General features: G+C 65.1%; 40 protein-coding genes, 1 tRNA gene and 1 pseudogene (2 of these 42 cut by a window edge). 16 read left to right on the forward strand and 26 right to left on the reverse strand.

The annotated features are described in order from the left end of the window. The 4 genes in view from C7I55_RS10735 to C7I55_RS10750 are tightly spaced (each overlapping or abutting the next) and all read left to right on the forward strand, a layout consistent with a single transcriptional unit that may run on beyond the window. A protein-coding gene (locus C7I55_RS10735; protein WP_106512912.1) for an ABC transporter ATP-binding protein crosses the window boundary here: on the forward strand, window positions 1–168 show its final stretch. 930 nt of this gene lie to the left of the window's left edge; the window shows 168 of its 1,098 coding nt (coding positions 931–1,098); its start codon lies beyond the left edge, outside the window; the stop codon is at window positions 166–168. Further along, a complete protein-coding gene (locus tag C7I55_RS10740; protein WP_106512913.1) occupies window positions 168–1,040 on the forward strand; it encodes a carbohydrate ABC transporter permease in 873 nt (290 codons plus the stop codon). The genes C7I55_RS10735 and C7I55_RS10740 overlap by 1 nt, the downstream gene beginning before the upstream one ends. Beyond that, entirely contained in the window at window positions 1,037–1,870 is an 834-nt protein-coding gene (locus tag C7I55_RS10745) for a carbohydrate ABC transporter permease (RefSeq protein WP_233222155.1), read from the forward strand. The genes C7I55_RS10740 and C7I55_RS10745 overlap by 4 nt, the downstream gene beginning before the upstream one ends. Next, window positions 1,867–3,183, forward strand: a complete 1,317-nt coding sequence (locus tag C7I55_RS10750) for an ABC transporter substrate-binding protein (protein ID WP_106512914.1) — start codon at window positions 1,867–1,869, stop codon at window positions 3,181–3,183. Before C7I55_RS10745 ends, C7I55_RS10750 begins: the two co-directional genes overlap by 4 nt. Window position 3,184: 1 nt before the next feature. Here the strand turns inward: C7I55_RS10750 and cmk are convergent, their stop codons facing one another. Together cmk and aroA are read right to left on the reverse strand one after the other, a co-directional pair. After that, a complete protein-coding gene (gene cmk, locus C7I55_RS10755; protein ID WP_106512915.1) occupies window positions 3,185–3,811 on the reverse strand; it encodes a (d)CMP kinase in 627 nt (208 codons plus the stop codon). Beyond that, window positions 3,808–5,133 carry a 3-phosphoshikimate 1-carboxyvinyltransferase gene (aroA, locus tag C7I55_RS10760; protein WP_106512916.1) on the reverse strand — a complete coding sequence of 442 codons (1,326 nt, stop codon included), beginning with the start codon at window positions 5,131–5,133 and terminating at the stop codon, window positions 3,808–3,810. Before aroA ends, cmk begins: the two co-directional genes overlap by 4 nt. A 112-nt stretch (window positions 5,134–5,245) precedes the next feature. Here aroA and C7I55_RS10765 point away from each other — a divergent pair, with 112 nt between their 5' ends. Together C7I55_RS10765 and C7I55_RS10770 are read left to right on the forward strand one after the other, a co-directional pair. Beyond that, window positions 5,246–5,569, forward strand: coding sequence for a TIGR02300 family protein (locus C7I55_RS10765; protein WP_106512917.1), 324 nt, complete (start codon window positions 5,246–5,248; stop codon window positions 5,567–5,569). A 97-nt stretch (window positions 5,570–5,666) separates the two neighbouring features. Continuing rightward, window positions 5,667–5,742, forward strand: a tRNA-Ala gene (locus C7I55_RS10770). A gap of 322 nt (window positions 5,743–6,064) precedes the next feature. Here C7I55_RS10770 and C7I55_RS10775 read toward each other — a convergent pair. The 9 genes from C7I55_RS10775 to gspF all read right to left on the reverse strand — a co-directional run bounded on the left by C7I55_RS10775 (window position 6,065) and on the right by gspF (window position 12,198). Next, window positions 6,065–6,439 (reverse strand): UrcA family protein, encoded by a 375-nt coding sequence (locus tag C7I55_RS10775; protein ID WP_106512918.1) that lies wholly within the window; start codon window positions 6,437–6,439, stop codon window positions 6,065–6,067. A 236-nt stretch (window positions 6,440–6,675) separates the two neighbouring features. Further along, the gene (gspN, locus tag C7I55_RS10780) at window positions 6,676–7,293 is read right to left on the reverse strand and encodes a type II secretion system protein N (RefSeq protein ID WP_106512919.1); all 618 of its coding nucleotides are present in this window, start codon (window positions 7,291–7,293) and stop codon (window positions 6,676–6,678) included. After that, window positions 7,290–7,865, reverse strand: coding sequence for a type II secretion system protein N (locus C7I55_RS10785; RefSeq protein WP_106512920.1), 576 nt, complete (start codon window positions 7,863–7,865; stop codon window positions 7,290–7,292). The genes gspN and C7I55_RS10785 overlap by 4 nt, the downstream gene beginning before the upstream one ends. Window positions 7,866–7,881: 16 nt before the next feature. Further along, complete coding sequence (locus C7I55_RS10790; protein ID WP_106512921.1) at window positions 7,882–8,628, reverse strand: prepilin peptidase; 747 nt, start codon at window positions 8,626–8,628, stop codon at window positions 7,882–7,884. Further along, on the reverse strand, window positions 8,625–9,599 hold the full coding sequence (gene gspK, locus C7I55_RS10795; protein ID WP_106512922.1) for a type II secretion system minor pseudopilin GspK: 975 nt from the start codon (window positions 9,597–9,599) through the stop codon (window positions 8,625–8,627). Before gspK ends, C7I55_RS10790 begins: the two co-directional genes overlap by 4 nt. Beyond that, window positions 9,596–10,168 carry a type II secretion system minor pseudopilin GspJ gene (gspJ, locus tag C7I55_RS10800; protein ID WP_106512923.1) on the reverse strand — a complete coding sequence of 191 codons (573 nt, stop codon included), beginning with the start codon at window positions 10,166–10,168 and terminating at the stop codon, window positions 9,596–9,598. Before gspJ ends, gspK begins: the two co-directional genes overlap by 4 nt. Next, window positions 10,168–10,536, reverse strand: coding sequence for a type II secretion system minor pseudopilin GspI (gspI, locus tag C7I55_RS10805; RefSeq protein WP_106512924.1), 369 nt, complete (start codon window positions 10,534–10,536; stop codon window positions 10,168–10,170). Before gspI ends, gspJ begins: the two co-directional genes overlap by 1 nt. After that, complete coding sequence (locus C7I55_RS10810; protein ID WP_106512925.1) at window positions 10,523–10,972, reverse strand: GspH/FimT family pseudopilin; 450 nt, start codon at window positions 10,970–10,972, stop codon at window positions 10,523–10,525. Before C7I55_RS10810 ends, gspI begins: the two co-directional genes overlap by 14 nt. Next, entirely contained in the window at window positions 10,972–12,198 is a 1,227-nt protein-coding gene (gene gspF / locus C7I55_RS10815) for a type II secretion system inner membrane protein GspF (protein ID WP_106512926.1), read from the reverse strand. Before gspF ends, C7I55_RS10810 begins: the two co-directional genes overlap by 1 nt. Before the next feature lie 214 nt (window positions 12,199–12,412). Here gspF and C7I55_RS10820 point away from each other — a divergent pair, with 214 nt between their 5' ends. Next, the gene (locus C7I55_RS10820; protein WP_158266377.1) at window positions 12,413–13,789 is read left to right on the forward strand and encodes a M23 family metallopeptidase; all 1,377 of its coding nucleotides are present in this window, start codon (window positions 12,413–12,415) and stop codon (window positions 13,787–13,789) included. On the opposite strand, the gene gspM is transcribed toward C7I55_RS10820, so the two are convergent. From gspM to C7I55_RS10855, 7 genes are all read right to left on the reverse strand, one after another. Next, window positions 13,755–14,219: a type II secretion system protein GspM gene (gene gspM / locus C7I55_RS10825; protein ID WP_158266378.1), complete on the reverse strand. Its 465-nt coding sequence runs from the start codon at window positions 14,217–14,219 to the stop codon at window positions 13,755–13,757. The two genes, C7I55_RS10820 and gspM, sit on opposite strands and share 35 nt — an antisense overlap. Continuing rightward, entirely contained in the window at window positions 14,216–15,433 is a 1,218-nt protein-coding gene (gene gspL, locus C7I55_RS10830) for a type II secretion system protein GspL (RefSeq protein WP_158266379.1), read from the reverse strand. Before gspL ends, gspM begins: the two co-directional genes overlap by 4 nt. After that, a complete protein-coding gene (gspG, locus tag C7I55_RS10835; RefSeq protein WP_106512930.1) occupies window positions 15,405–15,824 on the reverse strand; it encodes a type II secretion system major pseudopilin GspG in 420 nt (139 codons plus the stop codon). The genes gspL and gspG overlap by 29 nt, the downstream gene beginning before the upstream one ends. Continuing rightward, entirely contained in the window at window positions 15,814–17,325 is a 1,512-nt protein-coding gene (locus C7I55_RS10840) for a GspE/PulE family protein (RefSeq protein WP_106512931.1), read from the reverse strand. Before C7I55_RS10840 ends, gspG begins: the two co-directional genes overlap by 11 nt. Continuing rightward, a complete protein-coding gene (gspD, locus tag C7I55_RS10845) occupies window positions 17,322–19,493 on the reverse strand; it encodes a type II secretion system secretin GspD (RefSeq protein ID WP_106512932.1) in 2,172 nt (723 codons plus the stop codon). Before gspD ends, C7I55_RS10840 begins: the two co-directional genes overlap by 4 nt. Before the next feature lie 343 nt (window positions 19,494–19,836). Further along, complete coding sequence (locus C7I55_RS10850; protein ID WP_106513211.1) at window positions 19,837–22,575, reverse strand: TonB-dependent receptor domain-containing protein; 2,739 nt, start codon at window positions 22,573–22,575, stop codon at window positions 19,837–19,839. 79 nt (window positions 22,576–22,654) lie between these two features. Continuing rightward, entirely contained in the window at window positions 22,655–24,232 is a 1,578-nt protein-coding gene (locus C7I55_RS10855; protein ID WP_106512933.1) for a hypothetical protein, read from the reverse strand. Between the two features lie 253 nt (window positions 24,233–24,485). On the opposite strand from C7I55_RS10855, the gene C7I55_RS10860 reads away from it, so the two are divergent. After that, window positions 24,486–24,905: an SEL1-like repeat protein gene (locus tag C7I55_RS10860; RefSeq protein WP_106512934.1), complete on the forward strand. Its 420-nt coding sequence runs from the start codon at window positions 24,486–24,488 to the stop codon at window positions 24,903–24,905. 140 nt (window positions 24,906–25,045) lie between these two features. On the opposite strand, the gene C7I55_RS10865 is transcribed toward C7I55_RS10860, so the two are convergent. Then, the gene (locus tag C7I55_RS10865) at window positions 25,046–25,567 is read right to left on the reverse strand and encodes a toxin-activating lysine-acyltransferase (RefSeq protein WP_106512935.1); all 522 of its coding nucleotides are present in this window, start codon (window positions 25,565–25,567) and stop codon (window positions 25,046–25,048) included. 773 nt (window positions 25,568–26,340) lie between these two features. Between C7I55_RS10865 and C7I55_RS10870 the strand changes: the two genes are divergently transcribed. The 4 genes from C7I55_RS10870 (at window position 26,341) to C7I55_RS10890 (ending at window position 45,901) form a co-directional block, all read left to right on the forward strand. Then, window positions 26,341–27,054: an imm11 family protein gene (locus tag C7I55_RS10870; protein ID WP_106512936.1), complete on the forward strand. Its 714-nt coding sequence runs from the start codon at window positions 26,341–26,343 to the stop codon at window positions 27,052–27,054. Between the two features lie 40 nt (window positions 27,055–27,094). After that, window positions 27,095–42,103, forward strand: coding sequence for a cadherin domain-containing protein (locus C7I55_RS29205; protein WP_146150993.1), 15,009 nt, complete (start codon window positions 27,095–27,097; stop codon window positions 42,101–42,103). Between the two features lie 238 nt (window positions 42,104–42,341). After that, window positions 42,342–44,489 carry a type I secretion system permease/ATPase gene (locus C7I55_RS10885; protein ID WP_106512939.1) on the forward strand — a complete coding sequence of 716 codons (2,148 nt, stop codon included), beginning with the start codon at window positions 42,342–42,344 and terminating at the stop codon, window positions 44,487–44,489. Continuing rightward, on the forward strand, window positions 44,486–45,901 hold the full coding sequence (locus C7I55_RS10890; RefSeq protein ID WP_106512940.1) for an HlyD family type I secretion periplasmic adaptor subunit: 1,416 nt from the start codon (window positions 44,486–44,488) through the stop codon (window positions 45,899–45,901). The genes C7I55_RS10885 and C7I55_RS10890 overlap by 4 nt, the downstream gene beginning before the upstream one ends. Before the next feature lie 370 nt (window positions 45,902–46,271). Here C7I55_RS10890 and C7I55_RS10895 read toward each other — a convergent pair whose 3' ends face one another. The 3 genes from C7I55_RS10895 to C7I55_RS10910 form a co-directional block, all read right to left on the reverse strand. Continuing rightward, window positions 46,272–48,740: a TonB-dependent receptor gene (locus tag C7I55_RS10895; protein ID WP_233222157.1), complete on the reverse strand. Its 2,469-nt coding sequence runs from the start codon at window positions 48,738–48,740 to the stop codon at window positions 46,272–46,274. A gap of 109 nt (window positions 48,741–48,849) precedes the next feature. Next, window positions 48,850–50,652 carry a tetratricopeptide repeat-containing sulfotransferase family protein gene (locus tag C7I55_RS10900; protein ID WP_233222158.1) on the reverse strand — a complete coding sequence of 601 codons (1,803 nt, stop codon included), beginning with the start codon at window positions 50,650–50,652 and terminating at the stop codon, window positions 48,850–48,852. 371 nt (window positions 50,653–51,023) lie between these two features. After that, window positions 51,024–52,304, reverse strand: a complete 1,281-nt coding sequence (locus C7I55_RS10910) for an MFS transporter (protein ID WP_106512943.1) — start codon at window positions 52,302–52,304, stop codon at window positions 51,024–51,026. Between the two features lie 300 nt (window positions 52,305–52,604). On the opposite strand from C7I55_RS10910, the gene pgsA reads away from it, so the two are divergent. Genes pgsA through C7I55_RS10925 form a run of 3 tightly spaced genes read left to right on the forward strand, consistent with a single transcriptional unit; the run spans window position 52,605 to window position 53,826 of the window. Beyond that, entirely contained in the window at window positions 52,605–53,171 is a 567-nt protein-coding gene (pgsA, locus tag C7I55_RS10915; protein ID WP_106512944.1) for a CDP-diacylglycerol--glycerol-3-phosphate 3-phosphatidyltransferase, read from the forward strand. A gap of 2 nt (window positions 53,172–53,173) precedes the next feature. Next, window positions 53,174–53,431: a MoaD/ThiS family protein gene (locus C7I55_RS10920; RefSeq protein ID WP_106512945.1), complete on the forward strand. Its 258-nt coding sequence runs from the start codon at window positions 53,174–53,176 to the stop codon at window positions 53,429–53,431. After that, window positions 53,428–53,826 carry a molybdenum cofactor biosynthesis protein MoaE gene (locus C7I55_RS10925; protein WP_106512946.1) on the forward strand — a complete coding sequence of 133 codons (399 nt, stop codon included), beginning with the start codon at window positions 53,428–53,430 and terminating at the stop codon, window positions 53,824–53,826. Before C7I55_RS10920 ends, C7I55_RS10925 begins: the two co-directional genes overlap by 4 nt. Before the next feature lie 130 nt (window positions 53,827–53,956). On the opposite strand, the gene accC is transcribed toward C7I55_RS10925, so the two are convergent. From accC to aroQ, 3 genes are all read right to left on the reverse strand, one after another. Continuing rightward, a complete protein-coding gene (gene accC / locus C7I55_RS10930) occupies window positions 53,957–55,303 on the reverse strand; it encodes an acetyl-CoA carboxylase biotin carboxylase subunit (protein WP_106512947.1) in 1,347 nt (448 codons plus the stop codon). A gap of 118 nt (window positions 55,304–55,421) precedes the next feature. Further along, window positions 55,422–55,907, reverse strand: coding sequence for an acetyl-CoA carboxylase biotin carboxyl carrier protein (accB, locus tag C7I55_RS10935; protein WP_199192787.1), 486 nt, complete (start codon window positions 55,905–55,907; stop codon window positions 55,422–55,424). 55 nt (window positions 55,908–55,962) lie between these two features. After that, entirely contained in the window at window positions 55,963–56,403 is a 441-nt protein-coding gene (aroQ, locus tag C7I55_RS10940; RefSeq protein ID WP_106512948.1) for a type II 3-dehydroquinate dehydratase, read from the reverse strand. A gap of 46 nt (window positions 56,404–56,449) precedes the next feature. Here aroQ and thiS point away from each other — a divergent pair. Beyond that, window positions 56,450–57,496: pseudogene (gene thiS / locus C7I55_RS10950) on the forward strand (sulfur carrier protein ThiS). Between the two features lie 57 nt (window positions 57,497–57,553). Here thiS and C7I55_RS10955 read toward each other — a convergent pair. Beyond that, window positions 57,554–57,671: the final stretch of a glycine-rich domain-containing protein gene (locus tag C7I55_RS10955; protein ID WP_106512950.1), read on the reverse strand. It continues 599 nt past the right edge of the window; the window shows 118 of its 717 coding nt (coding positions 600–717); the start codon falls outside the window, past its right edge; the stop codon is at window positions 57,554–57,556.

A 57,671-nucleotide genomic window follows, 5' to 3' on the forward strand; every position in this document is an offset into this window, starting at 1 on the left:
CGCACCTTCGTCTATGCGCGCCTCGGCGGCGACCTGCCGATCACCGCCGAGGATGCAGGCGACAGTCGGGTAAGGATCGGCGACACGATCGGTCTTCGCATCGACGGTGCCGCGGCGCATCTGTTTGCGGCGAACGGCACCGCCCATCACGCCGAGGCAGCCGGCTGATGGCGGACGCGCGCGCCCGCAGGCTTGCCGGGATCGCGTTCGTCGCGCCGTTCCTGACACTCTACGTGGTCATCCTCGTCTGCCCCTTGCTGATGGGCATCGGCATCAGCCTCCATCGCGCGGATCTGTTCGGCGCCCGCACGTTCGTCGGGTTCGACAATTATGCGCGCCTGCTCGTTGACCCCGTGTTTCACCAGGCGATCGGCAACACGCTACTGCTCACGTTGATGATCGTGCCGGCGCTGACAGCAATCACGCTCGGCCTCGCGCTTGCGCTCAACCGCGGCACTGTCGCAGCGGCCTGGTTGCGGGGCCTGTTCTTCTCGTCTTCCGTGCTTTCGGTAACGATCGTGACCCTGATCTGGCGCTTCATCCTCACGCCGGATGCGGGCCTCGTCGCCGAGATCCTGGAGGCGAGCGGCCGGGCGCCGATCCCGTTCCTCAGCGATCCCGATCTCACCATCCCGGCGCTCGCCATCACCACCATCTGGTGGTCGATCGGGCTGCCGATGATGCTGTTCCTCGCCGGGCTCCAGCAGATTCCCCAGGACATCTATGAAGCCGCAGCCCTGGACAAGGCAGGGGCGTGGACCCGCTTCCGGCGGATCACCTTGCCATCGCTGCGGCGGACCCTGATCCTGGTGGTGATGCTGCAGACCGCCGCGCAGCTTCAGCTGTTCGGACAGGCGCAATTGCTGACCGCCGGCGGGCCGAGCGGCGCTTCGCGCCCGATGGTGCTGTTCATCTACGAGGTCGCGTTCGTGCGCTGGGAGCTCGGTTACGCCTCGGCTGCCGCCGAAATCCTGTTCATGCTGGTGCTCGCCGCGACCCTGCTGCAATATTGGGCGGTGCGCCCGCGCGAGGACCAGTGAGCGCCGCCGCCGCGCCTCGGCTTTCGCCGGTCGCCTTGATGCTCGTCATCCTCGGTGCCGCGATCATGGCCGCGCCCTTGTTGTGGACGCTGCTGCTGTCGTTCAAGCCCAATGCGGACTTGATGCGCGACAGCGGCACCGCCTTTTCGGCGCCCTACACGCTCGAAAATTACGCGGCGATCCTTCAGGGCTCATCGCTCGTGCGCTGGCTGGTCAACAGCTTGATCGTCTCGCTCGGGACCACGATCGGCGTGCTGATCCTCGCATCGCTCGCCGGATACGGTTTCGCGCGGCTCGATTTCCCGTTCCGTCGGACCCTCTTCGTGTTCGTGCTGCTCGGCCTCGCGGTTCCGGAGCAGGCGGTGATCCTGCCCCGCCACCAGCTCTTCGCCTGGCTCGGCCTCCACAACAGCTATCCCGGCCTGATCCTGCCGGGCCTGGTCGGCCCGTTTGGGGTGTTCTTCATGACCCAATATTTTCGGGCAATCCCGAAGGAGCTGGACGAAGCGGCGATGCTCGACGGCGCGTCGCGGCTGACGATCTTCTGGAAGGTGCTGCTGCCATTGACCTGGCCGGCGCAGGCGACGCTCGGCGTGTTCACCTTTCTGGGATCGTGGAACGATTATTGGTGGCCGCTCATCTCTGCCACCCGCAGCGATCGCTTCACCCTCACCATCGGGCTCGCCTCGTCGCAGATGAATTACGCGCAGACCAGCGGATTGGGCTTCCTGATGGCGCAGGCGGTGTTCGCGTCGGTGCCGATCCTGATCGTCTACGTCGTGTTTCAGAAGCAGATCGTGCGGGCGATGGCCGGCACCGCCGCACGGTGAGGCGCCGCGCCGGCATCGGCCTGGCGGCGGCCGCGACGCTTGTGCTTGCCAGCTGCGGCCAGAGCGAGGATCGGTCGGACATCTACGTCCAGCGCTTCTTCGGGGAGTGCGGTGCCGTCTACGGGGCCCTGACCGATGTCGGCGCCGCCAAAGGAGAATGCGGGATCGTTACCGCATTGTTCAATGCTTTCAAGGCGGAGAATAGGGACGTCGGCTTCGACGTCAACGTCGTCGCCTGGCCCGGCTACGCCCAGCTTGCGGCGCAGATGGCGGCGGGCGACCCGCCCGATCTCGTCACCATGCATCAGAGCGTCATTTCCGATTATCAATCGCGCGGCCTGCTTGAGCCGTTGGACTCGATTCTTGCGGAGGCGGGGATCCGTCCACAGGACTTCACCGAGGCGGCGCGGCGCGGCGTGACCAGGAACGGGGCCGTTTACGGGCTGCCGTGGGATACGGTCGGCGGGCTCTACCATGTCAACACGCGGCTTTTCGCGAAGGCGGGGCTGATGCGCGACGGCAGGCCGATCCTGCCCGGTTCTGCCGAGGAGCTGCTCAAACAGGCGCGGCGATTCAAGGCGGCGACGGGGAAACCCTATTTCATTCAGTCGCAGGTCAACGACCCCGCCACTCATGTCCGCAACCTTTATTCCTTCCTGCTCGCGCAGGACGTCGCCTTGTTCCCGGATGCCCAGCACATCCGCCTGCGGACGCCCGAGGCGAGACGAATCCTGCAACTGTTCCGCACGCTCGAGGCGGAAGGGCTTACCACCCGCAACCAGGACAATCCGGCGGCGATCGGCAGCTTCCTGGACGGCGATGGCGGCGTGTTCCCGACGGGGACGTGGATGATCGGCCCCTTCGAGCAGGAGGCGACAACCAAGGGGCGGCCGCTCCACGATGCTTATGCCGTCTTTCCCTATCCGCGCCTGTGGGGCCACGCGGCCGCCTATGTCGACGGCCATGCCTGGGTGATGCCGAAGCGCAGCCGTACCCCGGCGCAGCGCCGCGCGCTCGTGCGGCTGTTCCGGTTCATGGCTGCGCACGATTTCGATTGGTCGCGGACCGGCCATCTTCCTGCGTTCAAAGCGGTAATCGACAGCCCGCGCTTCGCCGCTCTGCCGCACCGGACCGACATCGCCCCGCTCGCCCGGATTGGCGCGCCGCTGCCCGGCATGGTTCGCCGGCAGGGCGCGATCGAAGGGCTGGTTGGGGAAGAAATCGCCGCGGCGATTGCGGGTACGAAGCCAATCGATGCCGCGTTGGCGGATGCGGAGCGGCGGGTGAACGAGCTGCTCGCCCAGCAGCAATAGGTCAGCGTTCTCCCAGGCGCGCGCGCACCGCGTCCAGTGCCCGCGCGATCGCCTCGTCGACCCCAAGCCCGCTGGTGTCGACCAGATGGGCATCCCCGGCCATGGTCAATGGTGCCGCGGCGCGGCTGCGATCGCGCGCATCGCGCGCTTCGATATCGGCGAGCACCTCGGCGAAGGGCAACTTCATGCCGAGCCGTTCGAGCTCATCGAAGCGACGCCGCGCGCGCACTTCGGGCGCGGCGGTGACGAACAGTTTCGCGTCCGCTGCGGGCGCGATCACCGTCCCGATGTCGCGCCCGTCGAGAACGGCACCGCCGGGCTGTGCGGCAAAAACTCGCTGCCGCTCGATCAACGCGGCGCGCACCCCGGGATAGGCGGAGATTTGCGAGGCGATTCCGCCTGCCGCCTCGCTCTTCAACTCGGGATCGGCGAAGTCCACGCCGGTCAGCGCGCATGCTGCGACCGCCTGTACTTCGTCGGACGGATCGCCGCCGCCGCGCAGCAAGGCGAGCCCGGCGGCGCGATAGAGCAAGCCGGTGTCGAGATGGGGCAGGCCGTAATGGCGGGCGATGGCACGCGCGATCGTGCCCTTGCCGCTGGCCGCCGGGCCGTCGACGGCAACGATCATGCCGCCAGGCTCTCGATTGTTTCGCGGAACGGCGGGAAGCTGGTCGCGACCGGCGCCATGTCGTCGATTCCGATCGGCTGATCGGCGTGAAGCCCGGCGATCGCGAAGCTCATCGCGATCCGGTGATCGAGCTGCGAGGCAATGGTGCCGCCGCCGCGCACCGGCGTGCCGCCATTGCCCTCGATGGCGAGGCCTTCCGGGCTCTCCTCCGCGCGAACGCCGATTGCCGCCAGGCCGGCGGCCATCGCGGCGATGCGGTCCGATTCCTTGACCCGGAGCTCGCCCAGCCCCTCGGCGCGGCTGGTGCCGTCGGCGAAGGCTGCGGTGACGAACCAGATCGGGAATTCGTCGATCATCGACGGGACAAGGCGATCGGGCACGGTGACGGCGCGCAGCTTCGAGTGGCGGACGCGGATATCGGCGACCGGCTCGCCGTCGGCATCCCTGGCATTTTCGAACACGAGATCGCCGCCCATCAGCTGGAGCAATTCGAACAGGCCGGCGCGGAGCGGATTGATCGACACGCCCTGGATCAGCACGTCGGATCCGGGAACGATCAGCGCGGCGGCGGCGAGGAAGGCGGCGGAAGAGGGGTCGCCGGGCACCTTGACCGCGCGCGCCTGGAGCTCCGCCTCGCCCATCAGGCGGATGTCGCGGCCGCCATCGTGCTCTCCGACCCGCACGTCGACGCCGAAATGGCGGAGCATGCGCTCGCTGTGATCGCGGGTCGGGATCGGTTCGAACACCCGGGTTTCGCCGGGCGTGTTGAGCCCCGCGAGCAGCAGGGCCGATTTGACCTGGGCGGAGGCGACCTTCAGAACATGGCTGGCGGGCGTCGCCGGGCAGATGCCGCGAACCGTGAGGGGGAGGCGTCCGCCCGGAGCGGCGGTGAACTCCGCGCCGATCCGGCTCAGCGGTTCGATAACCCGGTTCATCGGCCGCTTCGACAGCGATGCGTCGCCGACGAAGGTGACGGTGATCGGATGGCTGGCGACGAGGCCCATCAGCAGGCGGGTGGAGGTGCCGCTATTGCCCATGTCGAGCGCGTTCGCCGGCTGGAGCAGGCAGCCTGTGCCGACGCCGTCGACCTCCCAGGCGCCGTCGGCGGCGCGTTCGATCGTCGCGCCCATCGCGCGCATCGCGGCCGCGGTCGACATCACGTCGCCGCCGCCCGACAGGCCCTCGATGCGGCTGCGGCCGCGGGCGAGCGCGGAAAACATCAGGGCGCGGTGCGAAATCGACTTGTCGCCGGGGACGGTGGCGGCGCCTTTCAGCGGACCAAGGGGGCCGAATTCCATCGGCTGGGGATCTTCATGATGCATGGCGGCTTGGCTTTTGACAGCGGCCTACCCATGTGGCAAGGCGCAGCACAACACGGCCAGCGCCATTCGCGCGAGGGCCGCTTTTTCAATTTTCAGTGGAGACTTCTCACCGATGGTGAAGGCTGAATGGGGCACGAAGCGGACCTGCCCGAAATGCGGCACCCGTTTCTATGATCTCGGCAAGGAAGATCCGGTGACCTGCATTCAGTGCGGCGTCGCCTGGGATCCGGAGCCGGTGCTCAAGTCGAAGCAGCCGCTACCGTTCGACGCGCCGAAGAAGGCCGTCGATCTCGATGAGAAGGAGGACGTGGATCTCGCGGCCGAGGATCTCGAGATCGATGACGATGCCGAGGAGAATCCGGACGACGAGGTCGATCTCGGCGGCGACGATGATATCGGCGTGCCCGGCGCAGGCGACGACGAAGACGAGGTTTGAAGATCTCGTTTTAACCGGCTTGACGGGCGCCGCCGGCCTCTTCTAAAGGCGGCGCCACCAGCCCGGCGGTCCAGACGCCGGCGCTTCAAAAAGGTTAGGGGCCGTAGCTCAGCTGGGAGAGCGTCGCAATGGCATTGCGAAGGTCAGGGGTTCGATCCCCCTCGGCTCCACCATTTCCCAATGACATCGCAGCGGGATGACCCGCCCGGGTCCGAAGCCGGCGAGTAGCGTGCGCCAGGGCTTTGCGCTGAGCGCCGGAGTGGCGCTTCTTATCGCAGATCAGAGTGCTCCTGCCGGCCGGCGATGAAGCCCCGCCGCGCGGCAAGCTCCACGGTCTGATCAGCCCAGGGCCGACGCAGCAGCTTCGCAGCTGCGCTGGACGCTGTCGCGGGCTCTACCGGCACATCCTGGAAATCCTCAGGATCGATCCGGCGCCAAGCGCTCGAAACTCGTGGGTCTCCGCGGCCTGGCCTGCGCCGGGCCGTTCCGATCCTGTCAGCTCGGCGGCGCGGAGATCGTCAGGGTGGAGAGCGTCGCGCTCGCCAGGCTCGGGTTGGTGCGGGCCTGTTCCAGGGCAAGCGCAAGCTGCGGCCGCGCGCCCCGCCACGCATAATTGCGGCACGAGGTTTCGGCGACGAAATTTCCCGCCGGCGCGCAGACGGAGCCGACCGCCCCGCGCACGCGCCGCATCAGCGTCCGTTCACCGTCCGGGGTGGCGATGTCGAGGTCGCTGAAGTTGACCACACGGACGAGGCGTCCTTCGTCGTCGACAATTGCGCGTTGACCCGTCACGACTACTGGAGCGGCAAGGACAGGCGTCGCCGCCATGCCGAAAAGGGTGAGCGCGCACACGAGAGACGTGTTCTTCATGTCGGTACTCCCTGGTTCGATCTCGGGCCGGAGCCTGGTAATTGAGCCATCGCTTCGTGCATTGCACGCGGGCTTAGACAAGCATCGCCTTCGGCTCGACCAATCCGGCGGCGCCGCGACCAACCTCGCTGTGGCGACGACCAACTGCAGGGCGCAGGCCGGCGGCAAGGCACGTGGACGAATCTCTGCGCAGACAACCACGCGTCAGCTTGGAAGAAGGGGAGCTCGTCTGGCCCTCAAAGAGCGGGGCCGCGATATAGCAGGCCGCCTGGGCCGCGCAGCACGGCATTGACCTGCGCGCCCTGCCATCGGAGGGTGAGGCTGCGGCCGCCTCCGCTCAGCGGAAGCAGCAGCGCAGTGCCGTCGCAGCGGGCTCTGCCTTCGAGGAGGGCGGCCGATCGGTCGACCAGCCTGGCCTTTATCTGCCCGGCCGCGTCGCCGCACCGCCCCTGCCGCGCGCGGAAGCGGAAATCCTGCACGGACAGCGCGGCAAGCGGGGCTGCGCCGGCGAGATCGACGCTGCCGGTCAGATTGCGCACGCTGGTGCCACGGCTGGAGAAAGCGGCGCGTCCGCGCAGTCCGTCCTCGCCGCCCCAGTGGAGGGACAAAACAGGTTCGCCGCCGGGAAGCGAGACCGGCAGCGCGACCGCATCAGGCGAGCCGAGCGCAAGGCCGGCCATGCGCAGGTCGACCAGGCGGCCGCTCCAGATCGTGCCCTCGGCGTCCCGCGCCGCGAGCGGCGCGCCCGAAGCGGCCCAGCCGGCGGCGACCTTCATCGGCAGGGTCGCGGCGAGGGCGAGTCCGAAGACAGAGGTGAACCAGGCAGCCTTCCGCGCGCCGATACGATCGATCATTGCTGCACCGGGGGTTGGGAAGGCGCCGCCGGAGGGGTGGGTGGCGATGAGTTTGGCAGCGGGGCGGGCGCCGGGCCGCCGACGACCTTGGCAGGTCCGGATTGATCCATGAACAATTGCTCCCGCGTTCCGCCGCGCGCCAAGGTGACATTGTCGAAGCCGACCGCCGCCAGGACGACTCCGGGGAGGATCTCGTCTCCGACGGCGAAGCTGTGCTGGATGCCGTCGGGGGTGGCGATGATCGCCGAGCCGCGTCCGCCACCCTGATCCTGCCGCACACCGTGCAGAGTCAGATCGAGCCCGGTCACGACGACGGCACCGCCGGCGGCGCCCGCGCGGAAGAAGGGATCGGTCTCGCGCAGCACGGCGGTATCCGCCGGGCCGGTTCGAGCGAGCCGAGGCTCCCAGGCGCCGATCGCTCCGATCGGGACGACAAGCGCCCAGACGAGGGCGGAGCACTGGATGGCGAGCGCCGCCAGCAGGACGATCTCGACCCAAGTCTGCCAGGACCATGCCTTGAGCCGCGCGGCCTGGGCAACGAGTGAAGGCGGGAAACTCAGCGTCTTGGCCATGGAAGCTCCGGAAGATTCATGATGCGGTAACGAGCCACAGCGGCCAGCCTGCGAGGGCCATCAAGGTGCCGAGCGGCAAGGGATCACTGCCCGAAACCGCACGTCCGAGGGCCACCTTGCCGGCGAGATAGGCCAGTCCGACCAGGCCGGCGCCGAGCAGGACGAACGGCAATTGCTGCCAGCCGAGCCACGCGCCCAGGGCCGCGAGCAGCTTGGGATCGCCGCCGCCGAGACCCTCGCGGCCGCGCAGCCGGCGATATGCGAAGGCGATCAGCGCCAGGATCGCGAAGCCGGCAAGCGTGCCGATCAGACGATCCTCGAGCGGCGGTCCGAAGTCACAGAGGGCGACCACCAGCCCGACCGGGATGAGCGGCAGGGTGAGCGCGTCGGGGAGCCAGTGGTGCTCGGCGTCCAGCGCCGCAAGGATGAGCAGCCACCAGCCGAACAGAGCGGTCACGACGCTGAGCGGAAAGACGTGCGCGACTGCGGCAGTCAGGCCGATCGCAACGGCGCCGAGTTCCATCGCGGCATGGCGCGTGTCGATGCGGGTCTCGCAGCCGCGGCAGCGGCCGCGCAGGAGGATCCAGGAGAGAAGCGGCACCAGCTCGGCCGGCCCCAAAGTCCGCCGGCACCCGTCGCAGCGCGAGCGTCCGGCGATCACGCTTTCCCCGGCCGGCCAACGAACGAGGAGCACGGCAAGGAAGCTGCCGACGATCGCGCCGGCACACGCGAGTGCGGCGGCGAGCGGCAAAGCTGCGATCATGACCCGCGCGCCCAACTGCGCTGCACCACCCGGCTGGGCGCGCGGCGGGCGTCCACCAACGCGGTCTCGAACAGTTCGGTGCCGGCGATCGCGCCGTCGATGTCGAGCCGCACCCATTGCGGGCGCACCGCAAATTGCGATGCGATCTCGGTGCTCGGGAAGCGGTCGGTGAGCGCAGGGCTGTTCCAGAAGGCCTGCACGCTGCGCCAGCCGCCCGGCGGCCGCGCCGCGATCGCCGCGCGTGCGACGTCGGCAGGGATCCGCTCGGGCGAGACCATCGCCAGCAACGGAGCCTGATCCGGACCGAGACCGTTGACGTTGATCGGCGACAGATCGGTGACCGGAAGGGCGCAGAGATAGGGGCGAGCCGCCTGGTAGAGTTCCGCGGTGACGCCGGAGACTGCACGAAGCTCGCTCGCGTCGACGAACAGGCCGTTCGCCGTGCGATAGGATGCGTAGGCGCTATCCTCCGCGCCGCCGGGAAGTGCGCTCGTGTCGCTGTCGATCCAGTCCGCCGCCGCGGCGGCAACCTGCTGCGCCTTGCCCTCGGGTACGCCGATCACGCGAAGCAGCCCGGTGAATTGCGCGATTCCGATCGGCCGGACGCGAAGGCCGGTTGCGACATTGCCCTGCACGAGCGAGTTGACGTTGAAGCAAGTGGCGCCGTCACGAACGCGGGCGGTCACGGCGCCGCCTTCGGGCAAGGAGATCGTCCGGACCTGGCCCGCCGGGTCCATCTCGAGCGGCGCCGAGCCCGGGTCGCGCGCCAGGAGATCGTCGATCTGCAGGGTGATCAGCATCTCGACCCCGCCGGCATAGCCACGCGCCTGGTCGAGCGCCGAGGAATTGGCGGCGAGTGCAGTGGCGAAACGCAGCCGCTCCAGCGCCGATGCGGCGATTGCGCCGATCACCGCAACCAGCACCAGCACGGTGATGAGGGCGGCGCCTCGTTCCTGTGCGGCCGGGATCATCCGCGTCCGGCCCCGACCAGAAAGATCATTCGCAGCGGCGGCTTCATGTCGACCGCAATCTCGACGGCGAGCGGCAGGTCCTGCGGCTGGACCGGGTCCCAGCGGTCGCGCCAGGCACCGTCGGCGCCGCGGAAACGCAATCGAAGCACTGAGGCGGGGCCGAGCAGCCGCTGCGCCGGCATCGGCGAGGCGCCGTCGACCAGCGGCCAGGCGACGCGCTCGAGGACGCCGTCGGCGACGCGATATTCGACCCTCTGGATCGAGGGGCGCGGCGCACCGTCCTCATTGTCCCAGCCGGACCGGACGAGTTCGAACGCGCCGTTCGAAGCGTGGAATGCGGGCAGGGCATTGCCGGCGCGATCGCGATGGGGACGGGGCAGCGCCTGGGCGAGATCCGCGGAGAGGATGGCGCTGGTTCGGCGCAGCGCGGCGGTGTCGGACAGCTTCGCCTTGACGCCTTCCTGCACCCGCGCGCTTCCCGACAGGAGCATCACGCCGGCCGCCGAAAGCAGGCCGAAGATGATCAGCGCGACCATCAGTTCGACAAGGGTGAAGCCGTTGCGGGTCATCACGCCGCCTTGCGGAACATCGTCAGCCGCGCCGCGGGCCGGGCGGCGGCACCAACGACGATCACGTCGATGCGCAGGATGCGCGGTTCGGGGGACGGGGCAGTGCGCCGTATCCAGGTCCAGCTCCGGCCGCCATTGGCACTGATCCCGCGGGCGACGCCGAGCGCCGGCGGGCGCCGATCGGTGACCGCTTCGACGGCGACGTTGCGGGCGACGATCTGCGCGACCGCCTGGTCCTGGAGGGTCGCCGTGCCGGTGAGACTGACCGATTGCAAGCGGACGAGCGCGAGTGCGGCGATGCTGAACACCGCCAGAGCGACGAGCATCTCGACAAGGGTGAATCCGGCCTCCCGCTCAGTGCGCGACATCGATCTCGCCCCGGCTATCGGCAAACACCATCGCCCGCTCGCCATTGCGGAGCAGCTCGATCGCAAGCGGATCGGCGATCCCAGTCGCATCGAAACGGATGCGAGCCTGCTGCGAGGGCAGCGCGATCGTCGTGCCCTGCTGCCAGGTTTCGGGGGCGAGCGGCGGCTCGGGGATCGGCTGCCAGACGCCCGCGGTCCGGCGCTCGAACGCATAGCCGGTCGTCGTCACCAGAAGCGCGACGGGCCGGTTCTGCAGCACCGCTTGTTGCTGGGCCACGTGGATCCGCGCGGCCAGCCGCTCCGCTTCGCGGCGGACGTGGTTGCCGGGCTTCGGCAGCGCAAGCGCGGCAACCGAGCAGGCGAGGCCCAATATCGTCATGACGACGAGCAGCTCGACGAGGGTGAAACCGCGTTCCTGCGCTTGGGCGGCGTTCATCACAAGCCGCCCGCCAGGGCGTCGATCTGGAGGATGGGAAGCAGCACGGAGAGCACGATTACCGCCACCACCACGCCCATCACCACGATGATCGCCGGCTCGAGCAGGGCAAGGACGGTGGTGGTGAACATGTCGAACTCGCGCTCGAGATATTCGGCGGCCCGCTCCAGCATCGTATCGAGCTGGCCGCTGGCCTCGCCGCTCGATGCCAGCGAGACGAGCAGGGGCGGAAACACACCGGCATGGCGGAGCGCGCCGGACAGGCTCCCGCCGGTGCGAACCGTTTCGGCCGTCTTCTGCGTCGCCGCCCGCAGCGCGCGATTGTGAACGGTCTGAGCGGTGAGCTTGAGCCCGTCGACGAGAGGAAGGCGGCTGTCGAGCATGGTCGCCAGGGTCCGCGCCATCCGTGCGGCATGAAGATCGCGAAGCAGGCGTCCGGCGAATGGCACGCGCAGCAGCAGCGCATCGCGGCGGAGGCGGCGTTCCTCGCTGCGCATCGAGAGCGCGGCGAGAGACCAGGCGGCGACGAGTGCGAGCCCGATCGCCCACCAATAGGCCGCGAGCAGATGCGAGACGCCGATGACCAGGCGGGTGAGCAGGGGCAGCTCCTGGCCGATATCCTCGAACTGCTCGACGACGCGCGGCACCACGAAGATCATCAGTGCAAGCACCACGAAAGCAGCAACGACCGCGAGGACGAGCGGGTAAGCGAGCGCGCTGATCACCTTCGATCGAACCTGCGCCTGCCGCTCGAGCAGTTGCGCGAGTCGCTCCAGAATGGTCGGCAGGCTGCCCGAACGTTCGCCGGCGGCGATCATTGCGCGGTAGAGCGGCGGGAAGCTGTGCGGCTCCCGCGCCATCGCCTCGGAAAGCTGGCGACCCTCGACGACGCCGGCATGAACCGCCTCGACCACGCGCCGCAGCCGCGGCCGTTCGGCCTGACGGATCAGCGTGCGCAGGGCTTCCTCGAGCGGCGTGACCTGGACGAGGGTGGAAAGCTGACGGGTGAAGATGGCGAGCTGCTTTGCGGGCATGTGATCGCGCGGGAACAGCGGCCGCGACCAGAACGGCCCAGTCGCTGCGGCGGGCAGGCCGGGATCCAGCCGGACGACATAGAGTCGCTTGTCCTGGAGCTTGCCGCGCGCGCTTTCCGGGGTGGGCGCGCTGACCGCACCCCTGCGCTCGCGCCCGGACGTATCGAGCGCCAGATAGGTGAAATCCGTCATGCGACAGTCGAATCGTCGGTCAGCATGTGCGGGAGGCTAGAGAGGAGGGATGACAGGCAGGTGCCGATTTTGTTGCACTTTTGAGACATGCGGCCTGCGGGGTCCGTCGCGAAACTGTCACAGGAATCCGGTTGATGGGCGTCGGAATCGCCCAGCGCTGCGACGCCTAGGATTTTGGCGGGGCAGGGGGGTGGCTGCAGCGGCAGGGACGGGCATGTACCAGGCGAACGACTATCCTTTGGCGGGCGGCGGAGGCGTCGCCGCCTTCGCGCCCGCGAAATGGCCTGTGGTCGCCATGCCGGCCGCTGTTGGTGAGGTTCGTCCACGGGACAGGATCAAGGTCCGGCTGTGGCAGGCATCGTCCCTGCTCCTGCTTGCAGGCACCGCTTGCGGGATTGTTCTTGCCTATGACGGGCCGAGCGTCGGTCCGCTGCCGCGTGCAGCATCTGCCGTCACGCCGGCAGCCGCGCCGGCCTTGTCGAGCCTCGAGGCGCCGGTGTCCGAAGGCAGTCTTTTGCTGGTCGGCATCATGCCAGGCGAGCCGATCGATCGCGCGATGGCACGCGCCGGGGTCGGTGCCGGGGAGGCCGCTAAGGTCCGCCGGGCCTTGCGCAACGCGCTGTACGCGACCGATCCCGCGCCGGGCACGCAGTTGCGCGTCCACCTCGGCGAGCGGCCGAACTTCCTGGCGGCACGGCCGCTGCTTTCGGCACGCTATCAGACATCGGCAGGATCGACGATGTCGGTGGCAAGAACCAGAACGGGGTTCGCCGTCGAGGCCGAAGGGCTCACCGCCGCCGAGCGTCCGCGAAGGTGGCGCGGCGTCGTGGGTGCGGACCTTCTCCAGTCGCTGCGCGACAGCGGCCTTGCGCCGGCGTCAGCCCGTGCGTTCGTCGATGCGCTGCGAAGCCGCATCTCGCTTGCGAGCCTTCGAGCGTCCGATCGTTTCCTTGCGGTGACCGCGCCCTCCGGGGCGCCGTTGCTCGTGCGCTTGGACCGGGCGGCCGGAGGGGGCATCGCACTGATGCCGTGGACGGGCTCGGACGGGCGAACCGCATGGTACGATATGGCCGGGGCAGGAACGGCTGAAACCCGCATCCAGCGCCCGGTGCCGGGACCGGTGAGTTCCGGCTTCGGAGTCCGCCTCCACCCGATCCTCGGCTTCTGGCGGATGCACAAGGGCGTCGATTTCCGAGCCGCCTCCGGCACCCCGATCGTTGCGACCATGGATGGCCGGGTGGCCGCGGCCGGATGGCACGGCGGGTACGGCCGGCAGGTCCGCATCGAGCATGGCGGCGGCCTCGTCTCCACCTACTCGCACATGAGCGCGATCGCCGTCGCGCCCGGCGCCTTGGTCCGCCAAGGCGATAGGCTCGGCGACGTCGGCTCGAGCGGTCTCTCGACCGGCCCGCACCTCCATTACGAACTCTCCCGCGGCGGCACGGCGATCGATCCGCTCTCGATCGGCAGCTTCGGTGCGCACCGCTTGTCGGGAACGGATCTCGACGACTTCCGTCTACGGATGCGGCACGTAATGGCGGCCGCCGCCGAGACGGTCAGCGCGGCGCCCCAAACGCCACTTCGGCTTTGAGGCTGCCGGCCGCATTCGGAACGGCGGACATGGTTCGCACCGGCACGCCTTGCGCTTCAACCGCGGCGACCCATCCGAAGAAACTCTTCGACGGCACGGCGTCGAAGCGAAGCCGGAACGTGCCGTCTGTCTCTTCGGCGCCGCTCACCGTCAGCCCGGCTGCGGTGGCGGTCGCGGCGAGCGTCTGGGCGCTCTTCGGCCGCGCCTGCGCAGCCGCGCCGGACAGCTTCGCAATCTCGCGCGCATAGAAGCGCGTCTCCCCGAGCGCCTGCACGGCCTGGTCCCGAGTGGCGGCGGCAGACGATCGCGCTTCGGCGATCGGACGCAGTACGAGCAGCCAGACGAGGATCGATGCCGTCACACATCCGAGCGCGCCGAGCATGATCCGCTCGCGCGGCGAGCGATCGTTCCAAAGCGTGAGCATCGTCATTGCGGTCTCACCAGCCATTGTACCTCGATACCGGTCTCGTTCCGCTTGGGCGGCGGCCCCGCAATCGCGTAGCCGGCCGCCTGAATGCGGGTGCGCAGCGTGGCGAGCGTTGCCGGCGCATCGGCGCCGATCGTCACCGACAGAGCGCCGTCGCGGTAGCCGAGGCCGGCGAGCGACGCCTGGGGAGTCTCGCGTAGCGCGGCGAACAGCATCGATGCCTCCGCCGAGAAGCCGCCGGCGCCGCCGCCAAGCTCCGCCAAGCGTGCCTTGAGCTGGGCCGGCGGGTCCACGACGCTGCGCCCGCGCGGCAGCGCGGCAGAGGCGATGCTTCGCGCCTCGGCTTCCATCCTGCCGGACGCCGCGGAATCGCGATAGGCGGCCACCAATTGGGCGGCGATCGTCACGGCCAGGATGGCGAAGACAAGCAGCGCCGCGCGCTGAACGAATCCCCGTTCGACGTGCATTCGTCGACGGGCGAATGGCCCCTGGCGCAGATCGACCAGCGGGGCGGACAGTGCGGACGCGATCCCGCCTTCCCATTCGGCCTGTGTGAGTGCGCGCACCGGTCGATTGCCGAGGACCAAAGCCGCGATTGGCGCTTCGAGCGCGAACGCTTCGTCAGGCCCGCGACAGAGGGCGGTAGCGCCGGCGTCGAACCGCACCAGGCCGTCTGCGGGTGCAGGCAGCAGCGCAGTCTCGGGAACGATGCTCCTTGCGCTCACGCCATTCTGGGCGAGCAGGCTCAGCCAGTGGGCCATGGTCGCGGCGGAAACGAGAGCGACGCAGGTCGCACCGGTTTCGGAGCGCGCGCCGAGGGCGACGTGCATTGCGGCGATCGGTTCGGCCGAGAGCTCGGCGACCATCAGCCTGGCTGCGGCCAGGGCCTGCGCCGGCGCAAGGCCGTCCGGAAGCTCGACCCAGTGCAGCGCGACCTGGTCGGCCGGAACCACCACGATACAGTCCCGGATATCGTCCGGCCGTGCGACAGGAGAGAAGGTCCCCGCCTCGTCGATCGCCGCGAAGCGCCCGATCCCGTTGGCTTCGACGAACGCGATCACGCGCGGGGTCAGGCGCGCCCCGTCGCTGCCCGGCCTGTCGGTACTCGGCGCGTCAATCGACGGCGCGTCACTGCCCGGCCCACCGCGCGACCGCACCAGAGGCGCGCCGGCGAGGCGATCGGCAGCGTCAGAGCTCTGCGCTGCTGATATCGGCATTCTGGCCTTCGCCCCCTTCCTTGCCATCGCCGCCCAGGCTGATGATCTCGAACGCGCGTCCGTTTCTGCCCGGTGCGGTGTAGCGATAGCCGTTCCCCCAGGGGTCGTTGGGCAGGCGCTTCACATAGCCTTGGTCGACGACTGCCTTCAGGCCTTGCTGCGCGGTCGGATATTGGAGGTTGTTGAGCCGGAACATCTCGACGCCCTGCTCCAGGGTCGCGATGTCGGCCTTGGCCTTGGTCAGCGCCGCCTTGTCGGTGGCCGGCATGACGTTGATGATCACCACCGTCGCCAGCAGTCCGATGATCACGATCACCACCATCAGCTCGACCAGAGTGAAGCCTGCCTCCGACGGAGCCGGGCGCCGGCGAGGGGCATATTCAATCTTCATCGACGCTCGTCCTCGAGATGCGGATCGCCTCCTCCGCCGTGGTCACGCCCTGGAGAACCAGGGTGCGCGCGGCCGAGGCGAGATTCTGGAAATTGCGGAAGGCGTGGCTGGCGATCACTGCCTCGTCCCCGGCGGCGTTGATCAGGCGGCGGATTGCATCGTCGATGCGTACCGCTTCGAACACCCCGATCCGGCCCTTGAAGCCGGCATTGCCGCAGCTGTGGCAGCCGACGGCGCGATAGATGATCGTCCCGGGCTCGAAGCCGAGCAGGGCGGCGAGCGACTTGTCCGCCTGCACCGGCTCCCGGCAGTCCGGGCAGAGCCGGCGCACCAGCCGCTGTGCGATCACCGCCCGCAAGGTCGAGGCGAGCAGGAACGGCTCGATCTTCATGTCCCGCATCCGGGTGATCGCCCCGACCGCGTCGTTGGTGTGGACGGTGGAAAGGACGACGTGCCCGGTGAGCGAGGCCTGCACCGCGATGTCGGCGGTCTCGCGGTCGCGGATCTCGCCGACCATCACTACGTCCGGGTCCTGGCGGAGGATTGCGCGGAGGCCCGCCGCGAAGCTCAGGCCGACCTTGGGATTGACCTGGGTCTGGCCGATACCGTCGACCGCATATTCCACGGGATCCTCGACGGTCAGCACATTGCGGGTGCCGTCGTTGAGCAGCCGCAGCCCGGCATAGAGGGTGGTCGTCTTGCCCGATCCGGTCGGCCCGGTGACGAGGACGATGCCGTTGGGTTCGGCAAGCGCCTCGCGGTAGATCTTGTCGACCGCAGGCGGCATGCCGAGCACGTCGAGATCGATGCCGGCCGTGGTCTTGTCGAGAATCCGGAGAACGACCCGCTCGCCGGCGCGGCTCGGCAGCGTCGAGACGCGGACGTCGAGCAATTTACCGGCGAGGGTGAGGCCGATACGACCGTCCTGCGGCACCCGCCGCTCGGCGATGTCGAGCCGCGCCATTACCTTGATGCGGCTGACCACCACCGGCGCGACATGGGCCGGCATGCGCAGAGTCTCGCGTAGCACGCCGTCGACTCGCATGCGGATGGTGAGGCCGCTTTCATAAGGCTCGATGTGAATGTCGGACACGCCCTGGCGCGCGGCATCGGCGATGATGCCGTTGATCAGCCGGATCGCGGGCGCATCGTCGGCGCTGTCGAGCAGATCCTCTGCCGTCGGAATGTCGCCGGCAAGATGGCTGAGCTCGTCGCCGAAACCCAGCGAGTCCGCGACGTCGGCCGTGCCCTGGCCGTCCAGGGAATAGCGTTCGGCGAGCAGGCGATCGAACTGGTCGACGGCGGTGAATCGAACGTCGAACGGTCGTGCCAGGAAGCGGCGCATTTCGATCAGCACCCGCGGATCGGCACCCTGACGCATGGCGACGGCAAGATGGCCGTCTTCGGCACCGAGCAATGCGACGCCGAACTTGCGCGCGAACGCGAACGGGATGTTGAGCGGCAAGGCCGGGAGCGCCGCTGGCTCGGTCTCCCGGCTCATCGGACGTCCCCCTGCGCCGGAGAGGGCAGCGTCGCCGGCTCGGCGATCGGCGGGACAGGAAGCTGCGGCGGCGCGGCGCCAAGATAGTCGCGGACGAGCTCGTCGATGGTCGGTTCCTCGTTGGGATGGAATTGGGCCTGGCGGTCGCGGATGTAGCCGTAACGTTGCGCGGACACGGCGCGGGCGTCCTCCGCGGATCGAAGGATGGTCGGCCGGATGAACACCATCAGATTGGTCTTGGTCCGTGCCCGGCTCTTCGATCGGAACAGGGCGCCGAGCACCGGCAGATCGCTGAGGAACGGGATTGCCTCGATCGTCTTGCGATCATTGTCGTCGAGCAGGCCGCCGATGCCGACGATCTCGCCGTCGTCGACCGTGATCGTGGTCTCGAGCTGACGCTTGTTGAGGATGAGGTCGGTCGAGTTGCGGGCGACCGGTCCGGCGATCGAGCTGACTTCCTGGCGAAGCGCCATCTTGATCGTCCCGCCGGCATTGATCTGCGGCTTGACCTCCAGGCTGATGCCGACATTCTGGCGCTGCACCGTGCGGAACTGGTTGTCGAAATTCTGGCTCAACGTTTCGCCGGTGGTAACCGGCACTTCCTGCCCGACCAGGATCCGCGCCTCCTGATTGTCGAGCGTCATGATCGACGGCGTCGACAGGATGTTGGACCGCGTGTCCGCTTTCACTGCGTTGACGATCGCGCCGAAGATGGCGTTGCCGCTGCGGATGGCAAAGCCGGTGAGCCCGCCATTGGCCCCGAGCAGTGAATTGACGGCCGCCTCCTGCAGCGTATCGGCGACGGTGGAGCTTTGGGTGGTGGTCACGACCTCGCCGTTGACGGTGGTCGTCGTGGTCCTGAGCTTCTCCGCGGCGACTGCGCCTGCAACGGTCAGGATGTTCGGGTTTGCGTTCGAATAATTGGTGACCGCGAACGGAATGTTGCTGCCCTTGAGCCCGGCCATCAGCAACTGGACGCCGAGCTGCTTGGCCGCCTGATCGGAGATTTCGACGATGATCGCTTCGACCAGCACCTGCTCGCGGCGGGTGTCGAGCTGCCGGACGACTTCGCCGAGGCTGCGCTGGATGTCCTTGGGCGCGGCGATGATGATCGCGTTGGCGCCCTCGAACCGCGTGACCACGGCATTGCGACCGCCGAACACGCCGTTGCCGCTCTGTGTGACCTCGGACGTCGGCAGCGGCGCGCTTTGCACGGCCGGTCGCGTTTGACCCTGCTGGGGCCCGCGCGCGTCCATGATGCTCGAGCCGGCGCTGAGCCCGGCCGGCTGCGGTGCCGGGCTGGCGGGCTGGCCGAGCAGTTGCTGCAGCACCGGCAGCAACTGCGCGGCGTCGGCATGTTCGAGGAAGATGACTCGCACCTCGTTGCCTGCCGCGGCGCGCTGATCGAGCTCGGCGGCCATCGCGGCGAGACGGGCGACGGTCGCGCCGTCGCCGCGGATCGCGATCGCGTTTGAGCTGTCGACGGGCACGATCGCGGCGCCGCCGCCATTCGCCGCCTGGCCGTTGCCCATCAGGGTGTTCAAAGACGCGGCAATCTCGCGCGCGCCGGCATTCTGAAGCGCGACGATGCGCGAGTTGCTGGTGTCGCGGTCGATGCCGGCGAGAACCTGGCGGATCCGCGAGACATTGTCGCGATAGTCGGCGACGACGATCGAATTGCGGGTAGCGGTAATCGAGCCTTCGCGGCTGACCAGCGGCCGCAGCGTCTCGAGCGCTGCAGCACCCTCGATATGGCGCGGTCGGAAGATCTCGGTGACGAAGCTGTTCGGGCTGCCGCGTCCGCCGATACGGCTCGGCGCGGTCGCGCCGTTCGCTGCCGGCTGGATGCGCAGACCGCCGCCCGCGGTCGGCACCGCGATCAGGCCGTTCGACCGCAAGGTCGACAGGAACAGTTCGAAATATTCGGATTTCGACAGCGGCCGCTGGGTGACCACCGAGACTTTGCCCTGCACTGCGGGATCGACGATGAAGGTGCGGCCGGTGACCCGCGCGGCATCTTCGACGAACGCGCGGATGTCGGCCTCGCGGAAATTGACGCTGTACTGCGCCCAGGCCGGAGCGGCCGGCGACAGCGCGAACAGGCAAACTGCGGCAGTCAGCCGCAGCAGCCGGCGGCGGGAGGAATTCGAACGGGGAATCGAGTTCATGACGTTCGGGCTACAGGCCGTAGATGACGGCATCTTTGTGCTTTTGTGACGGATTTGTTTCGGTGCCGATGTGGGCCTTGAAACAAAGGGTGGCGGAGGCGCCGAGCGCTCCGCCACCAGGGGGGGACCTTGTTGCGCCCTCTCGAATCTCCCCGTTGGTCGGGGAGAGACTTGGGGCCCTCGGACCGAGACGGTTCCGATCGACGCAATTGGCGCCGATGATGGTTTGCTCTGCACCAGCGCACCCCCGCCCAGCCTCCCCATCGAGGGGAAGGGCTAAGAGGGGCGGAGGGGTTGGAAGAGGGGAGAGCTCAGATGCGCCGCGCCCCAGTGTCCAACCGCCTCAGAACGTCGCGCTTACGCCGAAGCTTGCCGTCGTGCCGATCTTGTACAGATTGTAGTAGATACGGTTTTCGCCGCTCTGCTGATACTCCTTGTACTTGGTGCCGGTGATGTTGCGGACTTCGAATTTCGCTTCGAGCTCGACGCCGCCGATGTTGATGCCCTGGCGGGCGACGAAATCCAGGCGCAGGCCGGGATATTCGATGATGTCCGGCTGCAGCGCCGCGCCGCGATTGGTTACGCGCTTGCTGGCGTAGGTCAGCAACAACGTCTGCTGCGACAGCCGGTCGGTATCCTCCAGTCCGAACTGAAGGTTGACGAGGTGATCGGACTGGCCGGTCAGCGGCGTGCCGTCGCGGAACAGGTCGGTCGCCTTGGTCGCCGATGACGCGAACACCGCCACGGTGTCGTCCTCGTTCACCTTCACCTTCGACTTGCTGTAGGTGTAGTTGGCGATCAGCACCGCGCGGCGTGATTGCCAGAAGGCGCCGTCGGAGAGCCCGCTCAGATCGAAATATTTCTGCGATTCGACTTCTGCGCCGTACAGCGTGGCCTGCGGGGCGTTGGCGAAGCTCGACAGCACCGAATTGTCGCTGAAGCTGGCGAACGTTTCGATCGGATTGTCGATGCGCTTGTAGAAGCCGGAAAGCGAGAAGCGCTGATCGCGCGCGAAATAATATTCGTAGCGCGCTTCCGCATTGTAGAGCTGGCTGTCGACGAGCAGCGGATTGCCGCGGAATTCGCGATTGGTGTCTGGATCGAAATAAAGCTGGTAGATGAGCTCGCGGAACTGCGGACGCGCGATCGTCTTGGAGCCGCTGACCCGGATCTGCATGTCGGGCCGGAACTGCCAGGTCAGCGTCGCCGCCGGCAGGAAATAATCGCGCTTCAGGCTGGTGCCGGCCAGGGATGCCGTCGGCGTATTGAACACCTGCACCGGATCCACCGTCTGATCCGCTTTCTCCCAGCGTATGCCGTAATTGAGGCTGAGCTCGTCGCTGAACTGCGCCTGGATCTGGCCGTAGACGGCGTGGTTGCGCAACTTCGCATCGAACACCGGATTGCCTTCGTTGGTGTCGACCAACCCGATATCGTAGAAGTCGATCACCGACGGCTGCAGCAGGTAATCCGGGCGGAACATCGCCACACCGCTGGGGAAGGTACCCGGGGCGATGAACAGGAAGTCGCGCCGCTCCGTCCGCCGGGCGGTGTCGGAGAAGGCATAGCCGGCGCTGAGCGTCAGGCCCTGTGTCGCCTTGTAGGAAAGGTCGGCGCCGGCCGAATACAGATTTTCGTTTAGGTCCGAAAAGCTGATCTCGGCATTGCCCTGCTGCCCGTTGTTCAGCCGGTTGATGAAGTATTGCCCATAAGGATCGTCGGCGCGATTGCTGCGGAAATATTCGTAGCTGATCTCGAACGGCGCTTCGCGCTGCGAATTCGCGTAGCCGGCGCGGACATCGAGGTCGATGGCAGGGCTGAGCTTGAACTCGCCGACGACCTGCGTGTCGATCAGTTGCCGCTCGAACCAGGCGGTGTCCTGCTGTTGCAGCGTGGCGATCGGCGAGGTGGTCTGCCGCGAGCCCACGCCGAGACGGGCCTGCTTCAGGGTGTCGCGGATGTAGAGGTTGGTCCAGCGGATCGCATTGTCGCCGAATTCGAGGCCGACGCCGAGAAGGCCGTTCACGACGATGCGATTGTCGGTGATGACCCGCTGGAAATCGAGCTCCTTCTGGCTGAGATCGACGTTCGCCGCGGTCTGCTGGATGGTGTCGCGGGTGCGCCAGTCGTTCTTGTAGCCTGCGGTTGCGATCACGCCGAGGCGGGCATCGCCGCCGAGATCGAACGAGGTGCCGCCGCTGATCTGCGCGGAGAAGTTGGCCGGCAGGTGCTTGTTGCGCTGAAGGATCGAATTGCGCGACGTGATCAATTCGCTTGCGATCGCCTGCGTATCGACTCCGCCCTCGCTGATTCGTTCGCCGCTGTTCAGGAAGGAGGCGAGCGCCGGCGGGATGTCGCGAGTGCCGTTGTCGAATCCGGTCCAGTCGCTCTTGCTGCCGTAATAGGTGTAGCCGAGCTGGTTGGTGGCTTCGCTGTCCGCCTCGACGGCGCCGCCGATCGTGAGGAAGCTCTCCGTCGGCACCGATCGGGTGGTGAGATTGATGACGCCGCCGCCGAACTCGCCGGGGAAGTTCACCGAATAGCTTTTCTGGACGAGCGACGACGCGATGACGCTGGTCGGGAAGAGATCGAGCGGGACCACGCGCCGCAGCGGCTCCGGGCTTGGCAGGGGCGAGCCGTTGAGCAGCGCCAGTGAATAGCGGTCGCCGAGGCCACGGACATAGACGAAACCGTTGCCGACCACGCTGAGCCCGGTGACTCGACTGAGCGCGCCGGCGATGTCGCCTTCGCCGGTGCGGGCGATGTCGGCTGCGGACAGCACGGAGACGACCTGCGGCGTGACCCGGGTGATGTCGCGCGAGCGAGTGCCGACGACGACGATCTCGGCGTCGCCGCCGGGAATGGAGACGTCGGGCGCTTGCTCTTCGGCGGGAGTCTCGGTCGCCTGCTGCTCGGGCGCGGCGCCCTCGGCAGCGTCGTTGGTCGGCACGCTGGTCGTGGAATCGGGAACGCTTGGCCCGGCCTGGCTTGGCGCGCCTGCGTCCTGGGCGAGGGCTGCCGCCGGTGCGACGAGTGCGGTGGAGAGCAGCAGCATGGTGGTCGCCGCCAACGTGTTGGACATGTTCAGCCCCATTTTGTGTGAGAAGAGCGGGGCAGCGGCTTGATCGCCACGCCCCGCTCCCAAGTTCAGGTCGTTCGGATCAGCTGGTCGGGATCGTGGTGCAGAGCCCCGTTCCGCCGAGATCCGCGGTGGCGCTGTTGCAGGTCCAGCCCTTGTACCAGTTGTCGGTCGCGTCGCGGACCGCGCCGATATAGGTCGTCCGGTCGAAGAACGCGTCGATCGTGGTGGCATCGAACGCGGGCACCGCCGCCTCGGTGGCGCCGTTGACGAAGATGCTGGTCAGCGTCGAAACGTAGGCATCGTTGTTGTTGTTGGTGCCGCTGCCGAAGATCGAGGCGACCTGGGCGTCGGTCACGCCGTTGGCGCCGAGATATTTCGGCGTGCCGCAGGTCATCTGGACCGAGCGGAAGACCGGCGGGCCGGCTTCGTCCTGGGCCGGATCGGCAGCCTGGATGGTGTTGGCACGGCTGATGCGCAGGCAGGTGAGGCCCGAGCTGACCAGGACGCTGTTGGCGAGCGTATAGTCGGTGCCGCCGCGCAGCAGGATGGCGGCCAGATCGGAGCCGGTGTTCGAGCGCTGAATGAACGTGGCGTTCGAAACCCGGACGTTCTGCCGCGGCGTGTTGCCGTCGGCCGCATTGTCCGAGTCCGCCTCGATCATCGCGTCGCCGAAGCCGTTGCGTTGGACCGCGAGCACGTACTGGAAGTTGCCCTTGACGCCCACATCGGTGTCGAGATTGTCGTCCTCGGCGCCGATCGACACGAAATACTTCATGTTCACCCGGCCGCCGAAGAATTCGGCGCCGTCGTCCGAGCTGTTGAACGACATGATGTGATCGAGCTGGGTGCCGGTGCCGGTGCCCGAGGTGGTCAGCGACTGCAGCTCGCTGTTGCCCGACAGGACGAAGCCGGAATAGCGGATCTGCACATAGCTCATGCGGCCGCTATTGTCGTTGACGGTGGCACCGCCATACTTGGCCGGATCGGCTGCACCCTCGGTCTGCCGTTCGCAGGCGGTGGTGCCCGGCGCAGCACCCGGATTCTCGCAATCGGTGATCGGGGCGCGGCCGAGCAGCACGACGCCGCCCCACTGGCCAGAGCTCGCGTCGGTGTTGAGGCCGCGGACATTGTCCTGGCTGGTGAAGATGATCGGCTGGGTGGCGGTGCCGACGGCCTGGATCTTGTTGCCGCGGTTGACTGCCAGCCACGAGACGCCGCTGCCGCCGAACACGATCACGCCCGGATCGATGGTGAGGGTGACGTTGCTGTCCGCGGCGCTGGCGGTCGGGCCGCCGTCGGTGCCGACATCGGTGCGGCCGGCGAGACGATAGAGCAGGCCGGGGATCTTGGTCAGCTGGATGCTGCGGTTGATCCGGGTCGGCAGGCTGCAGACGCGCCACGTGCCGGTCGGGCCGGTGATCGTGCCGGAATCGGTGAGGCCCTGCGGATCGGCGATGGTCGGGCAGCCCGAGGCCGGCGTCACGGTCGCGGGCGGCGGCGGCGGCGGCGGTGGTGCCGGCGGCGTCGGCGCCGGCGGATTGATGATCACGTCGCCGCCCGTGCCCGGCGACGCGATGTCGTCGGCGCCGCAGGAGGCGAGCAGAGTGGTCAGCGGTATCAAAGTGGTCAGGAGCAGGAGCGAGCGGCTGCGAGACATGGAAACCCCCTAGGAGTGGTCGAACGAAGGCAGCCCGTTCCGCGGGTCTGCCCTTGCGACCTTGGCTAAAGAGAGTCTGTGATACTTGTGTTACATGTGAAACGACTGCTCAGGAGATGCGTACCGGCATGACTTATTGGTGAGACATGCATGCAACATTTGTGTCATATAGCATGATTGTCAAAGTGTTGCCGGGGGGCTGAACTTGGGGCGCTGCGGTCGTTTTGTAGGGTCGTAGGGATTGGAGGTACCCATGCAACCGGTGAAGCGGCGGATGTTCCGCGGATCGGCCTTCCTCATTGGCCTTGCGATGCTGTCGAATCTCGCAGCCTGCGCGCAGCCCGATTCTTACGCCGGCATCCGGCTGGGGGCGGGCGCCGCCGACCCCGCGCTGCAGGCTCTCGCAGCGCGCGCGCAGGCCGGAGACAAGACTGCGCAGCTCGAGCTCGGCATTCGCTACCAGGAGGGCCGCGGCGTGCCGCGCGATCTCGGCCTGGCGAAACGGCTCTATCTCGGCGCGGCGGCGCCGAGCGGTGGGACGACGTGGATCTACGTTCCCGGCGTCAGCAAATCTCGCGGATCGGTCATGCCGGTGAACATGGGTCCGCATGTCCCGGGATTGCCGGAGGCGAAGGAAAGGTTGCGAAGGTTGAGGGAGACGCCGAAACCCTGAGCCGCGTGCCGTATGGCCAGGAGAGCGGCGGATTACTCCTTGCGTGGCATCACTCTTCACGAGCGAAGCCGCGCCTTCATGGCTGCAAAGCCGAACGTCGGCCTGTGCTTGAGCGAGCGGCGCGCCCTCTCGCCGCCGACTCAGGCTTGCCCTGCGGCCGTCTCGATCGCCTGCTTGAGCTTGGCACCGGCGTCCGCGGCGACGCTCTGCACCTTGCGTTCGCCGGTCGCCGGGTCGGTCTGGTGGAACTTGAACGGCTTGCCGGCGAGCGGGCCGGAGATGAGATCGGCGAACATGATCTCGCGCTGCTTGTTCTCAGGTGTGGCGAACGGCGCGATCAGATCGACCAGCCAGACCGTGTCGCCGCTCGTCCATTCCTCCAGCGTCAGATGGTTTTCCGGCGCGATCATCCCGCGCTCCAGCTTGGCTTCGGCGGCGGGCGTGCACTTCGCCCACAGCGCCAGCCCGATCGGCTTGTCGCCGTCGCGGAACAGGTAGAATTGCTGGTGAATGAGCGCCGGCATCACCAGCCATTCGAGATCGCCGATCGCTAGGGCGCGGTGGAGGGGGGATTGGGTGAGGAGCCAGGCCATCTCGCCGAGCAGATGGCTGATGGTGACGGCGCCGCCATTCTCGGCGGCGCGGTTCGGCTCGGTGCTCATGTGGTTCGGTCCCTCGTTGTCTTTGTGGCGCGCCTAGCAGAGGCCGGCAGCGGAAGCCAAGCCAGTGCAAACCATCATCTGGCTCCGGTCTAGCATGAGCGTAGGGGTTAAATCTTCTGAGGCCACGATCACAGGTTCACCGTTCGATCACACACCAAAACGGAGTTAAGTGGAAGCGCGATTCCGGTTGCAGCCCCAAAAAAAGCATCTATGCTAGCCGATTAGGGGCAATGCCTCTTCGGTGCGCATCACCGAAGCGGTCGGCGGGTGGGGCAGCGGTGCATCAACATGCTACAAATTACGCGCGTTCTGCGAACGCGGGGGGCATGGCAGGGTATCGTGCCGGCTCGCGCCAGGTGAGGCAGGGGAAGAGGTTTGCAGGTGCCGGCTTCCCTGTGATTTCGTGCACTGTCACCGTAAATCCTGGCATATTACTGAAGGAGGGGTGGGCCGGTGGAGCGGTGCAGTCACTTGCGCGTCTCGCGAACGCACGCGACAAACGAGCGCAATTCGAGTTAGCGGGACTGTTCGAGGACACGCGTGGTTCCGACGGACTTCCAGATTGTTGCGGCTGTACGAGCGAGTTGCTTGGGGCAGCTGAGGTGTGGCGTGGGTCTACAACCTGGGTGTCCAATCAGGTCTCGCCGGGGCGCTTGCAAGGTTGAACCATGGCAAGCGGATCTTGTGTAGGCGCGTGTCCCGCTTTCTCGGTTACGTGAACGGTGGAACCTTTGGAAGGAGGCTGCTGCAGGGATGCGGCAGAAGACTAAATCATGACTGATGAACGCCAGATCTATATTGAGGGCAGTGGACTTCTTCCCCCCTCAAGCAAGCCAATCTATCCGGCAGGCATCAAGGATGATGAGCGGATTCGGGTCCATCCACCTGTTGCACCTTCGTATGACGAGACGCGGTACTGGCGCTTGGATGACGCCTATACCGCGCATCCCAACGAAACGACATTCGCGTGGAAAAACGATCCGCAGGGACTCTATGGGCGGGGTCGCGGAATAGGCAGGCTTCCTGATCCCTGCATGTTCCAGTTCACACCAAAAAAACGGGCACTTCCTGACCTTTGGAGGCATGGATCTCTTTTTGTTGTGAGTGCACGATTGCTAGATGTTTTTCGAGAGGTTGATCCAGACGCCTTCGAGGTTCGTCGGATCACAATGATGGGCGATGATGGTGTCGTATTTGACGAAACATACCATTTTCTGGACGTGATAAGAACTCTTGAGGTGGTGGACTACGCAAATTCTACGATAATCTACGGTGGTGGAGGGTGCCTGTCGAGCGGACAAAGATTTGATCCATTCGTTTCCGGATATCCATCTGTTCGCCTCTTGAAGGATCTAGACCTCCCCTTTCACATATTTCGGCACAAGAACCAGTCAGTTCTTGTGAGCAACTATTTGAGAGAACGCGTCTTGAGCATGAGGCCAAAGGCGCGCAACGTTGATTTCGACGACGTCGCATCAGGGATCTGATGCGTCGAACATACTGAAGTTTAAATCAAGGGGATGATAGGTGGGGGCCAGCTACACGCCGAGCGGATCGACTAACGGCTTTTTGGGTTATGTCAAAGGGCAGCAGCGGCAGCACGTCATCCCCCATGAGCTTTGGGATCTTGCGCCGATTAAGCAGATTCTCGATACTGACGTGCGGGATATATTTGACCCGTCAAACGGGCTTAAGAATGGACAATATCTTCCGAACACCATTCATAATGGCAGCCATCCCGAGTACACGAAGCAAATCCGTTTGCAGATCGAGAATCTTGAGAACGATCCGAAGTTCGTCGAGTTGATCGATCCCAATTCTACTAATAAGACGGCAAACCGGGAATACTTGGCGGACAAAGTGAAGGGGATTGCAGACGAGGCTCGTTTGCGGAGCTCGGATGCGGTCATGAGCGACGTTGACAGCTCTGGAAAAGTGAAGCCCGGGGGGCTTGGTCGCTACCTGATGAACGCTTCCGACGAGGGCGTTGTAAATTCGCCCTTTTACGATCCTGTAAAAGCGGCGGGTATCACCGATCAGAACAAGCTCAACGAGTACATAAAAAGGGAAGTTGTCGCGCCGCATAATGAGCGTGTCGCCGGAGATCTGACCCCCGCACAGATTGAACGTTCCAACATCGTGCGAGCGCTCGCCGAGGGGCGGGAAGAAGTTTTCGTTGATTCGGCCCGTGAGAAAGGCCTCAGGGGGCAAGTCGACGGAATTCAAGCGGAAGCAAAGCGTCGCGGTATTCCAATCGACAAAGATTTTCGCTTGGAAAAACTCAGCGCCGAGATTTTGGAAGCTGCGGTGGACGCTGCTCCAGATCGAGACGTTGCAATGTCGTGGCTGCGTTGGGGCTTGAAAAATCCGAAGCTGCTTGGCTCCCAGGTCCTGAAGAGACTTCTTCCAAAACTGATCCCTGGAGTGAACATCGTTTCGACTGCGATCGATATTTACGATGTTGGAAAGCTTGTTTACGACAACCGTGAGACTATATACGACTTTGGTTCGGACGTGGTTTCTTTCTATGGAAGCGTTTGGCAGCAAATAACGTCGGACCGCTCAGTCCCGACGTCCGCGGCCGCGCCTGGCGAAGTGCGCGTGTACGTCACGTCTGGTGCCGACGGGATAAAGACCCAAGTCAACAAGCCCCTGAGCGTTTTCGTTTCCCCCGACTCTGCCTTGTGGGCTTTGAGGTATGCGTCCAACGATACAAAGATCCAAGACGAGATCGACGCGCGCATAAAAAATGGTCAGATTAACGAGAAGAGTCTTGGGCGTGAGCATTGGTCAGCGGACCTGAGCGCGGCCTATGATATTGGGCACAAGCTATACTGGGAGCTCTGGAACAAGCCTGGCATGGTATCTCCCGATCCAGAGGGCTTCAACAAGCTTAATGTCCAAGGTATTTCCGCGTACATGCAAGAGTATCGTGAGCTTAACGGAGAGATAGTGGTCACGGCTAAACGCCCGACGCCCCCAAGCACTCTCTCGGTAACTCAATCCGAAACTGCGGAGGGTGTGGTCACGGCAGTTACGGGAGTTCTTGCTATTGTGCCCGAAGGGAACTTCGATCTAGATCCGGACGCATTGGCAAGCTCTGCCTCAGACACTGATGCAATTCTGCTGGAGATTAGCCAAGTCTCGCTAGAGACAGGTGGCGGATCTGTGGAATCCCCGGGTCCAAAAATTCGCTTCATCAGGAATGGCGAAGCCAACACGAAGGTCGATGGTGCCGCCATTGCGCAAATGTTTGGATCGAATATCTCGCGTCTTTTCGGGGCGAAGGATCCGCTGCTAAATCGCGCTCTTAGCGTAACGACAGGGGAAATCGCCCGGAACTTGTTCCAAGAGGTGGATGGGCTCTTCGGTGTGAAGGACACTGTTGGCTTCAAGGACTTTGGCAGCGACTTGCAAGGGGCCGCTCTCGGAGCCGTGTCCTCGATCATCACCGCGGAGCTGATCAGTGTCATCGGCATAGATGGCCTTGCAGGCGAGGCGAGCAACGTCGTCATCGGCAGTGTCATTGGGAACATTGCGGATAATTTCGCGCACGGTGCGAAAGGGCTGGCAGGCCTGGACGGCGTTGTTAACCTCTCTCAGATTGCAAATGCCTTCGGAAGCTTCGTCGGCAGCACTCTTGCTTCCGAGATCGTCAACTTCGAGACCATCGGCGGTCAGATTGGCTCAGCCTTGGGGTCGGCCGTGGGAGGCTATGCAATCGGCGCGCTTTTCGCCGAGAAGTTCACGATGCTCGGCTTTGCTGCCGGTCCGCTGGGTGCGGCCGTGGGTGCATTTCTCGGCTTCGTTCTGGGTGGCGTGATTGGGTCGATGTTCGGCGGGACGCCCCGAGCGGGGGCCGATGCTCTCTGGGACGAAGGGGCCCAAGAGTTCGTCGTCGGCAATCCTTACGCGCGTAAGGGGGGCTCCAAGGATCAGGCGATTGGAATTGCCTCCCTTGTTGCAACGACCCTGAATGCCGTTGTTTCGGCGTCCGGAGGTAAGCTTCTCGATCCCCAAGCTGTTCAGACCGGCAACTATGGAATGCGGAAATCTGATTACGTTTATAGGCCGATCTCCACGCGGAACAAGAACGCAATCACCAAGCGCTTCTCTGGAGAGCAGGGAGCCGCCAAATTGGCGAATTATGGAGTCTACCAGGCGTTGGTCGGCGATGGCCTGGAGATTGCCGGCGGCAACGTATTCGTCAAGCGAGCTCTAAAGGGTTCACTTGACCTCGCCGGTGATGCGAGCCAGATCAATGAGAATCTGAATATATCCGGGCTGCTCGGTGACCTTACTGTTGCGTCGGACTTTGGTTTTTACTTCGACAATCGTGAGGTAATCAACGGCATCATCGCGTTGATGCCCGACAATGCCTTCAGTATCGGATGGGCCGCGACAATCGCGCGGGGACTCGAACTCGGGCTCAATAAGCGCGCTGCCTCAGACTGGGCCGGTGGATACGCCAGCTGGCTTGACCAACTTGCCGGCGGCACCATTGACGGCGTGACTCTGTCCCCCTCGCGCGTTTCTCACCAGATTGATGAAGAAACGGGTGAGCGTTTTTGGGAGATCACGAACGCCGCCGGTAAATCAGCGGGCTATGTCCTTGATACGGTGAACGCCAAAGACCTCATTGTCGTCGAGGGCACTGGTTCAGCTGACGTAATTTCTTTCTCTCATGAAGAGACGATCAGCGGTCGTAGGGTGCCCCGCGGAGTCGATCGCCTGGCACCTGCGCCGGGCCTTATTGTCGATGGAGTCCAGCTGCAAAATACTTCGGTGCTTGCGGAAGTCGGAGCCACGGTCCATGCGGGCGGGGGAGACGATATCGTCCGAAGCGGTGACCTAGGCGCGAATGTCTTCGGCGGAACCGGGAACGACACGCTCTACGGTGGACGCCTCGATGACTGGTTGCTCGGACAAGACGGTAACGACCGGCTTGACGCCGGCAATGGCACAGGGACGGGCCTCGGCGGCAACGGCAACTACCTAGATGGCGGAACCGGCGACGATGTCATCACGGGCCGTGAGGGCTCCGATTGGCTCGCTGGTGGCGCAGGCATCGACACGCTGCGTGGCGGCGGCGGCGGGGACGTGCTCGATGCGGGCACGGGCAACGACAGCCATGCCGGCGCAGCGTCGGTGTTTGGCGGCGCAGGCTCCGATCAATATGTCTTCCGCCGCGGCGACGGCGTCGATGTCTATCTCGACGATCAGTCCGATGGCGCCACGCCGGGATCGACCGGCGACAGCGTTCGTGTGCTCGTCCAGGGCCGCACGGCCGGAACGATCGCGCGCAACTGGTTCGGCGACAGCTACGGCGCCGACGGCATCACCGTCGATGGCTCTGTCAAGGGCGGCGAAGACGCGATCAGCTTCGGCGACGGTATCACCCTGGAGCACATCGTAATTGAGCGATCGATGGTCGGGACGGTGCCCGGCATGGACCTCATCATCAAGATCCAGCGCGTGGATGGAACCTGGTTCGAAGGCGGCGACAAGATCGTCGTTAAGGATTGGTTTGACGGTGCCCGCCGCATCGAATGGCTGCGGTTCAGCAACGGCGACGACATGCGGATCGGCGATCTGCAGAATTTCCAGATCGGCACCGGCGGCAACGACGTCCTGATCGGCACCAACGGCAACGACTTCCAATATGGCGGCGACGGCAACGACAAGTTGTTCGGCCTTGCCGGCAATGATTTTGGTGCCGGCGGTCGCGGCAACGATTTCGTGTCGGGCAACAACGACAATGACGTGGTGGTCGGTGGCAATGACGACGACGTCGTGCTCGGCGGCTACGGCAACGACGCAGTGTTCGGCGACAAGGGCGATGATCGCGCTTATGGCGGCGCCGGCGACGACATCGTGTCCGGTGGTGCCGGAGACGACGTGCTCACCGGCGGCGACGGCAACGACGTGTTCCGGTTCGAGCGTGGCTATGGCCGCGATACGGTTCAGGATGAATTTGCCGGAACCTGGGAAACCGTCTGGCTGAACGGCGCCTATATCAACGGCTATACGCTCAACAGCAACGGCACCGTCACGAAGGTTCAGAACGGAGCCGTGGTCGAGACTGTCTTCGACGGGCGCGAATGGCTTGGCGAGTGGGACTATAATGAGGGAACGAGTTTCAAGGCTCTGTATCGCCTCATTGCCCCAACCTCCGGTCCGAAGACGATCGACAAGGGCGACAACGACACTGTCGAATTCGGCGTCGGCATCGATATCCAGGATCTGGTGCTGCGCCGCGAGGGCGATGATCTGCGCATCGCGGTGACCCAGAATGGCTCGACGGCAGGCGCCTTCGAAGCAGTTGCCGACCAGATCCGGATCAAGGATTGGTACAGCGCAAGCGCGACGTCGGCGCGTGCGATCGAGGCACTCTCGTTCGTCAACACCGGCAACCACGCCATCGGGACGATGGCCCTTGCTGGCGGTACTGCCAGCGCGGACACGATTGCTGCGGCGAACGGCGCCTCGGCGTGGATCACCGGCGATTCCGGGGACGATATCGTCACTGGCGCCGATCAGAAGGACATTCTCTCCGGGAACGATGGTGCGGACACGCTCAAGGGCATGGCTGCCGACGACGTTCTCTACGGGCTCGAGGGAGACGACACGCTCGAAGGCGGGCTTGGGGCCGACTTGCTGATCGGTGGCGCCGGGTCCGACACGGCGAGCTACGAGGACAGTGCTGCAGGGGTTACGATCTTCCTCGATGCCGCGCAGGGCGCGAGCACCGGCGCGGGTGTTGGAGACAAGTTCGATTCGATCGAGAATGTCTCGGGATCCGCGTTCGTCGACAAGTTGTACGGCGACGGCGGGGACAATGTTCTCGACGGCGAAGGCGGGAACGACACTCTGTACGGAGGCGCCGGAGACGACGTCTACATCCTCAACGCCAACCAGGGGATCGAGACGATTGTCGATCGCGTGATGTCCGGCGTCACGCCGGCCGCCGGCGACGGGGGCGAGGACACGCTCGAGATCGGCGAAAATCTCAGCCTTTCCGACCTCACCTTCGTGCGGACCGGCAATGCGCTCGAGGTCCAGCTCAGCGGGACCAGCAAGGCGGTGATCACCGACCATTTCGCCGGCACCGGCGGCGTGCTGGAATGGATCGTCTTCGTCGACGGCCTTGCCGCATCGCTTGCCAACATAAAGCTGGCCGGCCAGGCCGGCACCGCCGCCGGCGACCTCATGGTCGGAGATTCCAGCGCGAATACACTGTCGGGTCTCGACGGCAACGACGTCGTCAGCGGTGGCGGCGGCAACGACACGCTCCAGGGCGGGCTTGGCGACGACCAGCTCGAAGGCGGCGCGGGTGGCGACTCGTTCGATGGCGGCCTGGACACAGTGTCGAGCGGCGGCACGCCCAAGGCGGGCAGCAACGGCGATATCATCCGTTACACGACCTCCGCCGCCGGCGTGACGGTGAACCTTGCTACACGAAGTCTGTCGGGAGGGGATGCCGCCGGCGACAGCATCGTCGCCGACGCGAATGGCGTGTCGACGATCGAAGGCGTCACCGGATCGGCTCTGGTCGACGCCCTGACGGGCGACGGCCGGGCAAACCAACTAAGCGGCCTGGCCGGCGACGACACGCTGATCGGCGACGGAGGCAATGACGTCCTGCTCGGCGGTGCCGGAGCCGACATCCTCGATGGCGGCGCGGGTGACGACAATGTCGTCGGCGACGACGGCAACGACACGCTTCGCGGCGGCGACGGAACGGACGTTCTCGCGGGCGGCCTCGGCAATGACGGCCTGGATGGCGGAGCCGGTGTCGATACCCTGATCGCCGGTGGCGGCGACGATATCGTCACCGGCGGCGGTGACGACGATACGCTCTCCGGCGAGGACGGTGACGATCAACTTGCCGGCGGATCCGGCTACGATCAACTGAGCGGGGGAGCGGGCAACGATATCCTTTATGGCGCGAGCGCCGCGAGCATTGAAGCGACCGGCTCCGGATCGGAGAACGACGTCCTGCTTGGCGGAGACGGCAACGACTTCCTCTACGGCGGTGCCGGCAGGGACGAGCTCTCCGGCGGGGCCGGAGTGGATGCGCTCTACGGCGGCAGCGGCAATGATATCTATTCGTTCGATCCGGGCAGCGGTGCCGACACCCTGAGCGACGCTTCGGGCAACAACGTGATCGCTTTCGGCGGCGGCATCCGCTCCGACCAGCTGACCTTCGGCTATGTCGGCGGCCTGTTGCGGATCGGCGTTGCGGGCACCGCCGACTCGGTGACGATCGCCAGCGGTTCGATGATCCGGGTCGTCCGTACGGACGGACAGATCCTCTTCCTTGCGCAAGTGCTGAGCAACGCAACGGTTGCCGGGGCGAGCGGAGACGCTGCCAAAACGGCCGCTATTGCGGCGCTGCTGCCGACGGCGTGGCAGCAAGGCAATTATACCGGCCCCACCATGTCGATCGGCAAAGCCGGCGGCGGCGCTCTCGTGGGCGTCGAGGATCAGGCGATCAGTTCTTCGGGCGACTATAGCGTTCTCGATCCCGACAGCGGAAATCAGATCACGTTCAGCCTCAAGAGCGATGCTCCACCGGCACACGGCGTCGTCACCGTGAACCCGCAGACGGGAGCGATCACCTACACGCCGAGTGCCAATTGGTCCGGTAGCGATGCCTTCTCGTTGCTCGCCACCGATGCCGACGGGCAGAGCGTCACCCTGCCGTTTACCGTCTCGATCGACCCGGTGAACGATGCCCCCCTTGATTTGCGGGAAGCGGCAGGCGGCACGATCTCGGTGCGTGAGCGATCCTCCGCGATCACTGGCGCCGGCGGCGCAGCTGCTCGGCTCGTCGCGACCGATCCGGAAGGCGATGCAATCAGCTGGAGCATCGTCGTCGAAGGTGGTGTCGCGCAGGACGCCGGCGGCCGCTTCGGCGTCAATGCCGATGGCACGTTGTTCGTGAGAAATCCCGCGCTTGTGGATTTCGAGACCACTCAGACCCACAATATCAAGGTGCGCGCCAGCGACACCCAAGGTGGCTGGAGCGACAAGATCGTTGCGATCCTGGTCACCGATATTGACGACGTGCCGCGCACACCAAGCCTGACCGCCGGCGGCGGCATCGTCGCGGAGGGCGCTACCACCTGGTATGCGCGCTTCTCCCTCAGCGATCCTGATGGAACCACGCCAAAACTGCGTCTGGCCAGCAACCCTGGCAACCGCTTCGCAATCGTCGGCAATGAGGTGCGCCTCGCTGCCGCACTCGACTTCGAAACCCTGCTCGATGCCGGACTCACCGTCTCCGACAGTGATGGTGACGGCCTCGGTGAAATCGTGCTGAGCGGTGAAGTCGATGCGGCGGATGCGGACGGGGGGCCGGGCTCGCCCGGGAAGACCGGGTTTACGGCTTTGGTCGAGGACGTGAACGAGAAGCCGACCGCGATCGCCCTTAACAATAAGGTCGCATCGATTGCGGAACGTGACCGGCTTGCCGCCGGTTCCGCTCGTCCAGCCGTCTCCCTTGGAACGGTGATAGTCACGGATGCGGATCGGGCGAGCCAGCTGACTGGCAAGCACGACTTCAAGGTTCACGAGAACGATGCCACGGCGGTGAGCACCCGCTTTGCGGTTGTCGGCGGCGCCTTGACCCTCCTTGCCAACCAAAGTCTCGATTTCGAAAGCGACGGTTCATCGATCAAATTGACTGTAGTGGCGACGGATCAATCGACGAGCCCGTTGAGCGCCCAGCAGGACTTCACCTTCGCGATCACCGACCAAATCGACGTGCTTGATGGAGATGCCAACAATAACACCTTGGACGGCCAGACCGGCCGCGATCTGATCCGCGGCCTCGCCGGCAATGATCTGCTGCGCGGCAATGCGGGTGCGGATACGCTCGAGGGCGGCGATGGCGATGATATGCTGCAGGGCGGCATCGGGGCCGACGTCCTCACCGGCGGCGCCGGCAATGACGTCGCCAGCTACGCGGGCGCGACGGGGGCAATCACGGCGGATCTCACTGCCGGCACCGTTAGTGTGGCTGGCGATGCGATCGACACGGTGAGCGGGATCGAGGGGATCGAAGGTTCGAGCTTCGCCGACACCGTGTACGGCTCGGCTGCCTCCGATATTCTGAGCGGCGCTGCAGGCAACGACGTGCTCGATGGGCGTGGCGGCGCAGACCAGATGACGGGCGGCGCTGGGAACGATTCCTACGTGATCGATTCCGCCGGAGACGTGGTCACCGAGACTGCGGGGCAGGGCACGGACAAGGTGAGCACGGCGTTGGCCGACTATACGCTGGCGGCTAATGTCGAGCAACTCGTCGCAACATCGACAACCGTGGGCCAGATCCTGCGGGACAACGCGCTGGCGAACACCATCACGGGCACGGGCTTGTCGGACACGATCACGATCGCCGCAGGCAGCGCCGACGTGGTCAACGCGGGTTCCGGAGATGATACGATCTTCGCGGGGACGGCGCTTGGCGCGGGCGACGCGATCGACGGTGGTGCAGGCTCGGATCGGGTGGTTGTTCAGGGCAACGTTACCGTCGCTGCCGGGGTGAGCTTCAGCAATGTGGAATCGCTGATCCTTGAGAACGGGTTGATCACGACCTGGGGCGCGCCGGGGACATCACTCTACAGCTACTCCGTTGCGACCGGCGACGGAATGACGACTGCCGGGCAAGGCTTGTTCGTAATCAACGGGCAGACGTTGCGCGCCGGCGAGAGCATGACGGTGGACGGCTCGGGCGAGACCACGGGGCAGTTCCTGATGTATGCCGGCTACGGAACCGATCGCCTGACCGGCGGCGCCGGGGACGACACCTTCTGGTTCGCCTCTGGCCGCTACGACGCGCTTTCGGACAAGGTTGCCGGAGGTGCCGGCTACGACACGCTCGGTTTCGGTGGAGGACAGATCGCCTTTGCGGCCGATGCGATGACCGGGATCGAGAAGATCTACCTCAATTCGGCACTGGCACCGACAAATTTCCAATATCGGCTGACGATGCACGATGCCAATCTTGCCGCAGGGCAGGAGATGTACATCTATGGTTCGCTGCTTCGTTCCACCGAGACCCTCACGTTCGACGCCAACGCGGAAACTAACGGAATCTTCGACGTCGATGGTGGCATGGGCAATGATGTGGTCACTGGCGGCGCGCAGGACGACAGGCTGAAGGGCGCTGCGGGCAACGACATCCTCTCCGGCGGTGCTGGCAACGACACCCTGACCGGCGGGCTCGGCAACGACACCCTGATCGGTGGTGCGGGCCACGACACCTATTCGTTCACGCGCGGTCAGGGCGATGACATCGTCGATCAAGCTGGGTCGATCCCTGGCATCGAACAGAACCTTCCCGGTGCGGACGAGGACAAGGTCAGCTTCCAGGGTATTGGTCGCGACAATCTCTGGTTCAGCAAGTCTGGCGACAGCGTGAAGGTGACGGTGCTTGGCACTGCCGCCTCCGACGGCAGCGTCACGATGAAGGATTTTTACGTTGCGGGAACCCGCAAGGAAGCGCTGATCAGCGTCGTCATCGCCGGTCAGGACGCGACGGTGTGGCTGAAGATTGGTGAGCTGACAGACGCAATCGCGCCTTATGCCACTGCCGCGTACGGCACCAATCCGGTCACGACGCAGGCCCAGTTCGATGCGCTACTAGCAAACACGCAACAAATCGGCGGCAAGACACTGGCACAAGTTTGGAACAACTACTGGACCAAGAACACCGCGCCCGTCGTAACCCCCGTCAGTATCCCCACCGCTAACGAGGATCAGTGGAACGTGACCGGCAGCGGCGTGCCGGCGACGGTGACCATCGAGGACGACTATGATCTCCACACTCAATATTTGGAACGATGGGTCAGAGTGGTTTCAGGGAACGGCAGCACCACGACGGACAACAGCATCCTGGCGTCGGCAACCGCAACGTACCCAACTGCGGGGGTGAAGAAGGCAAATGTATCGGTCGCTTTGACTACCAAGGCGAACGCCAGCGGAACAGCATGGCTGTGGTTCCACAATAAAGACACCGGTGGAATCGCCGGTGACAAGTGGGTGCCGGTGGTGGTCAATGCGGTTGCCGACGTTCCGACGATTTCGGCTTCCACGCCTGGGGGTAATTCAGGCGACTGGATTTCGATCAACGTCGCGGCGGCGGTCACCGACACAGACGGCTCGGAGACGATCAGCGGCGTGACCATCGCCGGCGCTCCGTCCAACGCCACTTTCTCAAGCACCAACGGCACCGTGACCGCCGCCAATTACGACAGTGCCGCCCAGCTCTGGCGCTTCAATGCAGCACAGCTCGCTGGCCTGAAGGTCAAGGTTCCCGAGGGAATGTCGACGGACCTCTCGCTGAGGCTCAAGGCCACGGCGAAGGAGACCTCGAACGGGAGCACCGCGGAAAGCACTGCATTCACGCTTGCCGTGCCGGTCAATGCTCGGCCGACCGACATGTCGCTGAGCAACGCCACGATCGCCGAAAACGTGCCGGTCAACACGACAGTCGGAACCCTGTCAGTGGTCGATCCGGACGGAGGCACTTTCAGCTTTGCGAAAATCGACGGTGCGGCCGGTCTCAACGTCGATGCGGCGACCGGCAGAATCTTCGTCGCGGCGGCGCCGAGTTTCGAGGTCGCACAAAGCCAAGCCATCAAGATCCGCGTGACAGATAATGGCGGCCTCTTCTACGACGAGACATTCACGATCAACATCACGGATCTGAACGAGATCAACGGATTCGCATCGACCTATTCGTTTACGGTCAGCGAGAACCAGAGCGCAGGAACGATCGTCGGCCAAGTTGCGGCATGGGATAACGACCTGAGCGGCGTGAACTATGGAAAACAGCACTATTACTTCTTGAACGGGAGCGCGGTGGCGTCGACGTCCAGCGACGGTCGCTACACTATTGGTCTTCTCACTGGCACGATCACGACTGCCGGCGCTTTGAATTACGAAAACATGAGTGCGCCAACGGGTTACACTATCATTGCTCGCGATAACCTTGGTGCTGCCCCGTCCAACCAAGCACCGACGAGCGTCACCATCGCCGTTGGGAACGTCAACGAAGCGCCAGGCGCACTGACCCTGTCGTCGCAGACCATCCACTCGGAAACTCTGGCGACCGACGTTTCACATGCCGGCAAGATCATCGCCTCGTTCACGGCGCTCGATCCAGACGGCACGACGCCAGGATTGGCAATCGTCGGTGGCAATTCCTACGACTGGTTCACGGCCAGCGGCGGCAGCTTGGCGTTCAACGGCGCCAACTTCTCCGCCGATTGGTTGCGCACCTATGCGGGTCAGTATGGCACGGACGCCGCCTGGAACTACGATACCGATGGTGACGGCCTTCGCGAAATTCGCGTTGCCACGCTGACGCTGGCGGCTCGAGACGCAGGCGGCCTGCAGGGAAGTTCGTTCACTTATGATGTGCTGATCGAAGACAAGAACGAGGCTCCGGTTTTGAACGCGCCATCGCTCGCCCTGGCCGTGATCGAGAATCCCGGCTCTTACCAAAGCGTCGGCTCTCTCGGCGCCACTGACATCGACGGCGCGGCGGGCGACCTGCGCTATTCGTTCAGCGGCCGCCCAATCTTCTCCGATCCCAATCGCGGGCGTTGGTCCACGAGCTCTGCGGATGGGCGTTTCGTGATGGACCTGCTCGACGGGAGCGTCTGGGTCTATGGCAACCAAGCTCTGGACTATGAGGGAACCCGCTCGTTCAGCTACGGGGTCACGGTTCAGGATCGGGCAGGCGGAGTGAACAGCGTGTCGTCCGCCAGCACGATGACCATCAACCTTCAAAACGTGAACGAGGCGCCCAACGCGCCCGTACTAGCCTCCCAGGTTCGCTTCTCCGAGACTCTGCCGGGCGGTGCGTCTCACGTCGGACAGGCGATCGCAACCTTCACCACCAGCGATCAAGACGGCGGGGTTCCGTCGATTGCGATCGTTGCAGGCAACCCGAACGGTTGGTTCACCACCAGCGGGAACACGCTTTCGTTCGGAAATGCGAACTTCACCAATGATTGGCTCCGGGCCAACGCCGGATCATATGGCGGCTTTGCTTGGGATAGTGACGGCGACGGTCTCCGGGAGGTGAAAGTCGCGACGCTGTCATTGGCGGCGCTCGATGCGGGCAATGCGCTGTCGATCGCAATGGCGTACGACGTCTTCATCGAAGATACGAACGAAGCGCCGGTGATCACGTCCACGAGCTTCAGCCGTGCGGAGAACAGCACCATTCCCGGTACGCTGATCGGCACGGTCGCCGCGTCCGATCCGGATGCATCTACGGCGTATCAGGGCGTGACCTATTCGCTCTCGTCGCAGAGCGTGGCCAGCGCATTCAGTGTCAATTCTGCGGGTGAGATCCTGGTTCACACCAGCCTCGATTTCGAGACTACCCCGAGCTACACTCTGACCGTCCGGGCGACCGATAGTGTGGGTGCCTGGAGTGAAAAGGTCATTGCCGTAAACATCACCGACGCGAACGACGCGCCTGTCATCACTAGCGCGCCCAATTATTCTACGAACGCCGGACCATCTCCCGGTAATGTCGTGAGTACGATCGTAGCCTACGACCAGGATGCCGCCGACAATTGGAGCCCGAACTCATACGCGGATCTTTACCCGACAATTGTTTCGATCACCAGTTCACGCGGAACGTATCCCAACCCCACATACGTCGTGAATGGAATCGGACAAATTATAACGGGATATCAGCTTGGCCAAAATTCCGGCGGAAACACCTACGGATACTTCGTAGATTACGTGAAGGTGCGCGTGACCGATGCCGCAGGGACATTCGCCGAGAAAACCATAGAGATCACTTACGGTGCGAGGTATATGCCGCCAGTCGTTCTGGATCTTGATGGCGATGGTCTTGAGCTCGTAAGTCTCACCGACAGCCGAGTATCGTTCGATATGACTACAGATCGTGTACGCGATCGCACCGGGTGGGTTGCCGCCGACGATGGAATGCTTGTTCTCGACCGCAACCGCAATGGCGTCATCGACGATTTCACCGAGATCAGCTTCACAGGTGATCTGCCCGGTGCCAAGACTGATCTTGAGGGACTTCGCGCCTTTGACACAAACAATGACGGCTTGTTCAACGCGGGCGATGCGCGATTTGGCGAGTTCCGGATCTGGCAGGATCGCAATCAGGACGGCGTCAGCCAGGCGGACGAACTCAGCTTACTTGCGCAACGAGAAATCGGGTCGCTGACGCTGAACGCTGCCAAGACCGGTGCATCGTTAGACGGGGCGGCTGACAACGTTATCTATGCCATCAGTGAATATACCCGCACCGACGGGACCACGGGGGACCTCGGCGACGTCGCATTGCGCTTCGAGCAAGCATCCTCGTCTCCGGGTGTTCAAGCGGGCAACAGTCCGAACACCCCAGTGGCGACTGCAATGGCGATACCCGGACCTGCATTCCAGCAACGAGCAGTCTCCCGCAAAGCCGACAAATACTTCCTCACCACCCAAAGCGGGCAATTGCTCGTGACCCCGCGCAAGGCCAAGGGAACGATCGATCCGGCGGCGGCTGCGGTCGGGCCGGCGACGATGCTCGGCTTCGGTCGCAAGCAATATGGCATCCTCGCGCCGATCATCCTCGATCTCGACGGCGACGGGGTCGAGCTTCGTCACGCGTCCGAGGCCAAGGCCCGGTTCGACATGGACGGCGACGGCAGCCGGGACGACACCGGCTGGATCGGCAAGGGCGACGGCTTCCTGGTCATCGATCGCAACAAGGACGGGCTGATCACCAGCGCGTCGGAGTTGAGCTTCCTGACCGAAAAGCCCAGCGCCAAGAGCGATCTGGAAGCGCTCGCGGTGCTGGATTCGAACCGCGACGGCAAGATCGATGCCGGCGACGCCCGGTTCGGCGAGCTCAAGGTGTGGAAGGACTGGAACGGCAACGGCATCACCGATGCCGGCGAACTGCGCACGCTCGGCGACCAGGCGATCACCTCGATCTCGCTTGGCGGCCGCGCGACGCAGGAGACGGTGAAGATCGGGCAAAGCGCTCTGGTCGCCACCGGCACGTTCACCCTGGCCGACGGCAGCGTCCGCACGCTCGGCGATGCGGCGCTCGGCTTCCGGCCGGCGGGGGCGCAAGCCTCCGCGGCGGGCGGCACCGGCACCGGCGGCATCGCTCCGCGCGTCAGCGTGGACGGGGTCGATACCCTGCTCGCCGAAACCCTTCGGATGGGTCTGGACGCCAGACAGGCACGGGGTCTGTCGGGGGTTCCGGCGGGCGCCGATCCGTTCGATTTCTACGCGAACGCGGCTGCAAACGACGCCGACGCCGGTGCCGACGACGCCGCCGTCGCGCAGCGTCGCCAGGATCTTCCCGTCCTGCTCGCGGCGAGCGAGGATGACGGGGGCGCCACCGATACGGAGCTCGGGATCGGGCGCCGGCTGGCGCTGATGGCGCAGGACATGGCGGCGTTCGGCGTGGAAAGCGGCGAGGGCGATTGGCGCGGTCGCACTGCGATGCCGGCGCGGTTCGATTTTCATGCCTGAGATCGCAGGAGCAGGCCGTACCCTCGCGGGTGCGGCCTGGTTCGCGGAGCGGTCCGCTCGAATGCGATGCCGATCGGTGTGGCCTCACACTATGTGCTGACCGGCGGACGCTTCCGAGCGAAGTTTCTCGCCATCGGGCATGCTCAATGATATCAGTGCTTTGGGGGAGCATCTCGAAAGGGCTCGAGCTGCTCCGGGGTTTGCCGCTCGACCGGCGGTACGGGGACGTGGGAACAACATGACCGAAGGGTCGCAGACCGGGCTGGATCCAGCCCTCTCCAGTTTTGTGCTGCTTGCGCGCTTCCTCGGCATGCCGGCCGATCCGCAGCAAATCGCGCACGATCGCGGGAAGGGGGACGATCCCTATTCGCTGGAGGATCTCTCCCGCATCGCCAAGCGGCTCGGCCTGGTCGGGCGCGTTCGACGTTGCACGGCCGAGGATCTGCGCAAGATGCCGCTGCCGGCGATCGCGCAGCTTGCCGACGGCGACGCCGCCGTGATCCTGAAGATCGAGGACGACAGCGCCGATCCGCGCGCGCTCGTCCAGTTCGGCGAAGGCGATCGTCCGGAAGTGTGGGCCGCCGACGAGCTTCGCGACCGCTTCGCCGGCCGCATCCTGCTGATGACCTCGCGCGAAAAGATGACCGGCGCCGCGCGGCCGTTCGACATCAGCTGGTTCATTCCGGCGCTGGTGAAATATCGGCGGCCGCTGCGCGACGTGCTGATCGCCTCCTTCTTCCTGCAGCTGATGGGATTGGTGTCCCCGATCTTCTTCCAGCTGGTGATCGACAAGGTGCTCGTCCACCACTCCGTGACCACGCTCGACGTGCTCGCGATCGGGCTTGCCGTCGTGCTGCTCTGGGAAACCGCGCTTTCGGGCCTGCGCAACTGGCTGTTCGCGCACAGCACCAATCGGGTCGATGCCGAGCTCAGCGCGCGCATGTTCCGGCATCTGCTCAACCTGCCACTTTCCTATTTCGAGGCGCGGCGGGTCGGCGACAGCGTTGCGCGCGTGCGCGAGCTCGAAACGATCCGCGAATTCCTGACGTCGAACGCCGTGACGGTGGTGATCGACCTGTTCTTCACCATCGTCTTCTTCGTGGTGATGTATCTCTACAGCCCGCTGCTGACCCTGGTGGTGCTCGCCTCGATCCCGATCTACGCCGCCATCTCGATCCTGATCACACCCACCTTGCGTGCCCGGCTCGACGAGAAGTTCCGCCGCGGAGCCGAGAACCAAGCCTTTCTGGTCGAGACGGTGACCGGCATCGGCACATTGAAGGCGATGGCCGTCGAGCCGCAGATGCGCGATCGCTGGGAAAAGCAGTTCGCCGGCTACACCCAGACCGGCTTCTCGGTCACCCGCCTCGCCAATTGGGGCAACCACCTCATCCAGATCGTCTCCAAGCTCACCACCGTCGCGATCCTCTATTTCGGCGCGAAGGCGGTGATCGCCGGCGATCTCACCGTCGGCTCGCTCGTCGCGTTCAACATGCTGTCCGGCCGGGTCGCCGCGCCGATCCTGCGCCTGTCGCAGCTGTGGCAGGATTTCCAGCAGGTGCGGATCTCGGTGGATCGCCTGGGCGACGTGCTGAACGCGCCTGCGGAGCCGGAGCATAACCCCAATCGGGCCAGCCTGCCGGCGATCCGGGGCGTGGTCGAATTCGACAAGGTCCGCTTCCGCTATCGGCCCGATGCGCCGGAGGCACTGCGCGGCGTCAGCCTGCACGTGCCCGGCGGCGAGATGCTCGGCATCGTCGGCCCGTCCGGATCGGGCAAGTCGACGCTGACCAAGCTGGTGCAGCGTCTTTACGTGCCGGAGCAGGGGCGCGTGATGATCGACGGCGTCGATCTCTCCCTGGTCGATCCGGCCTGGCTTCGCCGGCAGATCGGCGTCGTGCTGCAGGAGAATATCCTGTTCAACCGCACGGTGCGCGAGAACATCTCCCTGGCCGATCCGACCCGGCCGATGGAGGCGGTGCTGGCCGCAGCGCAGCTTGCCGGTGCCCACGAATTCATCCTCAGCCTGTCGCACGGCTACGACACGATCATCGACGAGCGCGGAAGCAATTTGTCGGGCGGGCAGCGGCAGCGGATCGCGATCGCGCGGGCGCTGATCGGCGATCCGCGGATCCTGATCCTCGACGAAGCGACCTCGGCGCTCGATGCCGAAAGCGAGGAGATCATCCAGAACAATCTGCGGATGATCGCCCACGGCCGCACGGTGATCATCATCGCGCACCGCCTGTCCGCCGTGCGCCAATGCCACCGGATCATCACGGTCGAGGCGGGGGAGATTACCGAGGAGGGACCTCACGAAGCCCTGCTCGCCAGCGGCGGCCGCTATGCCGAGTTGTATCGCAAGCAGATGGGGATTGCGGCATGAGCGTCATCGCCGATCGTTTCCCGAGCCTCGCCCGTCACTGGGCGGTGCTTCGCGAATCCTGGCGCGAGCAGAGCCAGAGCGACAGAACGCGCCGGCCGCAGGAAGAATATGAATTCCTGCCTGCCGCGCTGGAGATCACCGAGACGCCGCCGAGCCCCGGCCTGCGCATCCTCATGCTGCTCCTTTGCAGCCTGTTCGCCATCGCCCTCCTGTGGTCGTTCATCGGCAAGGTCGACGTCGTCGCGGTCGCCACCGGCAAGACGTTGCCGGTCGCCAACGTCAAGGTCATCCAGCCGGTCGAGATCGGTTCCGTTCGCGCCATTCATGTCCGCAATGGCCAGCGCGTCCGCAAGGGGCAGTTGCTGATCGAGCTCGATCCCACCCTCGCCGGTGCGGAGGAGGATCAGGCGACCCAGGGCCTGCTCTCGGCGCAGATCGCGCGGGCTCGCAACGATGCGCTGCTTGCCCACCTGACCGGCGGCTCGGAACGTTTCGTGGCGCCGCCGGGCACGCCTGCGGACGTCGCGCGCACCCAGACGCTGCTGATCCAGAGCGCGATCGCCGAATATGAAGCGGAGCGGGCGAGCCTTACCCAGAGCCGGGCCGAGCATCTCGCCGAACTCGCCGGCTCGAATGCCGAAATCCAGAAGCTTCGGCAGACGCTGCCGCTGATCGATCAGCAGCTCGAGGCGCGGCGCGATCTCGCCGCCAAGGGCCATTTCCCTAAGTTGAAGGTGCTCGAATATGAGCAACTTCGAGTCGAGCATATCCAGAATATCGCCGTGCAGGAGAGTGTGGCGGCGAAGGCGCGTGCCGCGATTGCCAATCTCGACGCGCAGGTCGCCAAGCTCCGCCAGACGTTCGCGAAGCAGGCGAGCAGCGATCTTTCCACCGCCGAGGACGAATCCAGCCTGCGCGGCTCCGAGTTGCGCAAGTCGGAGCGCCGCCGTTTCCTGCAGCAATTGCGCTCCCCCGTCGACGGGACGGTCCAGCAACTGGCCGTGCACACGGTCGGCGGCGTGGTCCAGCCGGCGCAGGCGCTGATGGTGATCGTGCCGAGCGGGACCGATATCGAGGTGGAGGCGCAGATCCTCAACAAGGATATCGGCTTCGTGCGCGAGGGGCAGGCGGTGCGGGTCAAGTTCGAGGCCTTTCCGTTTACCGATTACGGCCTGCTCGACGGCGTCGTCGAGACGATCAGCCGCGACGCGATCCAGGATGAAAAGATCGGGCTCGTCTACGCCGCCCGCATCAAGCTCAACCGGAACTATCTCACGATCCGCGGACGTCGGCAGCCGATCGGCCCGGGCATGGCCGTGCAGGCAGAAGTGAAAACCGCCAAACGGCGGATCATCCAATATCTGCTGTCGCCGATCTCGCAGACGATAGACGAGGCCGGACGCGAGCGGTGACCGGGTCTGGCCCTGGATCGATCAATTGTCGCGGTCGGTTTCGCTCGCGGAGCGCCCGAGTCGGCCGGGACGGCTCCAGATCACCTATTCCGCTCCCGCGTCGGCCCCTGAGCTCTAATCATTTCTAAGGCATTCCCGTAAGACTTTGTATTTGAAAGACAGTTGAGATCTTGTCAGCACGGAGCCCGGGTGAGATGCTGGCACCTCGATCCGCGGGACCCGCCAGTATTCTACCAGTATTAACTGGTTCAACCGTCTCTCAGCAGGGCGGGGACACGGGACGGGCGCCGATCGCCGCGACGGTGCCGCGCGCCGGCAATCGGTCCTTCGCCGCTCCGGTCGGAGCCGAGGCTGGTGGCGCAATCGCCGCTTAGAAACGGGTGCCCACCCGTAATCCGATCGTTCGCGGCCGGGTCACATAGGTGTAAACCTTGGGCCCGATCGCGGTCAGGCCCTCGGGGTCCCCGCAAATCCCTTCCGTGCACTGGATCGAGTTGCCGAGCTCGCCATTCACGTCGAACAGATTCTTGACGTAGAGCTCTGCATTCCACCGGCCGGCCTTGATCCCGGTGCTGAGATCAACGGTGGTGTAGGCGTCGAGATCGCCCTGGATGGCGCGCTCGGCCAGGCGGAGATCGCTGGTCCGACGGCCTTCGTGGACGACGTTCACCTGGAAGTGCCCCTCGCTGGCGCCGAGTGGGAATTCATAGCGGGCGAGGGCGTTCGCCTTGAATTTGGACGTGAGCGGCAGCCGAGTGCCGCCCGGTGCGAGCACCGCATTCTCGTCACCGTCCGGGCCTGGGATGGAGCAGTCGCTTTGACTGTTCGCATAGGTACAGAAATCGTCCTTGCTCTGCGCATCATTATACGCGGCTCCGGCGCTGAAGGTGAGACCGGTGGCGGGGCGAACGAAGAAATCGACCTCGGCACCGCGGATGCGCGCGTCACCGGCATTGCGAATGATCGTCAGACCGTTGGGGCCGAGGAAGGACAGCTGGATGTCGCTCCAGTTCAACTGATAGATTGCCGCGTTGAAGCGGATGCGGTTGTTCCACCAACTGGTTTTGAACCCAGCTTCGTAATTGTCGATATAATCGGCCTCATAGGGGCCGATGCCGGGTGCCGACCGCCGGTTAATACCGCCGGGTCGGAAACCGCGGGAGATCGTCGCATAGACGAGCGCATCGTCCGTCACCTTGTAGGTGACGTTAAGGCGGTGGATGAAGTCGGTGTCTGAGGTCGTCTTGTCGAGGTTCGTACAGGGCGATCCCGCCACCTCCGCCGGCGCAAAGCAGGCGGCGACGCCAGTTCGGCTGCTGTAGCCGGAACTGTAGCCGAAAAAGCCTTCAAGCGAATTCTTGTAGCGGTAGATCCGGGTGCCCATCGTGAAGCTCAGCTTGCTGGTGAGATCGGCGGTGATCTCTCCGAACGCTGCATAATCCCGGTCGACGCGGATCTGCTTGGTGAACCAGATGTCGCTGTCCGTGCCCGGCACGGTGATCGAATCGGCGATGTCGTCAATGATGTAGTTCTGCTCGATATTGTGTGTCTGCCGCTGGTAGAACAGGCCGGCGATCAGGCGCACCGGCTTGTCGGCGGGAGACGAGAAGCGAAGTTCGTGGCTTTGTTTGGTGAAGCTGTCGTCCGACTGGATATACTGGTTAGGGTTCACCAGGTCGCCATTGTTGTCATAGAAATAGGCGCCGTACCCGGCCAGTGCATCGTAGAAGTAGGAATAATCCGCATAATCCGACTGCCCATCGATCTGGCGCTGCATGTAGGCGCCGGCATAGGTCAGATCGAAATTGCCGATCTTGCCTTCGATGGTAAGCGCCGCCTGATACCATTTGTCGACGTTGCGCTCGGGATTGAATTGCTGGACCTGGAGCTCATCAAGGCCGCGCTCCTGGGCGAAGAAACCTTGAGACACCTGCTTCTGCGCCATGACCTGCGGAAGGATCGTCCATTCGTCGTCAAGCTCGATCTTGAGCGCAGCGCGCGCGCCATAGGTCTCAACGTCGTTATAATCCTTCTCGACGAGTTCGGCATTGTCGAAGCTGATGCCCGAGCTCGGGAAGACGAGCGTGCCCGCGATATTGTCGATATATCCGGCATCCTTGCGATACCAGCCGACGACGCGGGCCGCGATGCGATCCGAGATCGGCGCGTTTATGAAGGCTTCGCCGATATAGCCCTGCTCGCCATGGGCGACGGTGTTCACCTCGGCATTGGCTTCGCCGTAGAAGCCGCTGGTGTCCGGCTTGTTGGTGATGATGCGGACAGTGCCCGCCTGGCTGGACGCGCCGTAGAGCGTGCCCTGCGGCCCGGCGAGCGCCTCGACGCGGGCGATGTCGAAGACGTGGATGTCGAGCGCGCCTGTCGTGGTGGTGATCGGCTGCTCGTCAAGATAGGTGCCGACGCTCGGCAAGGGCCCGGAATGGTTGGCATTCTCGCCGGAGGCGACGCCGCGGAAATAGACGTTGTTGAAGCCGGGCCCGCCGCTCTGCACGGAGATGCTCGGGATGTTGCGGGCATAATCCTGGAAGTCGTTGACCTGGAGCTCGTCCAGCCTTTCGGTGCCGAGCGCGGTGATCGCGATCGGCACGTCCTGAAGATTCTCTTCGCGCTTCTGCGCGGTGACGATGATCTCGTCCTCGTCCCGAATGTCGGGCCTCGCCGCGTCCGCCTGATCGTCCGCGCCGCTCGCATCGCCAGTCGCCGGCGGAGTCTGCGCCGCTTCGGCAAAGACGGGTCCCCCTGTCAGCAGCATCGTCGAAGCGAGGAGGGAAAGGCCGACGGCGCGAATGCCGGCGCGGTCCTGCGGAACGGAGCGATACATGAGGCCTCCTCGCGATTGGTACGGTCCCGAAAGACTGTGCCCCGCCGGAAACCGGGTCAATTTGATTTATTAACCGTAACGATCTTGCCGCAATGCTGTGTTGAAATTGTCACGCATCCGTCGGGACCTCCGGATAGGCGTCGAGCACAGGGCCGAGTGCGGCCTTGAGCGGTGCAAGGAAGGGGTCGAACGGCTTCCACTGGTCGACGCCTTCGCGATTGATCGGGCGGCGGACCTGTTCGGACGAGGCGGTGCGCACCGCGCGGTCATTTTCGTGGAAGCGCAGGCACGCAGCGTCGAACGGCAGGTCGAGAAAGGCGAGCAGGCGGCGGACCTCGCCCTCGACATCGTCGAGCAGCGCCTCGTGGATCACGCGGTGGATGCGGCCGGGCTGCACAACATCGAAATGGGCCATCATCCGCACATAATCGCGATAATAGGATCCGAGCTCGGCCTGGTCGTAGGTGAAGGCCTGGCCGCGGGCGAAATGCTGCTTGTAGTTGGAGAAGCCGCAGGCGAGCGGGTGCCGCCGTGCGTCGATGATCCTGGCGTTGGGGAGGATCAGGCGGATCAGCCCGACATGGAGCCAATTGTTGGGCAATTTGTCGATGAAGAAGGACCGGCCGGTCTTTCGCTGGATACGGGTGCGCGACAGATAGTCCTCGCCCAGCGTCCGCAGCGCATCCGCGGAGAGCCCGGCGAGGCTCTCCGGGTAGTGGCCGTCGCGGCCGCCGCTTTGCGCGGCGAGGGCGGGAATGTCGGGCAGCTCCATCGTGCCCTCGACCGCGGGATGGCTTGCCAGGATCTGCTCGATCAAGGTCGAACCGGCGCGGGGCATGCCCAGGATGAAGATCGGGTCGGGCGCCGCGCACCCTTGCCCGGCGCGCGCTGCGAAAAACTCTGCGGTGAAAAGCGCCGCGGCACGCCGGACCTGGTCTGCGGTCCGCGCCGGATCGTACGGGATCTGTTCGCGGCGGATGCGATTGCCTGACGCATAATGCGCAAAGGAGCGGGCCGGATCGCCGCGGTCCTCGAGCGCCTTGCCGAGGGCGAAATGAAGGTGGAGACGGTCTTCGTCCGAGAGCGGGTCCGCCTCCAGCGCCTGCTCCATCGCTGCGACGTCGGCATCGTCGAGCCGCACTGTCTTGAGGTTGGCGAGGCTCCACCAGACTTCGCCCAGATTCGGGGCCAGCGACAAGGCCCGGCGGTAGGCGGCGATGCTGTCCTCCCGCCGTCCGACCGTCTTGAGAAGATGGCCATAGCTCATCCATAATTTGGCCTGGGCCGGCACCCGGGCGAGGACCTGCTCGTAGATTGCGAGCGCCTCCTCGTAGCTGCCGATCCTCCCGAGCGCGGCGGCTTTCAGATTTTGATGGGCCGGATTGGCCGGATCCTTGCCGAGCAGGCCGTCGAGCAATTCGATCGCTTCGGCCGCGCGGTTCTGACGGTAGAGGATGGTCGCGAGATTGGCGCGGGCAGGGGCGAAGGCGGGGGCGAGCTCCAGAGCCCGGCGGAGCAGATTCTCGGCGTCGGGAAGGCGGCCGAGGCGGGCGGCGAGTTCGGCCATCATCCGGATGGCGGCGACGTCGGTCGGCTTCTCCTTGAGGTGCGGGCGAAGCTGGCGCTCGGCAATTGCTAGCCGGCCTTCGACGAGCGCACTCGCCGCCTCGATCAGCCGCGGATCGTGCACCGACGCGGCGATCGCCTCCAGCTCGGCTTCCTCCGCGCCGTGATCATCGGCTTGCGTCCGCAGCGCCAGTGCGAGCAGTCGCCAGGCATCGGCATTCGCCGGATCGTTGCGGAGGATCTCGCGTGCCTGGGTGGCAGCGAGGCCCGGCGCCTGCCGCAGCAACCGCCGGGTTTCGCCGAGCGCCTCGTCCACGGTGCCGATCGTCTTCATGCTGCTGGCCATCGCGTCAGCTTAGGGACGGCGACCGCTGAGGCAAGCGGATCCCGCTGCGCGAGCCCGCCATCGGCCGTGTTCCGTCACGGCACAGGCGAAAAAATCGCCAATCGACCCGTAGCCGCAATGGTAAAGAAAGCGTTAAACATGGTCTATGAGACCGATCGCCCCGTCCCGCATTGCCGCCTCGCTTCGTGCCCATCCGCTCCGCGCGGCTCTCGGAAGCGCTGCATTCGGCGCAATGCCCATAGACCAGGCGGCTGAATGGGCGGAAAGCGCGCGCTTCTTCGCCACCGCCTGGCTCGGCGGGGTCGTTTTTTTCGGGACTTTGTTCGCTTAAGGCACGCGTCGCCGCCGCGTCCCTCTCCGTCGCAACCGTTTCAGTCGCAGGCCTTGTGCAGCCGCCAGGCAAGCCATGCCGCGCCCAGGCTGGCGATCGAAACCATCAGCAGGGTCTCGGCGACCGACACGCCGAGCAGGACGAGGCCGGTGAGCAGGATCGCGGCGAGCACCATCGCGCCCGAATTGACGATGTTGTTGGCGGCCACGGTGCGCGCCGTCTCCGATTTCGCCACGGTCGTCGTCAGGAAGGCGTAGAGCGGCACGACGAACATGCCGCCCGACACGGCGACTCCGAACAGATCGAACATCACCCATTCCGCCTGCGATATGCGCACGAAGGTGGAGAAATCCATCAGCTCGCCGCCGACCGCAGGCCAGTGGATGACGTTCCAGTAGAGATGGACGATGAAGAGGCCCATCGCGATCGCCGCGGCGGGCGAATAGACCGCAAGCACGCGGCCCTTGAGCAGACGGTTGATCAGCACCGATCCGACACCGACTCCCACCGAGAAGATGGCGAGGAAGAGCGTCGCCACCTGCTCGTTGGCGTGGAGGACGTTCTTGACCAGAGGCGGGAACTGGGCGGCGAGAATCGCGCCCATCATCCAGAAGAAGCTGATGGAGGCTATGGCGAGGAACAGCCGCGGGATGTGCATGGTCGCATTGACCAGCCGGATCGAGGCACGGACGATATGCCAATCCATCTGGAGCGGCGGTGCGTCGGATTCGGGTGGCGCCGGCGGCACCTGTCGTCCGCTCAGCCAGCCGAGCAGGGCGACGACGAGCACGCCGATCGCCGCGACCCAGGCGTAATTGGTGCCGAGCAGCCCGCCGGCGATGGTGCCGAGAAGGATCGCGCCATAAGTGCCGGCCTCGACCAGTCCGGTGCCGCCGAGCACCTCGTCCTTGTGGAGATGCTGGGGCAGGATCGCGTATTTGATCGGGCCGAAGAAGCTCGAATGAACGCCCATCGCGAACAAGGCGAGGAGCAGCAAGGTGACGTTGGCAAGGAGCAGGCCGGCTGCGCCGAACAGCATGATCCCGATCTCGGCGGTCTTCACGATCCGCACGATCCGCGCCTTGTCGGTCGAATCGGCGAGCTGCCCGGCAAGGGCCGAAAACAGGAAGAAGGGCAGGATGAACAGTCCGCCGGCGATGGCGTTGAACGTCGCCTCGCGCGTGGCATCGCTGTAGACGGTGTAGGTCACCAGGATGACCATGGCCGACTTGTAGAGGTTGTCGTTGAACGCCCCCAGGAACTGGGTGACGAACAAGGGGAGGAAGCGGCGCTTGCCGAGCAGGTTCAGGGACGCTTGCACTTTACACGTTACACGGTGTCGTTGCGGGTGCGGGCGCAGGCGCCGGCGGGAGAGATCTCGCACATGGAGGGTGGGCATAGCCGCTAAAGCGCCTTCGTCAAAGGCGATCCGCATGCAGCTTGTCCCACGGGAGGGCAGTCGACCGGCGATCCTCTCCGATAACCGCTTGGCGACTCCGTACGGATGGATCCTCCCGGTGAGGCGCGAGGTCCCGGCAAGGCTCAAAAGAAGGCACCGCCCGCGTCCCCGAAAACCGCCTCTCCACTTTTTCGTGCGATGCTTTAAGGGGGTGGCGAGCCGATGTTGACGCTGCCCAACCTTCTCACGCTTTCGCGCATCCTCGCGGTGCCGCTTCTGGTGTTCCTGTTGTGGAAGCCGAGCTGGTGGGACTACGGCATCACCTTCATCCTCTACTGTATCGTCGGCATTACCGATTATTTCGATGGCTATCTTGCCCGCGCGCAGGGCACCGTCTCCCGGCTCGGCGTGTTTCTCGATCCGATCGCCGACAAGATCATGGTCGCCGCGGTGATCATCATGCTGGTCTCGTCGCGGGCGTCGAGCGGCGAGCCGGTGATCCACGGCTTCCACATCATTCCGGCGCTCGTGATCCTGCTGCGCGAGATCATCGTCTCGGGGCTGCGGGAATTCCTTGCAGGGCTGCAGGTCTCGATCCCGGTGAGCCAGCTGGCCAAGTGGAAGACGACGTTCCAGCTGGTCTCGCTCGGCGGATTGATCCTTGCCGGGGCGGCGCCGCAATGGCCGCTGGTGCATCTCGCCGCGCTCGTCTTCCTGTGGGCGGCGGCGGCTCTGACCCTCGTCACCGGCTGGGATTATCTGCGCGCCGGCCTCAAGCACATGGACTGACGTTGGCGATCGATCTGCTTTATTTCGGCGCCTTTCGCGATTCGATCGGCCGGGACGGCGAACGGGTCGATCCGCCGAGCCACGTCGTCACGGTCGCCGATCTGATCGCCTGGCTGGCCGAGCGAGGCGATCCTTATGCCGGAGCCTTCGCCCAGCGGGAGCGCGTGCTGGCAGCGGTCGAGGCGGAGCCGGCCGAGATGGAGGGCAACATCTTCGGCGCTCGCGAAGTCGCCTTGTTCCCGCCGCCGGGTGCGCTGTGATCGACGCCCGTATTCAGGCCGGTGACTTCGAACCCGGACGCCAGCTCCAGCGGCTCGAGGAACTCGGGGCGGGAGCGATCGCCAGCATGACCATCGTCCTGCGCGCCGCTGCCGACGTCCGCGAGGTGCAGATCGATCATTACCCCGCCCTCGCCAGGAACGTGCTGGCACGAATTGCGGCCGAAGCGGAGACGCGGTTCGGGCTGTCCGGGATCATCCTCATCCACCGCCACGGACTGCTCGCGCCCGGCGACCGCATCGCCCTGGCTGCGGCGACCTCAGCGGATCCGAAGGCGGCGCTCGACGGCTGCGCCTTCCTCAGCGAGTCTCTCGGTAAAACGGCGCCGTTCTGGCGCAAGGACGTGAAAGAGGACGGTTCGGCCGTCTGGCGCTGATCCTCGGCGCTTTTGCGCGTCGGATCAGCCCCGCGGATCACGCCTCAGGCTCCTCCCGTGCCAGCCACTGCTCGAGATGGCTGGGGCGTGGCTTTCGCGCTGGGTATGCGCCCGCGCCCCGCGCGGTCGCCTACTCCGAGCGTTCCAGCCACTGCTCCAGCCATTTGATCGTATAATCGCCGGCAAGGAATTCGGGATCCTCGACCAGCTTCTGATGGAGCGGGATGGTGGTCTTCATCCCCTCGATCACGAACTCCTCGAGCGCGCGCTTCAGGCGCATGATGCAGCGCTCGCGGGTGGTGCCGTAGACGATCAGCTTGGCGATCATGCTGTCATAATAAGGTGGCACCTTGTAGCCGCCGTAGAGGCCGCTGTCGGTGCGGACATGCATGCCGCCGGGCGCGAGATACGCCTTCACCGTGCCGGGCGAGGGCGCGAAGGTCCGCGGATCCTCGGCGTTGATCCGGCATTCGATCGCATGGCCGCGGAAGGTGAGCTGGTCCTGGGTGCAGGACAGGTCCTCGCCGGCGGCGATGCGGATCTGCTCGCGGACCAGATCGAGACCGGTGATCATCTCCGTCACCGGATGCTCCACCTGCAGACGGGTGTTCATCTCGATGAAGTAGAATTCGCCGTTCTCGTACAGGAATTCGATCGTGCCGGCGCCGCGATAGCCCATGTCGGCCATCGCCCGGGCGACGATCCCGCCCATCCGCTCGCGCTGCTCCGCCGAGATGACCGGGGAGGGCGCCTCTTCCAGAACCTTCTGGTGGCGGCGCTGCAGCGAGCAGTCGCGCTCGCCGAGGTGGACGGCATTGCCGCGGCCATCGCCGAACACCTGGAATTCGATGTGGCGCGGATCGCCGAGATATTTCTCGATATAGACGGTGGCGTCGCCGAACGCGGCCTTCGCCTCGGAGCCCGCCTGCACGATCAGCGCTTCGAGCTGGTCTTGGGACTCGACGACCTTCATGCCGCGTCCGCCTCCGCCCGACGCGGCCTTGACGATCACCGGATAGCCGATCTCGGCGGCAATGCGCTGGGCTTCGTCGATCGTCTCGATCGGACCATCGGAGCCGGGAACCAGCGGCAGCCCGAGCTTGGCGGCGGTTCGCTTCGCCTCGATCTTGTCGCCCATCACCCGGATATGCTCCGGTTTCGGGCCGATCCAGAGAATGCCGTGGCTTTCGACGATCTCCGCGAACCGGGCATTTTCCGACAGAAAGCCGTAGCCGGGGTGGATCGCATCGGCGTGGCTGAGTTCGGCCGCCGAGATGATGTTCGGGATGTTGAGATAGGAGTCGGCCGCCGCCGGCGGGCCGATGCAGATCGCTTCGTCGGCGAGACGGACGTGCATCGCGTCCGCGTCGGCGGTCGAGTGTACCGCCACCGTCTTGATGCCCATCTCATGGCAGGCGCGGTGGATACGGAGCGCGATTTCGCCGCGATTGGCGATCAGGACCTTCTGAATTTTCATATCAGCTCTCATCGGCCCGGCACGCCGCCGGGACTGGTGTCGGTGCAAGCAGGGCGGCAGGCGCGGCCCCGTCCGGACCCGAAATCATTCGGGCGCGTCCGGGGCGGCGCGGCACCGATCACTCGATGATCACCAGCGGCTGGTCATATTCGACCGGCTGGGCGTCCTGGACGAGGACCTGGGTAACGGTGCCGGAACGCGGGGCGGTGATCGGATTCATCACCTTCATCGCTTCGACGATGAGCAGGGTGTCGCCTTCCTTGACGCTCTGGCCGGGGCTGACGAACGGCTTCGCGCCCGGCTCTCCGGAAAGGTAGACGGTGCCGACCATCGGCGACTTGACCGCGCCGGGATGCGCGGCAGGCGAAATGTCGGCGGCCGGGCCGGCAGCGGGTGCGACAGGGGCTCCCGCGGACGGAGCGGGTGCGGCGACATGGACCGAGGCCGGCGCGGCATAAGTGATCTGGCGCTTGACCACGATGCGGCGCTCGTCATCCTCGACCTCGATCTCGGTCAGATCGTTCTTGTTCAGCAATTCGGCAAGGAGACGCACCAGATCTGCGTCAATCCGCATGCTCCCGCGGGAGCCGTTCTCGTCGGTCATTTGGACCCTCTTTTCCCCAGCAGTTCCGCTTCTTGCGGTATTTTGGCGCGCCTTGTCAGAGACCGGCCGCCGCGTCCAGAGCAAGCTGATAACTGAGCGCGCCGAAGCCCGCGATGGTTCCTCGCGCCGCCTTCGCGACATAGCTGCGATGGCGGAAGCTCTCGCGGGCATGCGGGTTGGACAGATGCACTTCGATCACGGGCGTGACGATCGATTTCATCGCGTCGTGGATGGCGATCGACGTGTGGGTGAACGCCCCGGCATTGAGGATCACCGCTTTCGCACCCTCGGCCTGCGCCTCGTGCAGCCAGTCGACGAGATGACCCTCATGGTTGGATTGGCGCATGTCGATCCGCACGCCCAGTTGGCGGGCGCGATCCTCCAGCCGGTCGGCGATGTCGTCCAGTGTGTCGGACCCGTAGATTTCGGGCTCGCGCGTGCCGAGCAGGTTGAGGTTCGGTCCGTTCAGCACGTAGATCGTCGGTAGCGTCGCCATGGAGAAACCCTATATGGCGGCGGGACGACAAGCGCAAAGGCGGCTTATGGTTTACGACGGTACAGTCTCGATCCGGGTCAATGGCAGCCATCGGCGGGTGCGCCAGGGCATGACGCTGGCGGAACTCGCGCTGGAGCTGGGGCTCGAGCCGACGCGGGTCGCGGTGGAACGCAATCTCGAGATCGTGCCCCGGTCCACTCTGGCGGAAGTCGTGATCGAGGATGGCGACGACTACGAGATCGTCACCTTCGTCGGCGGCGGCTGAACGGCCGGAATGACGCTACAGACGGGAATGACGACAGTGAATGTGATGACCTCGATCGGCGAAGACACGTGGACGGTGGCCGGGCGGACGTTCCGCTCGCGGCTGATCGTCGGCACCGGCAAATATAAGAGCTTCGAGCAGAACGCGGCCGCGGTCGCTGCGTCCGGGGCGGAGATCGTCACCGTCGCCGTGCGGCGGGTGAACATCGCCGATCCCAAGCAGCCGATGCTGACCGACTTCATCGATCCGAAGCAGATCGTCTATTTGCCCAACACGGCCGGCTGCTTCACCGCCGACGAGGCGATCCGCACGCTTCGCCTGGCGCGCGAAGCCGGTGGGTGGACGCTGGTCAAGCTTGAGGTGCTCGGCGAAGCGAAGACGCTTTATCCCGACATGATCGAGACGCTGCGCGCGACCGAGATCCTGGCGAAAGAGGGCTTCGATCCGATGGTCTACTGCGCCGACGACCCGATCGCGGCCAAGCGCCTCGAAGAGGCCGGTGCCGTTGCGATCATGCCGCTCGGCGCTCCGATCGGCTCCGGTCTCGGCCTTCAGAACGAGGTGATGATCCGGATCATGGTCGAGAATGCGACGGTCCCGGTGCTGGTCGATGCCGGCGTCGGAACCGCGTCCGACGCTGCAGTGGCGATGGAGCTCGGCTGCGACGGCGTGCTGATGAACACGGCAATCGCCGAGGCCAAGGATCCGGTGATGATGGCAACGGCGATGCGCCTTGCCGTCGAATCGGGGCGTCTCGCCTATCGCGCCGGGCGGATGGGCAAGCGCCGCTATGCCGACCCGTCAAGCCCGCTCGCCGGGCTGATCTGAGCCTTTTTAGAATTATCGCCAAAGCCAAAATCCGGAGCCCCTTTTTGGCGCGATGCTCTAGTCGCCGCCTCCGCAGCCGCCACCGCAGCTCGCGCAATCTCCGTCGCCACCCGATGAGTCGTGCCCAACGGAAGCATCGCCGCCGCAGCCGCTACCGTCCTTGTTCCTGCGACGC

It is taken from the genome of Allosphingosinicella deserti (genome assembly GCF_003012735.1).
GTDB classification, from domain to species: Bacteria; Pseudomonadota; Alphaproteobacteria; order Sphingomonadales; family Sphingomonadaceae; genus Allosphingosinicella; species Allosphingosinicella deserti.

Bases quoted from the DNA above. Each gene is read 5' to 3' on its own strand.
- C7I55_RS10740 (WP_106512913.1), top strand. From the start codon at position 168: ATGGCGGACGCGCGCGCCCGCAGGCTTGCCGGGATCGCGTTCGTCGCG.
- cmk (WP_106512915.1), bottom strand. From the start codon at position 3,811: ATGATCGTTGCCGTCGACGGCCCGGCGGCCAGCGGCAAGGGCACGATC.
- aroA (WP_106512916.1), bottom strand. From the start codon at position 5,133: ATGCATCATGAAGATCCCCAGCCGATGGAATTCGGCCCCCTTGGTCCG.
- C7I55_RS10765 (WP_106512917.1), top strand. From the start codon at position 5,246: ATGGTGAAGGCTGAATGGGGCACGAAGCGGACCTGCCCGAAATGCGGC.
- C7I55_RS10775 (WP_106512918.1), bottom strand. From the start codon at position 6,439: ATGAAGAACACGTCTCTCGTGTGCGCGCTCACCCTTTTCGGCATGGCG.
- gspN (WP_106512919.1), bottom strand. From the start codon at position 7,293: ATGATCGATCGTATCGGCGCGCGGAAGGCTGCCTGGTTCACCTCTGTC.
- C7I55_RS10785 (WP_106512920.1), bottom strand. From the start codon at position 7,865: ATGGCCAAGACGCTGAGTTTCCCGCCTTCACTCGTTGCCCAGGCCGCG.
- C7I55_RS10790 (WP_106512921.1), bottom strand. From the start codon at position 8,628: ATGATCGCAGCTTTGCCGCTCGCCGCCGCACTCGCGTGTGCCGGCGCG.
- gspK (WP_106512922.1), bottom strand. From the start codon at position 9,599: ATGATCCCGGCCGCACAGGAACGAGGCGCCGCCCTCATCACCGTGCTG.
- gspJ (WP_106512923.1), bottom strand. From the start codon at position 10,168: ATGACCCGCAACGGCTTCACCCTTGTCGAACTGATGGTCGCGCTGATC.
- gspI (WP_106512924.1), bottom strand. From the start codon at position 10,536: ATGTCGCGCACTGAGCGGGAGGCCGGATTCACCCTTGTCGAGATGCTC.
- C7I55_RS10810 (WP_106512925.1), bottom strand. From the start codon at position 10,972: ATGAACGCCGCCCAAGCGCAGGAACGCGGTTTCACCCTCGTCGAGCTG.
- gspF (WP_106512926.1), bottom strand. From the start codon at position 12,198: ATGACGGATTTCACCTATCTGGCGCTCGATACGTCCGGGCGCGAGCGC.
- C7I55_RS10820 (WP_158266377.1), top strand. From the start codon at position 12,413: ATGTACCAGGCGAACGACTATCCTTTGGCGGGCGGCGGAGGCGTCGCC.
- gspM (WP_158266378.1), bottom strand. From the start codon at position 14,219: ATGACGATGCTCACGCTTTGGAACGATCGCTCGCCGCGCGAGCGGATC.
- gspL (WP_158266379.1), bottom strand. From the start codon at position 15,433: ATGCCGATATCAGCAGCGCAGAGCTCTGACGCTGCCGATCGCCTCGCC.
- gspG (WP_106512930.1), bottom strand. From the start codon at position 15,824: ATGAAGATTGAATATGCCCCTCGCCGGCGCCCGGCTCCGTCGGAGGCA.
- C7I55_RS10840 (WP_106512931.1), bottom strand. From the start codon at position 17,325: ATGAGCCGGGAGACCGAGCCAGCGGCGCTCCCGGCCTTGCCGCTCAAC.
- gspD (WP_106512932.1), bottom strand. From the start codon at position 19,493: ATGAACTCGATTCCCCGTTCGAATTCCTCCCGCCGCCGGCTGCTGCGG.
- C7I55_RS10850 (WP_106513211.1), bottom strand. From the start codon at position 22,575: ATGTCCAACACGTTGGCGGCGACCACCATGCTGCTGCTCTCCACCGCA.
- C7I55_RS10855 (WP_106512933.1), bottom strand. From the start codon at position 24,232: ATGTCTCGCAGCCGCTCGCTCCTGCTCCTGACCACTTTGATACCGCTG.
- C7I55_RS10860 (WP_106512934.1), top strand. From the start codon at position 24,486: ATGCAACCGGTGAAGCGGCGGATGTTCCGCGGATCGGCCTTCCTCATT.
- C7I55_RS10865 (WP_106512935.1), bottom strand. From the start codon at position 25,567: ATGAGCACCGAGCCGAACCGCGCCGCCGAGAATGGCGGCGCCGTCACC.
- C7I55_RS10870 (WP_106512936.1), top strand. From the start codon at position 26,341: ATGACTGATGAACGCCAGATCTATATTGAGGGCAGTGGACTTCTTCCC.
- C7I55_RS10885 (WP_106512939.1), top strand. From the start codon at position 42,342: ATGACCGAAGGGTCGCAGACCGGGCTGGATCCAGCCCTCTCCAGTTTT.
- C7I55_RS10890 (WP_106512940.1), top strand. From the start codon at position 44,486: ATGAGCGTCATCGCCGATCGTTTCCCGAGCCTCGCCCGTCACTGGGCG.
- C7I55_RS10895 (WP_233222157.1), bottom strand. From the start codon at position 48,740: ATGTATCGCTCCGTTCCGCAGGACCGCGCCGGCATTCGCGCCGTCGGC.
- C7I55_RS10900 (WP_233222158.1), bottom strand. From the start codon at position 50,652: ATGGCCAGCAGCATGAAGACGATCGGCACCGTGGACGAGGCGCTCGGC.
- pgsA (WP_106512944.1), top strand. From the start codon at position 52,605: ATGTTGACGCTGCCCAACCTTCTCACGCTTTCGCGCATCCTCGCGGTG.
- accC (WP_106512947.1), bottom strand. From the start codon at position 55,303: ATGAAAATTCAGAAGGTCCTGATCGCCAATCGCGGCGAAATCGCGCTC.
- accB (WP_199192787.1), bottom strand. From the start codon at position 55,907: ATGACCGACGAGAACGGCTCCCGCGGGAGCATGCGGATTGACGCAGAT.
- aroQ (WP_106512948.1), bottom strand. From the start codon at position 56,403: ATGGCGACGCTACCGACGATCTACGTGCTGAACGGACCGAACCTCAAC.